We start from the raw sequence: 57,671 nt of genomic DNA on the forward strand, positions 1-57,671 counted from the left end.
AGCATTTGGATTTTCTCGCTGCAAAATTCCCGAACGTGAAAACAAAAAGTGTTGATTTGAACGAGCCTTTCGAAGCTTTATACAAAACTTTTGATGTTCAGGATGATAAATTTCCGGCAGAAAAACTCGCTTTTGCCAATACAAGAAGCCGTTTAAGAATGCTTACGCTGTATTATTATGGACAAATTAATGGACTTTTGGTATGTGGGACCGGAAATAAAGTAGAGGATTTCGGAATTGGTTTCTACACAAAATATGGTGATGGCGGAGTAGATGTTTCGCCAATAGCAGACCTTTATAAAACTGAAGTTTATGAACTGGCGCGTTCTTTGGATTTGCCGGAATCCATCAAAAATGCAATTCCAACCGACGGACTTTGGGATGTAGACAGAACCGATGAACAGCAAATTGGCGCAACTTATCCTGAACTCGAAAAAATTCAGAAAGAGTGGGGAACCAAAACTGAAGCAGACTACAGCGGAAGAGATTTGGAAGTGTACAAAATTTTTGCACGCATGAACAAAGCAGCACAACATAAAATAAACCCGATTCCGGTGTGTGATATTCCGGAGGAATGGAGAAGTTAGAAAAGAGCCAAGAGAAAAGTAAAAAGAAACAAGTATGAGTCCACAAAAAATAAAACTGGCGTTGCTGTTTTTCTTCGGAGCCATTGCGGGAATGTTCGCGATGTATCTTTTCAGCAATTATAAAATTGAAAAGAAAAATCAGACCGAAGTTTCGCAAAATTCAACATCGAATAATAATCGGAATCAAAATATTTCTTCGAATAGTCGAAACGAATCAACATCTTCTCCAACTTCCGGAAATATTGACGAATTAACGGAGGAACGAAAGGTGATTGATTACGTAAAAGCCAACCACAAACTTCCGGATTATTACATCACAAAATCGGAAGCAAGAAACCAAGGCTGGAATGCTTCTGCCGGAAATTTGTGCGAAGTTTTGCCGGGAAGAGCAATTGGAGGTGATAAATTCAGTAACAGAGAAAAAACGTTGCCGAAAGGTGACCAATATTTTGAAGCAGACGTCAACTACAACTGCGGAAACCGAAATGCTGACCGAATTGTCTTTACCAAAAACGGAGATGTTTGGCTCACAAAGAATCATTACAAAAGTTTTGACAAACAATAATTAGGTATTAGGGATTAGTTTTCAGATAATAGTTTAACTAAGTCCTACCACCTAATACCTAATATCTATATTTTATGAAAACAGTATATATCGATTTTACAGACATAGGAGATGATGAAGATTTCTATGCTCAATTGAAAGAAAAACTAACACTTCCGGAATATTTTGGGGATAATTTGGATGCGTTGTACGATTCCATTACAGGGGCGGTCGAACTTCCGCTTCATATTGAATTTGTGAATATGAGTGTAGAGCAACTTGAACATTTTGAGGATTTGCTCACAACATTGGAAGATGCGGAAGACGAAGTTGAAGAATTTACGTTTTCGTATTATCTCGAGCAGTACGAAGACGATGAGGAATAAACGAAAAGCCCTTCAATTTTTTTGAAGGGCTTTTCTGTAAAATAAAACTATATGAATTAGTTAAGCGGTGCCAATAAATTTACACCGTTTACTGTTGCCCAAGCTCCGGCTGTCAGCGTTACTTTTCCAACTGTTGCAGTGTTGGTATACGTTAAAGGATTTGCAGAAGTATATGCATAACCGTAAATACCAAAATTATCATTATTGGTTGTTGAAAAAATTGGTGTCACTTTAATTTTTCCTGTTACCAACTGAGAAGTTTCTGTTGCAGCATCCTGAATTAGTACTGAATAAGCAGATTTCCCGCCTGTATTTTTATAACCGTCGATATACACATTGCTGAAAATTCCTGTTCCCTGTTTTTTGAACTGAATTGCAGAAATTTCTGCAGAACCTGCAACTTCAGGATTTGTTCCTGCAGCTCTTATTAAAGTGATTTTATCGATTTTTGGTGCTGTATTATCAACATTTGAAGAAGATTCAATCTCCATTCCGAAGTTTCCAGTAACGGTTTGGTACGCAAACCAGTTGGAGTTGTTTTGTCCGCTCCAAGCATCTTGCCAGTCGAAAGCATCATCGTAATTTCCGTAAGAAACTAGGTTTTTAGCACTTACCGTTCCTCCGAAAAATTCATAACCATCATCTGTTCCTTTGTAAGAAACTAGGTTTTCGAGAATTGTTCCTGCACCAACTGCGTAGAAAGTCATAGAGTTGGTTTCAGAAGTTCCGTCGCCAATTTTTTTACCGCCATATTCAACACGAACAAAACGCATTGTCCCTGAATTCGAATTGGCATCGCTTCCTCCGTAATATACTGCGTTTCCGTCTTCAGAAAGAGCTTGGGTTGCTCCGTTAATCGCTTTAATTGGTGCATTTCCGTACAACGTTACGCCACCCCAATCTCCGGGAGTTTTATTGTCTGAAGTAAATACAATGGGTTCTGCAGCAGTTCCTTCTGCCATAATTTTTCCGCCCTGCAAAACGACAAGACTCGAACCTACACTTGTTTTCGCAGTGAAAACTGCACCCGGCTCAATGGTTAAAGTTACTCCTGAAGGTACTTTTACAACGCCTTCCAACGAATAATTTCCTTTTTTTACAAGCAAATCTCCTTTTAGCGTTCCGCTTAAAGTCCCGGTTCCGCTTAAAGTAGAACCTGTTGTTTGAGTTGGTGTTTCGCCATTGTTGTCTTCTCTTACTTCAATGGTACAAGATGTTACCGAAGCAAGGGTAATGAATGACAGTGCGAAGATGGTTAAGATGTTCTTTTTCATTTTTTTATTGATGATTTATTTTTTATTAAATTTTTTAGAAAGTATAACCTACAGTAAGGTCGAAATTAGTTCCTCTGTAGAAGTTGGTATGAATTAATGTTGATGCCGAAACAGGAACGGTGCTGTTGTCGCCCACTTCAAGTTTATACTCGCTGTTCAGGATGTTTTTGACGCCCAGTTTTACATTCCAGTTTTTGGTTAATTGGCTGTTGTAGATGAAATCTAACTGATGGAAAGGTCTTTCATAAATATTATCGATTCCGTTCGTTCCAACGCCGAAAATTTTAGAACCTGAAACATTGTAGATTAAACTTGCAGAATGTGGAAGATTTTGTCTGTTTTTAAATTCGTATTTCAAATCTGCGTTCACAACCCAAGGAGAAGCGCCCTGAAGCTGTCTTTTCATTGTTTGCTGTTCTGTAGATTCAGCTTCTTTCTGCTTCTCGCTTCTTTTTACGTCAGAATACATGAAAGTTGTATTGGCGCCTAAAGTCCATCTGTCCAAACCTTCTGAAATTCTACCAAGATTAAGGATTCCTTCCAGTTCAATTCCATACAGTTTTGCCTGGTCTGCATTGAAGAAAGTAATTGTTTGTCCGTTTGAGTTTCCGGATGCTACAAAAGACCTTTCAATGGCTTTATCGATAAGTTTTCCGAACAGGTTTACCGAGAACATTTCTTTTGAAGTTGGGAAGATTTCGTACTTCAAATCCACATTGTAATTTTCACTGTTCTGAAGATTGCTGTTTCCAACCAAAGTTTCATTGTCCGGATTGATGTATTCAATCGGCATATATTCAATCAAAATTGGTCTTGTAATGGTTTTGCTGGTAGAAAACCTGATATTCGATTTTTGATTAAGCGCCTTTTTAACAGAAAGTGACGGTAAAATGTATGTTTGATTTCTGGTGTTGTTGTACTTTTTTTCGTCATCTTGAATTAAATCCCAATATCTCGAAAGGTTCATGTTATTTTCAACTCTTCCACCCAACAAAATATCCCATGAATCTGTAGGTTTGAAATTCAAATTCAGGTAACCTCCGTTTACAATTTGGTAAAGGTTACTTTGGTATTTTTTCACATCAGAACCTTCCTGAAAATGGAGATATCCGGAATTGATATGGCTGTTGAAAACGTCCTGCGGTTGGTCTATATTGATGAGGTACTGCGAATTATTGTTCTGATTTCTTTTTCCATAGATAAAACGGTAAGAATTCTCTCTGAAATCAATAAAACCGTTATAACCTAACGCTAATTGCCAAGGATAATCCTTTCTATCGGCTTTGTCTCCAAGAAAAACGCTGTATTCTGCAAAGCCGGAAGCGTAAAATTTTCCGCTTACATCTAGATATTGTCGGATAAGATTGTTTCCGCCGTAAGTAATCATCAGTTGGTCGTCCGGAAGAACATTTCCGTTGGCGTCTTCGTGGTTTCCTTCCAAAATTTTTCGGTCAGGTTGTTGATAATTGTTGATGACGTAAGAAGCTCCGGCTTTCAACTGATGTCTTTCTCCGATTTTTTGAGCGCCCAAAAGCTGCAAATCCAAAAACCTCGAAATATCCTGCTGATTTGTTCTGAAACCGTTATTAATGTTCTGGATCTGTCTGTTCTTGTACCCTCTGTAATCTTCAATAAGGTTAGAAGAATTCTGTAGGAAAATTGCGTTAAGGTTCAGGTTAGTTCCTTTGTTTTTCAAACCTAAATTCAAAAGGACAGAAGATTCAAGGTCGTATTCGTATTGTTTTCTGATTAAATCATTGTTCAGCTCAATATTGTTTCCTGTATTGATGAACTGATTTTTTTCACCTTCACGATAGTTATACTGGCTCGAATGATTCAATGAAAGCAAAAATCCTAAAGAAGTATTATCACCAATTCTCTTTCTTTGCGCAGTTGTGAAACCAAATCCTGTATTCGGAAGCGATTTTACATTATCTACATTCCAGGAATCTTTAAACTGATTAATGGATTCCGAAGCTGTAAATTCATAGTTTGAAGGTGCATAATCTTTTACCAGATCAGGAAGTTCGCGGTCTTTCGCATTCAAACCAAAATATCCTGAAACCGTATTGGCGTTGGCTGAAATTTTAAAATTATTTCTGAAAGTACTTAACGTATTTACTCCAACGCTGAATTCAACCTTTGTAAAAGGTTTTTCGAAAGCAGCCGTTTCAATATCGAAAGTTGCACCCGCAAAATCCGCAAACAGATTGGAGTTGAAGGTCTTATAAATATTCAGTTTTCCTACAACATCAGTTGGAAACTGTTTTAAAGCAATAATTTTTTGGAAAGGGTTATTGGATGGAGAACCCAATGAGTTGATTAAAAGGTAATTGTATCTTTCTTCCAATCCTCTTACAAAAAGTCCTTTTCCTTCTACGGTAGTAATTCCTGTAACTTTGGTAAGTCCCTGTTCTACGTTGGAAATTCCTTTTCTTGATATTTCTTCGGCACCAATCGACTGTTTTTGGATTACTGCCTTTTTCATTTCTCCTAAAATTGCAGTTTCAGATTTTTTGTTATTCGTTCCCTGTAGAATAACACCATCAATTTTCTTTTCGCTTTTCACAGTATCGGTTTGTCCGTAAACTGCTGCTGTAGAAGCGGTAAGGAAAAGAACTGCAATACTCAGTTTGCTGATTTTCATTTCTTCTTTTTACTAGATTTATTTATACTGCAAAGAAAGAAAGCCGCAGCCAGAATTGGATTTCGTTAATTTTAAATATTGTTTACGAAAATATTACGGAATTAATGCCAATGTTAAATTTTTATGAAGATTGCTTTCCATGGTTTTCGGTACTGATTTTTTGGCTAATTTTGAAAGGATAAAAAGTTACGATGGCTCAGAAAAAAATTCTCTTAATAGATGATGAACAGGATATTCTCGAAATACTTTCCTACAATCTCGAGAAAGAAGGATACGAGGTTTTTACAGCCGATAATGGGAACGATGGTATTAAAAAAGCCATAGACATCGTTCCGGATTTAATTCTGCTGGATGTAATGATGCCTGAAAAAGACGGTATCGAAACCTGCCAGGAACTGCGCAAAATAAAAGAACTCCAGAAAACACTCATTGTATTTCTTTCAGCACGAAGTGAGGAATTTTCTCAATTAGCCGGTTATCAAGCAGGAGCCAACGATTACGTCGTAAAAGTCATTAAACCGAAAGTTCTTATTTCTAAAGTGAATGCACTTTTGCAGTTGACTTCAAATTCCGAAGACAAATCTCAAACTCTTGAAATTGGAGAATTGGTGATAGACAGAGATAACTTTCGCGTTACTAAAAACAAGCAGGTTTTTCTGCTTCCCAAAAAGGAATTCGATTTGCTTTACCTTTTGGCATCCAATACTGAAAAAGTTTTCAAAAGGGAAGAAATTTTAGAAAAAGTTTGGGGAAATGATGTTATCGTTGGTGAAAGAACCATTGATGTCCATATCCGCAGACTTCGCGAAAAATTGGGAGACGATTCTATCCAAACCTTAAAAGGCATCGGTTACAAATTAGTTGTGTAACTTTACCGAATGAGGTTCAACAGACTTTCAGTACTTTCCGCACTTTTAATGACCATCGCTATTGCAGTAATTGTGATGGCTTATGATTATTTCAAATACCAGTTCAATAATGATAATGTCAACACAACTATTCTTTTCGGAATCAGTACCCTCTTAATTTTCATCATTACTTTTTTCGGTACCGATTTTTTGTTCAGAACCTATGGAAGAAGGCAGATTAGAAAAATGTCGCACAATCTTCCCGAAGGTATTTTTCATGATTCAGAAAGCTTGAGTTTTAAGGAATTCAGCGAAAAAATTTCCGGTTTAAATGCTGAGAAAGAATCCGAAATCGACATGATGAAAGAAATGGAAGATTACCGGAAAGAATACATCGGAAACGTTTCCCACGAACTCAAAACACCTCTTTTCTCCATTCAGGGTTATGTTGAAACGCTTCGCGACGGCGCTGCAGAAAACGAAATCATCCGCGACAAATATTTAGAAAGAATCGGGATTTCCGTAGAAAGACTCATCGCTATTGTGAACGATTTGGATATGATTAACCGCTTCGAAGCCGGCGAAATCAACCTTAAATTTTCCAGATTCGATATTAATCAGTTGGTAAAAGAAGTTTTCGATTTGCTAGACCTTGAAGCAGCAAAACGCAATGCCAACCTGATTTTTCAAACCTCACAACCACAAATTTTTGTGAATGCTGATAAACAAAAGATTCTTCAGGTTTTAATAAATCTGGTTTCCAACGCCATTCATTACGCAAACAGACAGGAAGCCAATATCAACGTTAAAACTTCCATTCTTCGCAACAAAGTTCTTATTGAAGTGGAAGACAACGGAATGGGGATTAAACCTGAGGTTTTACCAAGAATTTTTGAGCGTTTTTACCGTGTGGAAACCAGCCGAAACAGAAGAGAAGGAGGCTCTGGTTTAGGATTGGCAATTGTAAAGCATATTCTGGAAGCGCACCATGAAAATATTTCTGTAAAAAGTGAGTATTTAGAGGGAACCACGTTCAGTTTTCTGCTGGAGAAAGCAAGCTGATCATTTGCGGAATGTAACAAAATCTTTTTAGGAAAAAAAACGAAAATTTTTTTTTGGTCACTTTTCAATTGTTTTATATTTGCAAGGAAATCAAATCTAGAAAAAATCAACACAGTTTACAGAAGTATGGTTTATAAGATAAGAGTAATTTTGGATACCAAAGAAGATATCTTCCGCGATATAGAAATCAAGGGAAAGCAAACGCTGTGGAATCTTCATTTAGGCATCAAAAGCGCATTCAGTCTTCAGGGAGAGGAATTGTCGGCTTTCAATCTTTTGGAAGAAGACGGTACCATTGTAAAATCGGTTCCTTTGGAAGATATGAGTGATGATGGCGATGGCGAAATTATGTCTGATGTTTATGTGGATGAAGCATTCGAACAAATTGGTGATAAAGTACAGTTTCAGTACGGTTTGCTCGATTTGTGGGAGTTTTTCTGTGAAGTTGTGGAAATTGTGGAGGAAAAACCTGCGGTAAACTATCCAATTACCGTTTTTCGTTTCGGAAATGTTCCGTTGAAAGCACCCGGAAAAAGTGGTGGTTCAAGCTCAAGAAAATCTGCAATGCCAATAATGAATGACGATTTTGATAATTTTGATGATGATTTCGGTTCCGGAAGTTTTGCGGACGAAGATGATGAAAGTTTTGATGATGATGAAGAAGACGGATATGGCGACGATTTCTTTGAAGAAGACACTGAAGAAGTTTAAAATAAATACAAACCCTGAATTTTTTCAGGGTTTTTTGTTGCGTTTTTTTCTTGAATTCATCATTTAAAATCATTACTTTTGAGCAAAATCATTCAGAATGAAAAAAATAATTCTTTTAGCAATTTTAGGTATGGGTATCGTTTCCTGCACCACTCAAAAAAACTCAAAAACTATGGATTTACCTTCCGAATGGAAACACAACACCAATATTTATGAAGTCAACGTAAGGCAATACACCGAGGAAGGAACTTTCCGCGCGTTCGAAAAAGAAATGCCGCGTTTGAAAGCGATGGGTGTAAAAACCTTATGGTTTATGCCGATTACTCCAATTTCACAAAAAGTGAAGAAGGGAACAATGGGAAGTCCTTACGCAGCGCATGATTATACTTCTATCAATCCGGAATTCGGAACAATGGAAGATTTTAAACACATGGTTGATGAAGCGCACAAACTTGGCTTTAAAGTTATTATCGATTGGGTTGCGAATCACACAGGTTGGGATCACGTTTGGACAGTACAGCATCCCGATTGGTATATTCACGATGCAGACGGAAAATTCCACATCGCTTCCGGAATGGATGATATTATAGAGTTGGATTACAAAAATCCTGCAATGCGACAGGGAATGATTGATGCCATGAAATTTTGGGTTCGCGAAACCAATATCGATGGGTTCCGTTGCGATTTAGCTTCTTGGGTTGAAGTAGATTTTTGGGCGCAGGCAAGACCGGAAGTCGAAAAAGTAAAACCGCTTTTTTGGTTAGGAGAATTTGATGAGCTTGAAAATCCGGAGTACGGAAAAGTATTCGATGCAAGTTATGTTTGGAGTTGGATGCACAAAACTGAAGATTACAACAAGAAAAACCTTCCGCTTCAGGATTTGAAAGATTTGCTTCACAAATATTCTGCAATTGGCGATAGCTCAATGAGAGCTTGGTTTACTTCCAACCACGATGAAAACTCTTGGAACGGAACAGAATATGAAAAGTACGGTGATTTGGCGAAACCTTTAGCAGTATTTTCTGCAACATGGAACGGCGTTCCGTTGATGTATTCCGGACAGGAATTGCCGATGAAAACAAAACGATTGGAATTTTTCGAAAAAGACCCAATTCCGTGGACAGGAACTTACGAATTGGCAGATTTCTACAAAACTTTACTGAATTTAAAATCTAACAATCCAGCTTTACGTGGAGGAGATCCTGCTGTAACAACATATCTTCTGAACACTTCGGCTAATGATAAAATTTTATCCTACGTTCGTAAAAACGGAAAAGATGAGGTTTTGGTCGTTCTAAATATGTCAAAAGTTCCGGTGAATTTTAAAATAACCGACAGTCAGGTTTCCGGAAACTTTAAAAATGTTTTCACGGGTGCGAAGAGAGATTTCAATCAGGACAAAGGTTTCTCAATGAAAGTTGGTGAATATGCTGTTTTCGAGAAATAGAAAAACTTAAAAATGTCTTTGCAGTGTCACGCATAGACTGTAAAAAAAACATCAATAGGAACGGGCTTTAGCCCGTTTTCTTTTTAAACATTCAGCGTGGCTTTAGCCTAAATTTAAAACCACAAAAGCTACAAAAGATTAAGTGCAAACAAACGTTATCAGAAGGAACACAAAAGTTAGAAAATCAAAGATTTTCATTTTTGTAAAATTGATGCACTTTATCTGTTCCATCTTTAATTATTAAAAATTCTTTTGTGACTTTTGTGGTTACAAAATTCCGATATGGATAAATCAAAAATTTTAGAACTCGTAAAACAAAAAGTTTCCGAAAAAATTCAGATACTGGAAAACTTGATTGCCGAAACCCGGGAATCCAACAACGACACTAAAAGTTCGATGGGGGACAAATACGAAACCAGCCGCGAAATGTTGCAACAGGAAATCAACAACCTGCAAATTCAGCTCAATGAAAATATGAAATCTCTACAAATTCTAAATTCAATTCAGAAAAATGTGCACAAAACTGTTGGTTTGGGAAGTTTTGTACAAACAGAAAAAGGAAAATTTTTTATTGCCGTTTCTTTAGGAGAAATCAATTTCGAAAATCAAAAAATATTTATCGTTTCTCCCGAAAGTCCATTGGCCAAAGCAATGCACGGAAAATCTGAAAATGATACGTTTTCACTTAATAATTTAAACCAAGAAATCCAAAAAATTTGGTAATTTTGACAACCCTTTCAGTAATCAAAACACTGAAAGGGTTTCATTCAGAACATTAAACCCTAAACACATAACCCGAGACCTTCATGCAAAATTACCTTGATTTACTGCAGCATATTTTAGACAACGGAACCGATAAAACCGACAGAACCGGAACCGGAACACGAAGCGTTTTCGGCTATCAGTTGCGTTACGATTTGAGCAAGGGTTTCCCTTTGGTTACGACGAAAAAAGTGCATTTAAAGTCGATTATTTATGAATTGCTGTGGTTTCTGAAAGGAGATACGAATATTAAATATCTTACAGACAACGGAGTTTCTATTTGGAATGAATGGGCCGATGAAAATGGGGATTTGGGTCCTGTTTACGGAGCACAGTGGAGGAGTTGGAGAGGAGCCGATGATAAAGTGGTGGACCAATTTGCTGAAGTAATTGAACAAATCAAGAAAAATCCGGATTCCCGAAGATTAATTGTTTCTGCGTGGAATGCCGCAGAAATACCGAATATGGCTTTAGCGCCATGTCACGCACTGTTTCAGTTTTATGTTGCGCATGGAAAATTATCGCTGCAGTTATACCAAAGAAGTGCGGATGTATTTCTTGGAGTGCCTTTCAACATTGCGAGTTATGCCTTGTTGTTGATGATGGTTGCGCAGGTTTGCGACCTCGAAGTTGGAGATTACGTTCATACTTTCGGAGATGTACATATTTATAATAACCATTTCGAGCAGGTTAAAAAACAGTTATCACGCGACCCGAAACCGCTTCCAATCATGAAAATCAATCCGAATGTAAAGGATATTTTCAGTTTTGATTTTGAGGATTTCGAACTCGAAAATTACGACCCACATCCGGGAATTAAGGCGCCAGTTGCGGTGTAGAATCAGAACTCTAATGAAAAGAATTATTCTTTTTAGTTTAACTTTCCTTTTGCTTGTTTTTCTTCAATGCAAAAAAGAAGAAAAGAAAAATGAGCAGGTGTTTGCTGAAGATTTGGTGGTGACGCTTGGTCCAAAAGGAAAACCTGTTCTGGATACATTTGCTGTTCCTGAACATCTGAAAGATATTGTAAAAACGATTTCCTACAACAATATTTATGAAACAGAAGTTCGTCCTAAAGGTGATGATGAATTGCCTTTTTATTCCGAATTTTTAAAACTGAAATCAAAAGCTTCCGAGAAAGCACTTTTGCAGTTGACCAATAACAAAAATAAAGTTGTTGCAGTTTATGCATCCACTGCATTAATCGAACGAAATCCCAAATTTGCAGAATGCACTTTTCAAAAATTTGTAAATACAAAGGATTCTGTTTACATTATGAACGGATGTCTAGTAGGTTATGAAAATGCATCGGACGAAATTTACTGGAGCTATTATTACAGACTGAAACCGGAACAGTTTGCAAAAGATAAAACCTTACAAAAACTGGACAGCCTGACTATTTATAGCAAAAACTCGTCAGAGCTTTTACTTTCTACGGCTTTGAAAAACAGAAGATATCCAATTCCTTTCAACCGCAGAATTCAGCAGTTGGCTTTCACTGAAAAGCGTATACCGGCGATGTTTTACCTGAGTAATTGGTATAAGGGAATTTATTCCGAAAAACTTCAAAAAGAATTTAAAAATGTCTATTTAACAGACACCATTTATACTGGAAGAAAGCTGGTTTATTTTACCGAGTTACTTTCCTTCAAAAATCCTGCGAACAAAGCATTTATTTTGCAGTGTCTAAAAGAAGATTCAACATTAACGGACGAGTTTACTGTAAGTTCACAACTGGAAAGCAACGGCGTTTTTCCGCATGAACATTGATTCTTTCATTTTGAAATATTTGCAGTAATTATTTTTTTAAATTTCGGCGCGATTTTTACTATAATTCAATTATGAAATCACTCAAAATCAATCTCGAAGACAACACTAATTTCGAAAAACTGACAGAACTTTTAATTCAAATTAAACGAATAAAGTCTGTGGAAATAATTGACGATGCTCAATCTGAAAGCGATTTAAAGAAAGCCTACGCCAAAAGTAAAGAGCAGCTAAAAAATGTCGAATATGAAACTTTGGTGAACGATATTTTCGATACTTTTCTGAAGAAAAAACCTTAAAATTTATTCTTTTTTAATCCTTAATTAAGGCATATTCTCTATGTCTTTCATAAAGTTTTTTCTAAATTCGTATAAAAATTTTACAATGAGTTTTGGAATTGAAGCAGCAAGTTTTTACGTCCCTTCGTTATATTTAGAAATCAAAGATTTAGCCGAAAAAAGAGGCGTTGAGCCTGCAAAACTGGAAAAAGGTTTAGGCTTACATAAAATGGCTGTGAACGACGTTCACGAAGATGCCGCAACTTTCGCCGCAGAAGCATTACTGAAATTAATCCGCGATTACAACATCAATCCACACGAAGTTTCCCGCATTTATCTTGGGACTGAAAGTGCATTGGATGCTGCAAAACCTACAGCCACGTTTGCGATGCAGATGGTCGAAAAAGTTTTAGCGGAAGAATTTGGTGAACGCGTTTTCAAAAATACCGATGTTGTAGACCTTACTTTTGCCTGTGTTGGCGCTGTAGATGCTTTGCACAACTGTTTGGACTTTGTCCGTGCAAATCCGGGTAAGAAAGCGGTTGTCATTTCTTCGGATTATGCAAAATATGAACTCGCTTCTTCCGGAGAATATACGCAAGGAGGAGGAGCGGTTGCAGTTTTGGTTTCCAATCATCCGAAATTGCTGGAGATTGAAAATGTTTGGGGCGTTGCTACAGAAAGTGTTTTTGATTTTTTTAAGCCGAGAAGAGCAGCAAATAAAGGAGATTTAACTTCTGCAACGGATTTAATGCCCGATAAACTCGAAATTTTTACTGATGAACCGGTTTTCGACGGACAATATTCCAACCAGTGTTATCAGGACAGAATTCGTGAGGCTTATGATCATTACAAGCTTCAAACGAATCAAACAAAACCTTATGAAGACTGGCGTTATTTGATTTTCCATTTGCCTTATGCCTTCCACGGGAAAAGAGTTTTTACAGAAATTTTTAGTCTTGAAAATAATTTGCCTTATACAAATGCGGATGAGCAAAAGGCGATCGCAAAATCTGAAGATTATTTAAAATTCATCAACGAAAAAATTGAGCCTTCGCAACGCGCAAGTTCTGAAATTGGGAATATGTACACGGCTTCGATTTTCATGGCGATGCTTTCAGCATTTCAGTCGAGTTTTGATAATGGCGAAGATTTAACGCATCAGAAATTTGGATTTTTAGGTTACGGAAGCGGTTCGAAATCAAAAGTTTTTGTGGGAAAAGTAGGAGAGCAGTGGAAAGATGTTGTTGAAAAATGGAATCTTTTCGAATCGTTGAAAAACAGAAAAGCCATCGATTTTGAAACCTATGAAAAACTTCACAGAAAACAACTTTCAGATTCAGTAAATCCTGAATATAAAGGTTTTGGTCTTATTGATGTTGAAAAAGAAAACCCGGTTTTGGTGGGAGCAAGAACTTACGGATACAGATAATTTTCGAATAGGCTTTCACCGAAAATTTTAATAAAAACGAAATCCTTTCGGAGTTTAAGACTCTGAAAGGGTTTTTAGTTTCGCATCACTTTGTCAAAGTTTAAAAATCTTTGACAAAGTTTTCAAGTTTAAACTTCCACAAATTTCTCACCCGAAATTTTCGTGACAAACATCGCGGCGACGGTATCTCCGGTTGCATTCAAAACAGTTGCTAAAGGATCGACCAAAGTTCCAATAATCATCACAGCCGGAATGGCTTCCTGTGGCAAATCATACACCGAAATCATCAGCATTTCACCAATGTAACCACCGTTCGGAATTCCACCAGCAACAATACTCACGAAAATCGTTATTCCTAATGCTAAAAGTAAGTTTGAGGGTTCAAAAAAATCGCGGCCAATAATCAGAAATGCCACATAAATTTTAATGATAGAAGACATCGAAGAGCCGTTTTTATGCAAGGTACTTCCAATCGGAATGACAATATTGGCAATCTTACCCGGAATTCCAATGTTTTGTGCTGCCTGAAGATTTGCAGGCATTGTCGCAAAACTGCTGCAGGTAGAAATTGCTGTTAAAGATGGATAAATATTGTTCGGCCAAAATTTTTGCACTCCACGTTTTCCGTCTGCTAGAAACGCATATAAAGTAAAAAATACGAAGAAATATATGATTCCGGCTACATAATACAAACCAAGTGGTTTTGCATAGAAACCAAAAAGTTGAGGACCAACGGTTGCAACCTGATACGCAAAATAGGCTCCCAAACCAATTGGTGCAGCTTTCATCACCAAAAGAAGAAGTTCCTTCATGACCTCATATCCGGATTGGATAAAAGCGGCAAAAGTTTTTCCGGATTCTCCACTTTTTCGAACCGCAGTTCCTGTAAGAAAGGCAAAAATGAGCAACGCCAACATGTTTTTACGCGAGAATAGATCAGCAAATTCTCCCACAGTGAAGAAACTTACAATTTTGTCTCCCCAAGTTGTTTCGTCGCCAGAATTTTCCAGGATTTCTTTTCCGGTGGAACCAATTGCTTCAGTTGGAAAAAAGTAAACCGCCACAATAGTGAAAAGTGCTGCAATGATGATGAACAAAAGAAAGGTGAAGATCATCGAAATCAAGATTTTCCCAAAATTTGAATGCTGCTCAACAGAACCAATAGAGTTGGCTACTGCGAAAAAAACCAACGGCACAACGCTGACAAAAAGAAGATTCAGAAAAATATCGCCTAATGGTTTTAGATATTCTACGATTGTTGGAAAAAATATTCCGATAAGACTTCCAATGATAATCCCAATAAGCAACTGTATAATGCCTGAATAATTTTTCAGAATTTTCTTCATAAAATAACAAGTTTCATCAAAGATAATTTATTTTTTGTATTGAAAACGGTGTTTTTCCCGTTGTAATAACTTGAAAAATAAAGTTTATATTTTAGTAATTTAGCATTCGAAATTCTAATAACCTTGAAAAGAAAATTATTTTTTATTTTATTCTGCATCTTTATTTTGTGCAACAAATTTTATGCGCAAAGCTGCACTGTATCGGCTGTTGCTAAAGATGTACAGGGAAATGAAAACGTCACTATAGATTGTGCTTATCCGTTAACCAATAACAAGACCTGTCTTAATCTCACAGCAGAATATTCTAAAATTTATTCAACGACATCTTATAGCGTAAGTGCAGAGACTTATGCTCCGATAATCCCTTACAATCAGGGAACGCCGTTAAATGCTAATTTTGACGATGTTTTTTCACAACAGATTGTGCTGCCTTTCAATTTTTGTTTTTATGGAAGTGGTTTTAATCTTTTGTCGATTGGCTCCAACGGAATTGTAACTTTTGAAAATCAGGCAGGAAATATCAATTATCCTAATATTCAAGCGGATGTTCCTAGTCCTTTGTTGCCGAAAAATTCTATTTATGGTGTTTATCAGGATTTGGTTTTTTCGAATACTGATGACTCTGAAATTTATTATTCAACAATAGGAACTGCGCCTTGCAGAAAGTTTGTCATCAATTTTTATAAAGGAAGACTTGCAGGTTGTGATACCCGAATTTCTTCCCAGATTGTTCTTCATGAAGGAACCAATGAAATTGAGGTTTTTGTTGAAGACAAACCACTTCCTTGTGCAACGGCAAAATTTAAAGAATCTTTAATAGGAATTTTGAACGGCACCGGAACGGTTGGAACTGTTCCTCCAGGTAGAAATACTGGAGTTTGGGCTGCTCAGAACGAAGCATGGAAATTCACGCCTAACGGAAACGAAATTGTTCCAACTTTTTCATGGAAAAACAGTGCGAATCAGTATGTTGGAAATTCGCAGCAGATTTCGGTTTGTCCAAGCAAAAATGATATTTTTACCCTAATTGTTAATTATAATAATTGTGGAAACAACTATGAGCTTACGGATACCATTGCTGTCAATTTTGCTTCGGATTTTCCATTAGCAAAGGATTTTACACAGGTTTTTTGTAACGCTGCAGCTTCACAACCTGTCAATTTGAATGATTATCAGCCAAATGTTTCCATTAATCCTCCCTCAAATTTTAATTTTACCTATCACAATTCTTTAGCTGAAGCACAATCGGGTGCAAATCCGCAACCGGCAAATATTGCAATATCTGGAAATGCTACTTATTTTGTCCGGATTGAAAACAAAAACGATCCCACCTGTTTCCGTGTTGCAGTTTTGAAATTGGAATTTATTTCGAACAGTTTATTAACCACAACGGTAAAAATCTGTGACCTGAATGGAGATGGAATTGAAAACAACTACAGGCTTTCCCAACTCAACACTCAGCTATTTTCTCCTGGAATTACCGGCACTATTACTTACTATCTTTCTCAGAACGATGCTACTAATAATATAGGAGTAGTTACTGCAGCAAATATTACCTCTTCAACACAACTTTGGGTAAAACTGAAATCCGGTTCGTGTGAGAAGATTTATGGCCCAATTTCTGTGAGTTTTAGTTCAGGACCCACTGTAAATTCTCCCGTTTCATTTTCAGAAACAATGTGCGATGTAAAAGGGGATGGAATGGAACCATACACCTTTACGTCCATTAATCCTTTAATTACAGCAGATCCAAATGTTACCATCGAATATTTTGCTACATACAATCAGGCTTATTCCGGAACTTCAATACCTCTTTCGTCCATTACGGAAGGAACGGTTAAAATTTATGCGAGAGTGGAAGATAACAGCGGTTGTTTTTCTATTGCAGAAATTAATCTTACCGTAATTTTCACTAAAGTTATTGCAAACAGCAAAACGGCTTATGTATGTTTTGATGGAAGTGAAGACAAATCTTTTGATTTGAATGCGCTTTCTCAGGGAATGCTTATTGATCCGCTTACTGGTATAGATATTACCTTTTATAAAGATTATTATGAAGCTGTAGCAGGTACTGTAAATTTTCAAATTTCACCCATACAAACTATCACAGGAAACGGAAACACTGTTACACAAAGTTATTGGGTAAGGTTTGCTTTATCCGACCAGTGTTATACAGTTCGCGAAATTGTGGTGGCTTTATATCATCCGGAAGCGATAAAAAGCCAGTTTAAGGTTTGTGATCTAAATAATGATAATACCGAAAATGTAAATCTCACACAGTTTTCAGGTCAAATTGTGGGTTCACAAGCGGCAACGGTTACGTATTTCAACAGTCAGAGTGATGCGCAGCAAAATAGCAATGCCCTTACTTCTGCTACAATAAACTCCACTGCGCAGTTTTGGGCAAGAATTGAATCTCACGGGTGTATTGAGTCTTATCCGATTACCGTTTCATTAACTCCGGTTCCGGTTGTTGCGGCTTTAATTACCAAAAATCAGGGTACAAAATGCGATAACAACAGTGATGGAGCAGAAGTATATGATTTAACAAAGCTCTATAGCGAAATTTACAGTGGAACAGATGCGGTATCTTTTAATTTTTATCTTAAATATGATGCAGCAACTGATACTTTTTCAGATTACGTTAACAATCCTGCTCAATTTCCAATTGATACCAACACCACAGTTTATGCGAAGGTTACGAATGCCAACAATTGTTCTTCAGTAAGTAAAATTGTAATTATTACAGACTTTTTCCCGGCAATTAAACTGAATCAGGATGCTGTTTTGAAAAAATGCGATTTTAATTTCAATCTTCAGGAGAAATTTGATTTAACAGAGGCCACTTCTCAAATTTTTAATCAGTCGCAGAATTCTGTTCAGCTTTCCAACATTAAAATTACCTATCATACAACTGAGATTGAGGCAAATGCAGGAACACCTCAAATTAGTTCAGTTCAAACAACTTTACAGTCGCAAATTATTGTTTGGGCAAGATTTACGGATAATTTGGGATGTTATTCGATTGCTCCAATTTTGCTCAAAACGTATCTTCCACCCAAAGCTATTAACTCTTCCATCACCGTTTGCGACAGTAATTTGGATGGAAGTTATGAAGTAGATTTAACGGCCTATCAAACCCAGATGGTCAATTTGGTTGATCCGGAAAATATGTTCAGTTATTATTTAACCCAAGCGAATGCAATTGCCGGAACGAATGCAATTGCGAATCCTTCTAATTACACTGCAAATCCTTTCCCGGCGCAAATTTGGGTACGAGTTGAAAATATTCCGGGTTGTATGGATACGGCTTCCATTACCTTTAATTTTGGCACGAAAGTAAGCCTTCTCAACGCAGGTCCGTTTAATCTCAACAATGTTTGTGATACCGGAAATGATGGAGCAGAAACTTTAAATCTTACACAATTCGAGAATCAAATCGAAAATTCGGGTGCCACATTTCAGTATTTTTCATCTCTTTCTGACATGAATAATGGATTGAATGCCATATCGAATCCAACAAGCTATGCTTTTAATGCAGCCGCCTCGAATAAAATTTATGTAAAGGTGAGTAAAACCGGTTTCTGTCCGAATTTTACAACCATTAATGTTTCGTTGAAACCAACTCCGATGTTCAGTATTGATGACGCTTATTTCTGTCCTTACAATAACGGAAGTGTAGATATTCAGCCGAATTTTTCAGGTTTAAATATTGCTTCTTACAAATGGATTTCACCAAGTGGACAAGTGCTTTCCACATCGAACCAACTTTTGGACGTAAATGTTGGCGGAACTTATACCATTGAAGTTATTGGAATTAACGGATGTCCGTTCACAACAACTTTTAATGTAAAAGCTTATGAAGTTCCCGTAATTACACAATTGGTTCCGAACGGAAATTCTTACACGGTTATTGCAACAGGCAGTCAGCCAATTTTATATTCTATTAATGGAACAACTTGGCAAACATCGAATGTTTTCAATAATTTACCGGTAGGTGTTACAACTTTCTACGTTAAATTTGACGGTTCTGATTGTTTAGGACTTACAAAACAAGGGTTAATGCTGAGTTTAAACAACGCTATTACACCAAACGGAGACGGTTATAATGATACCTGGAACGTAAAAAATCTCAACGTTTTTGAAGGCCAAAATGCATCACTTCAAATTTTCGACCGTTACGGGAAAATGGTTTTCGAACAGAACAGTGCTACAGAATTGATTTGGGACGGTAAAACTCAGGGAAGACCACTTCCAACACAATCTTATTGGTATGTTTTGAAACTTCCTGACGGAAGAAACTTCAACAACTGGATTTTGCTTAAAAACCGTGAGTAATTTAAAAATTAACGGATTTTTAACGATTTCGTCACCGCATTTGCTGCAAATTTTTACTAATTTTATTAGAAATTAAAAGAAGCTATGGCTTTTGTAGATTATTATAAAACTTTAGGAATCCCGAAAACTGCTTCAGCAGACGACATCAAGAAGGCTTACCGGAAATTAGCACGAAAGTATCATCCCGACGTCAATCCGGGAGATAAAGAGGCGGAAAAAAACTTCAAAGAAATTAACGAAGCCAATGAAGTGTTGAGCAACGCTGAAAACCGTGCAAAGTATGATAAATACGGTGAAAACTGGAAACACGGCGAAGAGTACGAAAAAGCTCAGCAACAGCAAAGACAATATCAGCAAAGTAGAGGAGGCGGTTTTGAAGGTTTCTCCGGAGCAGAATTTGGCGATGGCGGAGATTATTCGGATTTTTTTCAAAGTATGTTTGGTGGAACCGGAGGTTTTGGCGGAAATCGTGGTAGAAGTTCATCCGGGAAATTTAAAGGGCAGGATGTTTACGCAGAACTCAATATCAGTTTGAAGCAGGCTTCCGAAACCCATCAGCAAACATTCGATATCAATGGTAAAAAAGTAAGAATAACTATTCCTGCAGGAGTTTACGACGGACAGCAAATTAAACTGAAAGGTCATGGAAATCCGGGTTTCAACGGTGGTCCGAATGGTGATTTGTATATTACTTTCAACATCAGTGCAGACAAAAATTTTGAAAGAACCGGCGACGATTTAAGGACGAAAGTCGATTTGGATTTGTACACCGCAGTTCTTGGTGGCGACGTGCAGGTGAATACTTTATCAGGATTGATTAATTTAAAAGTAAAACCCGGAACTCAAAACGGTGCAACGGTTCGTTTGAAAGGAAAAGGTTTTCCGGTGTACAAAAAAGACGGAAATTTTGGCGATTTGTACGTAACTTACAATGTAAAGCTTCCTGAAACCCTTTCTGATAAAGAAAAAGAACTCTTCCAACAACTTAAAGACCTGAAAAAATGAGTGAAAGAATATCAAGAGAAGAACTTGTGAAAATCTACAATATCGAGATTACTTTTTTCGATTCTTTGGAGGAAAGCGGTCTCTTGAAAACGGAAACAGAAAACGAAATCAAATATCTTCTGTACGAAGAATTGCCTGCTTTTGAACGCTTCGCAAATTGGCATTACGACTTGGATGTGAATATTCCCGGGATTGAAATGATTCAGAACCTGCTTCATAAGCTGGAAAAAATACAATTGGAAAACAGAACTTTACTTCAGAAACTCAACGCGATTTCCGATAAATATGAAGATGTTGAATAACTTTAAATAGTCCATTCATCATTAATTACAGCAACCAGGAAATATTTTCCGTTGGATTTTTCGAAGACAAAACGTAAAGTTTTCCAGTCCATTCCGCCATATTGTTCGGTTCCGGCGATATAATTTTCTGTGAAATCTGCTTGTGGATACACTTTCTGTAAATTATTTAAAGAATTTCCACTTCCCTGAAATTCATTCAGTGAAAATTTCGACTGGCTAAAATCTTTTTTGAAAACCCAATTGTCCAAATAATTTTTGATGGACATTACGACAGGTTTTCCTTCGCCATCAGTTTCTCCCCAAGTAAATTTGATGTTTGAATCTGCATATTTTTCAAATTCAGTTTTTGAAAACTTTTTATCCTTATTTGCATCAATATAACCATAAATCGAGAACCGAACGCCTTTTTCAGGATGAATGAATTTTTCTAATTCAGTATAATTTTTAACTTTTAAAATTTGAAGAATTTCGTCATTCAATATTCTTAAAGAATCATTCTTCGAAAGTTGAGGTAATGTTTCTTCTACCTTTTTGGTTTCAGTTGTAGGAACAGTATTTTGCTGAACTTCTTTTTTGCATGAAAAAATGACCAATAAAGCGAATATGAAAAAAATAATAGATTTCAAAGTGTTGGTTTTTAATAGTATATCGTGTAAAACTAACAAATTATGTTCCTTTATTATGGGTTGTTTTTGTCTAACGACTGTTTGTATTGTAAAAAATATTAAAGATTTATTGAAAATTCTGTAAAATTTAGTTAAGAATGTAACTTAAATTTGCGTTAACAAAATCACAAGCTTATGAAAGCAGTAATTACCAATTTTAACAAAAGCTACAAAAATTTAGTGGAAAGAATTAAAAAACATGTTTTCGTAACCGGAGTTATTTAGAATCACTTATTACACTTCATACTAAAAAACCCTTTCAATGTAATGTTGAAAGGGTTTTTGAATTTATTTTCCTTACTGAATTATTCCGGTTTGTAAGAATCTTTCAGTGTTACAGTTCTGTTGAAAACCAGTTTACCTTCGGTAGAATCCTGATCTTTCGTAAAGTAACCGATTCTTTGAAACTGCAGTGGTTCTCCAACTTCAACATCCTTCAAAGCCGGTTCTGCAAATCCCTGAACTGTTGTTAAAGATTCCGGATTGATGAACTCTAGGAAATCGGTTTCCTTTTCTGCATCTGGCTGTTCTACAGTGAAAAGTTTGTCGTAAATTCTTACATCCACAGGAATTGCGTGCTGCGCAGAAACCCAGTGTAATGTTCCTTTTACTTTTCTCAAACTTTCTTCAGTTCCGCTTCCGGATTTAGATTTATCATCATAAGTCGCATAAATCGTAGTGATTTCACCTTTTTCGTCTTTTTCAACACGTTCTGCTTTGATGATGTATGCGGATTTTAGACGAACTTCGCCACCTAATTTCAGACGGAAAAATTTATTGTTGGCTTCTTCCTTAAAGTCTTCTCTTTCAATATAAATCTCTCGGGAGAAAGGGATCTGTCTTGTTCCAGCGTTTTCATCTTCCGGATTATTTTCGGTTTCCAGCCATTCTTCCTGTCCCTCCGGATAATTTTCAATCACCAATTTTACAGGATCTACAACAGTCATGACGCGTTTTGCTACCTTGTTCAAGTCTTCACGAACGCAGAATTCCAACAACTGAATTTCAATCAAATTTTCACGTTTTGCAACGCCAACTTTTTCGATAAAATTACGGATGGAAGTTGGAGTATAACCTTTTCTTCTCATCCCGGAAATGGTCGGCATTCTTGGATCATCCCAACCTGTTACGATGCCTTCAGTTACCAAACGAAGCAATTTTCTTTTTGATGTAATTAAATATGAAACGTTCATTCTCGCGAATTCACGCTGTTTGTTTCGTAGTTTTTCACCATCATAAACCTGATCTAAATACCAATCGTACAAAGGACGGTGGTTTTCAAATTCTAATGAACAAAGAGAGTGAGAAATCTGCTCAATATAATCGCTTTCACCATGTGCCCAATCATACATTGGATAAATTTTCCAGTCGCTTCCGGTTCTGTGGTGAGGACGTTTCAGAATTCTGTACATCACAGGATCACGCATGTTCATGTTCGGAGAAGTCATATCTATTTTTGCCCGAAGCGACATTGCTCCTTCCTCGAACTCACCATTTTTCATTTTTTCGAATAAATCCAAGGATTCTTCAACCGGACGGTTTCTGAAAGGACTTTCAACTCCAGGTTCTGTAGGATTTTTGCGCTGTTCTGTAATGGTTTCAGACGGTTGCTCATCAACATAAGCTTTTCCGTCCTTAATCATTTGAACTGCCCAATCGTACAACTGCTGAAAATAATCAGAAGCATAAAGCTCTTTGTCCCATTTAAAACCAAGCCATTCTACATCTTTTTTGATGGAATCTACATATTCCTGCTCTTCTTTTTCAGGATTGGTATCGTCGAAACGAAGATTTACAGGAGCTCCGTATTTTTCACCCAAGCCGAAGTTAATACAGATGGCTTTCGTGTGTCCAACGTGGAGATATCCATTCGGTTCCGGCGGAAAACGGAAACGCAGTTGTTCCTTTTTTAAACCGTTTTTTAAATCGTCTTCTATAATTTGCTCAATAAAATTGAGGGATTTTTTTTCTTCTTCCATAACAGAATTTTCTGAAGGGCAAATTTAAGGATAAAAATATCGTCGTCAAAGGGTTTGGATGATTGTGAGGATTTTATCTTAAAGGTTCATTATTTTAACAAATACTCGTTATAAAAAGAATTATTGTATATTTAAGTGTTCAGTTTTTAGAATTTTTTTCTGCCAAAAGAGAATGAAGTTGAGTAAAAGATTTACTTTCACCTAACCTTCTGAATTTTGTGCGATATACAGAGAATTACGCCAAGCATTATTTTCATAAAAGTGATGTGAAAATTACATTTACCCAAAACGATATTACCAAAAAAGAAATTTCTGCGGAAAAAAGAAGAAATCTATTCCTGTGTACAAAAGAAGCGTTAAATAATATCCTGAAACACAGTGAGGCTAAAAATGTCAATATCAATTTTCATCAGGAAGAAAATCAATTTACGGTTACGGTAAGCGACGACGGAAAAGGCTTTGTGAAAGATTTTGTAGCAGGAAATGGACTTGCAAATATGAAAACCAGAATGAAAGATTGTGCAGGAAGTTTTAAAGTTTTAGAAGATCAGAAGGGAACAGTTCTGCAGTTTATTCTGTCCATGTAGCGTTTTTGTACTTAAAGCTAAAAAAAAATTAAAAACAGACATTAACATTTAATTTTAAGTTTAAAATTTCAATTAAAACACTGTAAACTAATTATCATTAGGTAAATTTTTAACATATGTTATATTTTTTGGCATAATAATGGCAATTAACTTTCATCACTTATTACACTTAAATAATTAAACTATGAAAGCCATCATCAGAAAAAGATTTTCAGCTTTGCTGGAAACTTTAAAGAGAAAAATTTTTGTAGATAATGTTATTTAATACAAAAATGTTGGGAATAGAAAACAGTCTGAAATTAACTTTTCAGACTGTTTTTGTATAATAAAGAAGGTCGTTTTTGAGTTTTAGGTTGCTTTCAAAATTATTGGTAAAAAGAGCGCCGGTTCCCAAACCTTGCGGCATTAGGTTGTGTTTGGTAAAAGTATATTGCGCAATCGCATTCAAACCAATGTTGCTTTCGAGAGCAGAAGTAATCCACCAACCAATTCCCAAATTTTCAGCAATGGAAATCCATTCGTCTGAACCGGAAAAGCCACCAACTAAAGCAGGTTTTAGGATAATGTATTGCGGTTTAACTTGTTCTAAAAGTTTTTGTTTTTGCGCTGAATCAATAACTCCAATTAACTCTTCATCCAAAGCAATAGGTGTTGGAGTTTGTGCACAAAGTTGAGCCATTTCAGCAATATTTCCGGCTTTAATTGGCTGTTCTATTGAATGAATATCCAAATCAGCGAGCTCTTTCAAAACCGTTTTCGCTTCTTCGAAAGTAAATCCACCATTCGCATCAACGCGAAGTTCAACTTGTTGTTTCGGAAATTTTTGACGGATTTTTTTCAGGATTTCCTTTTCAGAATTCCAGTCAACACCAATTTTCAGTTTAATGCAAGAGAAATTTTGCTGCAATTTTTCTTCAATTTGTTTTTCCATGAAATCCGCATTTCCCATCCAAATCAATCCATTAATTTTAATAGAAGCATCGCCTTCCGTAAACTCCGACGGAAAATAAACTGTTCCCTGGTTTTTCAGGTTTAAAAGTGCCTGTTCGAAACCAAACCAAATGGAAGGAAAGTGTTTTAGCTCTTCATTCAAAATTGATAAATCCTGATTGATGTTCTCGCACAACCACTTCAGTTTTTCTTCATAATCAGGAGCATCATCGTAACTCAAACCTCGAAAAATGGCGCTTTCGCCGACACCTTTTTTACCATCCTCAAAAATTTCGAGGACAAAAGTTTCTTTCGTATGCAAAACGCCTCGTGAAGTTCCACTCGCTTGTTTAAACTCTAAAATATGTTTGAAATACTGTGCTGTTTTCATAAAAAATGTCAGAACAAAAATGCTCTGACAAAAATAAGGATTGTAAATTTTTATTTTTCTACTGCATCACTCATAAATTCTTCCGCTTTTTCCACCATAGCGATGCTTCCGCAGAAGAATGGGACACGTTGGTGAAGCTCTTTTGGTTCAATTTCCATAATTCTTGTAAATCCGTCGGTACATTTTCCACCGGCCTGTTCTGCAAGAAATGCCATCGGATTACATTCATAAAGCAAACGAAGCTTACCGTTCGGAGATTGTGATGTTGACGGATAGATATAAATTCCACCTTTAATCATGTTTCGGTGAAAATCAGACACTAAACTTCCGATATAACGCGAAGTATAAGGTCTGTCGCCTTCTTCACGCTGACAATATTTGATATAATCTTTTACACCCTGCGGAAATTTAATGTAGTTCCCTTCGTTAATGGAATAAATTTTCCCGCTTTTCGGGAACTGCATATTTTTATGGGAAAGATAGTATGTTCCCAAACTTGGGTCGAGTGTAAAACCGTTCACGCCGTTTCCGGTGGTGTAAACAATCATGGTAGAAGAACCATAAACTACATAACCTGCAGCTGCTTGATTAACACCTTTTTGTAAAAAGTCTTCCAAAGCAACCGGACTTCCCGGTTCCGTAACACGTCTGTAAATCGAGAAAATAGTTCCGACAGAAACATTGACATCTATATTGGAAGAACCATCCAAAGGATCTATCAACACAACATATTTGCTAAGATGTGCGTTGGATCCGCATTTAATTTCCACAAAATCGTCGCTTTCTTCCGAGGCAATTCCGCAAACCACTTCACGCTGAGAAAGGGCTTCAATAAAAATTTCGTTTGCCAAAACATCTAGCTTCTGTTGTTCTTCTCCCTGGATGTTTTCATTTCCCGCTTTTCCGATGATATTAGCAATTCCGGCTTTGTTTACTTCCCGGTTTACCACTTTTGAGGCCAGTCTTATCGCACTTAAAAGTCTTGAAAGTTCACCGGTGGAATACTGGAAATCATCCTGTTTATCAATGATGAATTCTCCTAAAGTCTGGAAATTTTGCTCTGCCATAGTTTCTTTTTATTGATTTTCTCAAAGTTCGTAAAATTCGGGGAGATACGTAAATTTTCTTTTGAATTAATGATGTAAATCATACAAAAAAAGGGTATTCAAATCTGGTTTTTTCATATCTCATTCTAAATTAATATTTTTGAAGATTCATTTCGTTTGAAATGAATTTTGTATATAAATAACTGATTGATTTTTAGATAGCTGAATGAAGGTTTTTAAATTTGGTGGAGCATCTGTAAAAGATGCAGAAAGCGTAAAAAATGTAGCGTTGGTTTTGGAAACTCAGGGTTTCGAAAAATGCCTTTTGGTGGTTTCTGCAATGGGAAAAACCACGAATGCGCTGGAAAAAGTGGTGGAAAGTTATTTTAAAAAGGAAAATTATCAGGATGAAATCAAAACAATAGAACATAATCACAAAGAAATCGCAGAAGGTTTATTTGAAAAAAATCATCCCGTTTTTGCTGAAATTGCTTTGTTTTTTGATGATATTGAATCTTTTTTAAGAAGAAATAAATCCCCGAATTACAGTTTCGTTTACGACCAGGTTGTGAGTTGCGGAGAAATGATTTCCTCAAAAATTTTAAGCGAATACCTGAATTCAACTGAATTTCCCAACCAATGGTTGGATGCAAGAGATTATATTAAAACGGATGATACGTACCGCGAAGGTATTGTGAACTGGGAAAAAACTGAAAATACAGTTTCCACTTTAAATAAGGACATTTGTTATGTTACCCAAGGTTTTATTGGTTCCGACGATAATAATTTCACAGTAACTTTAGGAAGGGAAGGATCAGATTATTCTGCAGCAATTTTTGCGTACTGCCTTAACGCTGAAGCAATGACGATTTGGAAAGATGTTCCGGGTGTGATGACAGGCGACCCGAGAAAGTTCGAAAATGTGTCGTTGCTTTCAAATATTTCCTATGAAGAAGCGATTGAAATGGCGTATTACGGAGCTTCCGTCATTCACCCAAAAACGTTGCAGCCACTGAAACAGAAGGAAATTCCTTTCTTCGTGAAATCTTTTGTAGAACCAAAAAAGTCGGGAACGAAAGTAAGTTCAAAAAATCAGGAAACACAGTTTGAGGAAAGTTATATCCTGAAAGAAAATCAAAATTTGCTTAGAATTTCAACGCGTGATTTCTCGTTTATTGCCGAGGAACATTTAAGTTTGATTTTTTCGCTTTTGGCAAAAAATAAAATCAAGATTTCTTTGATGCAGAACTCTGCAATTTCCCTCGCTTTGTGTCTTGAAGATAAATATGGCAAGATTGACGAACTGAATTCGGAACTGCAGAAAACCTTCAACACCGAAGTCGTAAAAGACGTTTCGTTGTTTACGGTTCGAAATGCCAATTTAACGGAACTTTCTAAGTTTTATGAAGGGAAGAAAATCCTTCTCGAGCAGATTTCCAAAAATACCATTCAAATGGTGACTAATTAAAACTAAAAAACCATGAGTCTCATTACGAAACAGGATTTAATAAAAGCTTCAGGTCTGGGTAAACTCGGATTTCTGAAAAATCCTGCTGCGTCTGCAATTATGAGCGTCACCAAAATTAACGAGGTGAACGAATTGTACGACAAACTGAAAGATAAAGAAGGAAAAGATTTTTTCGACTCTTTTGTGCGCGAAAGAGATTTAAAATATATTGTTTTTGAGGAAGATTTAGTAAAAATCCCTAAAACTGGGCCTTTTATATTGGTTTCCAATCATCCACTTGGCGCAATTGACGGTATTTTGATGACGAAAATTTTATCTGAAATTCGGCCCGATTTCAAAATTATGGGCAACTTTCTTTTGGAGAAGATTAAACCGATGCAGCCTTATGTAATTCCTGTAAACCCTTTTGAAAAAAGGAAAGATGCATACAGCAGTTCCGGTGGAATGCGCGAAACTTTGCGCCATCTTCAGGAAGGTGGTTGCGTTGGAATTTTTCCGGCTGGCGAAGTTTCTAATAAAAATAACAGCTACAACGAAATACGCGATAAAGACTGGGAAAAACCTGCGCTAAAGCTTATCAAAATGTCTAAAGTTCCGGTGGTTCCTATGTATTTTCATGCTAAAAACAGTTCGTTTTTTTATCAGGCTGCAAAGCTTCACCCCGATTTGCAAACTTTGATGCTTCCTGCGGAAATGATGCACAAAAGAGAAAAACCAATTCGGGTTCGTTTTGGTAAACCGGTTTCAGTAAAGGTGATGGAAGAGTATGAAAAGCCGGAAGAGCTTGGTGATTTTCTGCAGAATAAAATCTACATGCTGAAATCGTATTACGAAAAACGAAAATCTTTAAGTGAGCGCCTTAATCTTCCAAATCTAAAGCTTAATTTCCCTATTTTAAAAGAAGAAAACGTTGTTCAGAATATTATTGATGAAACTCCGGCACAGGATTTAATTAATGAAGTTGAAGCACTGTACAAAAAAGATAAAATGCTTTTCCGAAACGGAAATTATGATGTATTCTTCACCACTTACGAAGAAATTCCGTCGATAATGAGGGAAATCGGAAGACAGCGCGAATTGACGTTCCGTGCAGTTGGGGAGGGCAGCAACTTGCCTTTTGATTTGGATGAATATGATCAGCATTACCATCATTTATTTTTGTGGGACAATAAGGCTCAAAAGCTAGCGGGAGCTTACAGAATGGCTTTAGGTAGAGAAGTGATGAAAAAACATGGGATTGGTGGCTTTTACACAAGTTCTTTGTTTGAGTTTGATCAGGAACTGCAGCCGTTTTTCCGCAAGGTCATAGAAATGGGACGTGCTTATATTTCTGGGGAGTATCAGCAAAAACCGCTTCCTCTTTTCCTTTTGTGGAGGGGAATTGTGCACGTTTGTCTTAGAAATCCGGACCATAAATTTTTGATGGGTGGAGTTAGCATCAGCAATAAATTTTCAGAATTTTCCAAATCTTTGATGATTGAGTTTATGCGTTCTAATTATTATGATTCTGCAGTTGCGCAATATATTCATCCCAAAAATGAATTTAAAGTAAGGCTTCGAAACAGAGATAAGAACCTGTTTTTCGACGAAATGGAATCCGATTTGAATAAACTCGATAAAATAATCGACGATTTGGAACCAGAGATGCGCCTTCCGGTATTGATTAAAAAATACATCAAGCAGAACGCAAAAGTTATTTCCTTCAATGTTGACCCGAGTTTTAATGACGCTATCGACGGATTAATGTATATTCGCATAAGCGATTTGCCGGAAAGCACCATAAAACCTGTTTTGGAAGAAATGAGCGAACAGCTTCGCAAAGAGCAGGAAGAAAGCGAAAATTAAAGACCTTTATTGAAAAATAATGCTGTGATAATCAGCAGATTTTAATATTTTTTCAAAAAAATTTAGTTCTAAACTTGCGAGATATGCCGAAAGTTTATACTTTTGCCCCACTTCTTACAAGAAGATGGAACAATGGTTTCTTAGCTCAGTTGGTAGAGCAATGGATTGAAAATCCATGTGTCCCTGGTTCGATTCCTGGAGAAACCACGAGAAACAACAACAATTTGTTACAAAAGCCCTTAAATCCTAGTATTTAAGGGCTTTTTTGTTTTTTGAGAATTTCAAAATAAATCAAATATTCTCAAAAATTAGGTGACCTTTTCGGTGACCTGCCATTTTTAGAACTTTATAGGTAACCGAATTCTTTGTGAAAGCCTATCAATAAAGGTGTAGAGCAATTGAACATCTTGTGTGATAGGTCACTAAAAGGTAATTTTAACCCATAAAGTCATCACTATGAATGCAAAAGTTTCGGTATTATTTTATGCCAGAAAGTCAAAAGCGAAATCTAGTTCCAAAATCCCGATTTATATGCGGATTACTGTAGATGGACAACGTGCAGAGTTTTCAACAGGAAAAAGTGTTGAGATTAGCAAATGGAGTCCTGCACAAAGCCGTTTAAAGGGCAATTCCGAAGAATCAAGACTCATCAATAAACATTTCGATGTTCTGCAGGCGAAAGTCCTTGAAATTGAAAACAGACTTGTCTTTTTAGGCGAACCTTTCGATGCTTCGGATATCAAAAATCTATTATCTGGTAATAAAGTTGCCGAAAGAACTCTGATTCCTATTTTTGAGGAACACAATTCCAAAATGGAAAAACTTGTTGGGAAAGAGTATGCGATTGCGACGCTCAAAAATTTCAGAACTTGTTTATCACATTTGAAAGAGTTTTTGTGGACATTTCACAAAAAAACAGACATCAACATTCAGAAATTGGAACCGTCTTTTCTCAATGATTTTGATTTCTTTCTACGAACAAAAGCGAATATCAACAATAATTCTGCGGTGAAGCACACCAAAAACTTGAGTAAGATTTTAAAAATTTGTTATCATAACAATTGGATAGAAAAGGATTTGGTTATTTTCTACAAAGGGAGATTTAATGAAGTGAACGTGAATTTCCTCACTGATGAAGAACTTTCATCAATTCGCGAGAAAGAATTTTCGGGAAAAGGTTTGGAACTCGTTCGTGATATGTTTGTTTTCAGTTGCTATACAGGTTTGGCTTACATTGATATTTTAAATCTTACAAAAGATCAACTTTCCAAAGGAATTGATGGAAATCTTTGGATTATCACGAACCGACAGAAAACTGGAAGCGCATCAAATATTCCTTTGCTTCCCGTCGCTGAAGAAATTATCAAGAAATACGAAAATCATCCTGTTTCTTCCAATTCGGGAAAATTACTTCCAGTTTATACCAATCAAAAAGTAAATGAATATCTGAAAACGATTGCCGAGAATTGTGGTATCAATAAGAAACTTACTTTTCACTGTGCAAGACACACTTTTGCCACGACTGTAACTTTAGGAAATAATGTTTCTATGGAAAGTGTAAGTAAAATGCTTGGACACAAAAGCATTAAGACTACACAACATTATGCAAAAATATTGGATTCTAAAGTGAGCCAAGATATGGGGAATTTGAAACTTGTTTTACGGAAAAAGCAGAATGTTGAGGACGCAAATGACAAGAAACTCGGTTCATAGCCGAGTTTTTTTCAGGTTCAGCAAGCTTTAATGAAGTTGAAGTTATGTTCACTTCGAAGGTGCAATAATTTCAATAGATAATCGAAAGATCTCCGATTATCTATTGAAGAATTTACAGATTATGTTTCAATTATCAGTTCTCTATCGTAACCATTGTCGGGATCATCAATATATCCATGCGGATTGCAAATTATTTCTGTTTTACCAATGGAGTAACGACAAGGAGTATGAATGTGCCCATGAATCCAAAAACTAGGTTGATGTTTTGTTATGAAATCATCAAGATTTGAAGCATAGGCTGCTGTTAATGGATCATTCTTAAAATTATCGGGAACTGAAGGCAAACTTGGCGCATGATGCCTCACCACAATATTTTTCTTTTTTGTTGAATTTTCTAAACTTTCATTCAGCCAATGTTTTGAAAACTGATGAATCTTAAACGTATCCACAGTTCTCATTTTTGAATATGAAGGATCTCTTTTGATCATTTTGTAATCGTTCATTTTCGGTTGACAATACATTCCTGCTTCTACTGAATTTCCAAAAAGTGCAAAATCCGTCCATAAAGTACAGCCGTGAAATCTAATGTCTTCAATATCTAAAAAGGAATCCTCCAAAACATGAATATTTGTATTTTCTGCAGCAGACTTAATTTTATTTAGGGTTTTAGGATATGAACCTTTATAGTACTCATGGTTTCCAAGAATATAAATTACAGGAATATTTTTGATTTTACTCTTAATCCACTCAATTCCTTTTGTTCCAAGGTTAATATCTCCTGCAAAAATCACCAAATCAGCATTATCAAAATACAATTCTGAAATACCGAATTCTTGATGCAGATCGCTGATAATTTGAATTTTCATTGGTGGAGATTATGTGATAAAGTTAAGGATTTGGGTTCTTGAAAAAACGAATTTAATAGTAATCATTCTAGAAAATCAAACCCAAAAGGTTAAATAAATAGATTATTTTAAATGTTCTGTTCAATAAAAAGTAGTGTTCAGTGATATTGAACAGAACAATTCATTGAACATATTTCTTAAATATTATTTTTTTGCGAAAATTATTTTTAGATGCATGATTTGTAAATCTTCCATACTGCCTATTATTACTTAGCTCATTAGCTTTTATAAATTCAAATTTGTCACAAATTTTGTAAATATTTGTGACAAAATAAGTATAAACGAGTTGCAATCTTTTATTGTTTGAAAACTCTAGATTGCATTATTCTGATCTTAAACACAATCAACATGGGTTTCGCAGAAGTACATTGTTTTAGTAATCTCATTGAAAATGTTATCAATCTAAATAATTTCTCCAAGAATTAAGTTATGATCTGATATCCGATTTTCAATCGGTATTTCATTTATTCTAACAGTCTTATGCCTCAATAAATCTCTGCTCAAAACAATATGAAGTGCGGAATTAGCAATGTCTTGAGTAATAATTTTAAGATTTTCAGCTTCACAAAAATCTGTAAAATCATTCTGAACATCTTTACTAGGGTATGGATAACCAGAAAATGAAATATTCAAATCACCTGCAAAGCAAAGATTTCCATTCTGAGCAATTCTTTGTAAATCTAATTTTTGCATTTTCAAATCTTCAGTAAAGTATTTATTTCTTCCACCTGTAAAACCAATTATGCTTCCATAAAGAATTAAATTACCAATTTCAGTGTTAGTTTCTACACATACACTAGAAAACCCATCATAAGTATCAATACTTTTTGAGAATTGAGTTTTACTATAAATTGTGGACTTATTTTCTCCTGATTGAAAATCTATTCCATTATAATGGGAAGAGAGTTCGGTTGTTGAGATTTTATGATATTCAGGGAAGTCGATGCACGTATTTGTTTCTGTTAGAAAAATTAAATCCGCATTGAAATCGGAAATGATTTCAGTGATTTCATGGATTCGTTTTTCATTAATTTTTGGACGCTTAATATTCCAAGTAAGAATTTTCATTTCAGAAGTTCAGAATATTTCTTGATTACAATTTCCCAAAAGCATCTTCTACAACGCTTGCAATCCTCTTTCTTCTTTCAGCTAGAAACTCTCTATATTCCATTTCCTGCCAATTATCAGGTAATGCATGCCAGTATTTCATTCTTTCCAAATCAGACGCAACAAATCGTTCTTCATAAAATGGAAGATAAATTTTCGGCTCTTTATCACTGATTGCAATATTATCACTCCATTCTACCAAAGCAAAATTTGCAATTTGATTATAGTCTCGTTGTTCCGTAATTCCGTTTCGCATTAGCCAAGCTTTTGGAAACAAATGGTGTCTTTCCAATGCAGATTTGTTTGCTCTTAGACCCGCTTGAAGTAACTCATTTACTTTCAATTTGGAAAACAATCCGTAAGCATCATGAATATTTAGTGAAGCATAATACGCAAATAAAGAAGGAGAACGGAAAGATGATGTTGCTAAATCCATCGGTAAAGTAACTTCCCAAAAATCTTTGGTGAGTTGTGAATCAATGATTTCATTGATGGTTTGCAAAAATTCTTCTGCAGTATTTACAGAACGAAGTTTTGCCAAATCCATTTCCATTGCGGTTTCGGGTGAACCTGTGTAACGACCGGTAATGGAACACATGAAAAACCATCTTGCAATCAATTTTTTCAGCAAATACAAATCTACTTTGTAATCAATTCTTCCAATAAGGAAAAAAACATAGGAATAAAGAATGTTGTTGTTGGAACTTATAAAACTTTCATTGCTGTAACCTGCTTGTTTAATGGCTTTTAAAAATTCATGCCAGTTCGTAATATCTAAGGCTTGAGCTTGAGAAACTTTCAACCTCTCAAACTGTTGATCTCTTCTTTCCTCGCTAAACAAACCTGTTTCCAAGTCTTTTCCTCTTAAAATACTGTAAATGTATTGGAGTCTTGCTCTTCTAAAAGCCAAACCAACTGCAGCACGAAGCATCTGATCAGGTTTCGGAACGATGATATAATTGAATGGAGTTGCTTTCGTAGTGGACGGCATTCTTGCCTCTCTACAAAATTCTTCTAAATTGGTTCTTCCTTCATCCCAAAACACACTCATCAAAGTCAAAATAAAGTCCGCCTGATTTAGTGTTTTTCCTTGGGAATTGATTCTGACAAAAACATCTGCAACTTGTTCTTCATCTATTTCTTGTGACAGTTCCAGAACTGAAAACGGATAGGTCTCTAAATTTTTTAGATTGTTGAAATTCCGCCTAACAGTTTTTACTTCATCAGGCGAAAGTTCTCGTGATTTGCGTAAATTTTCAATATAATCATCAGTGATTTCAAAAATATCCGCATCTGCTTTCCAAACTTCCGAAATGTTTTGAAAATATCGTGGATCTCTGCGTATTGCCGCATCAGGAACTTCAAATTTTTCCTCAAACGGATTGAAAGCGATAACAATTTTTGTCTTGGTATAATTCTCACGAATAACTTCCTGACCTTTGATAACCGCATAAAGTGAAGTCAATCTTTGTTGTCCATCAACGATAAGCAATTGCGCTGCTCTTTGCTTTTTTTCGGTTCCAATACTTTTAATACCATTGATATTTGCATTTTCCCAAAATAACAAATATCCAACTGGATAACCTTTATACAAACTGTCAAAAAGTTGTCGCACTTTCGTATCGGGCCAAACGAATGGTCTTTGAATATCGGGAAGACCAATCGTTCCCATATCAATATTGTTGATTAATCCTTGAAGATTGTATTTTACGTCTTTGAAAAGTGTTGCCATAAACTTTTTAAACTTTTGAAATTTGAGCAATTTGAAATTCTGCACCCAAAGCATTCATGCTTCTTGCTAGTTCAATAAATGTAAATTTTGCGATGTTAGATTCGAAATCCTCAATATTATTAAATAAATCTCTTTCTGTTTTAGCGGAATCAAGTACAGCTAAAACAAAAACAAGTTTTTTATCTTTAACTAAATCAATAAATTGCACTTTAGATAACTTGCTAAATTGATTCTTAACCTTTTTTGAGTAAGCTGATTTGCCCTTACTATCTTTTGCAGAATCATATAAAGACTCCATATATTCCAATTTGGATTTAAAGTCTTCAAATACTTTTTTACTTGCTATAAAGACTTGATTGCAAAGATCTCTCATTGAATTGTCAAATCCCTTTTTTACATGGTAAAAATAAATAGTATCACCTTCTATGTGTAAAAGGTCACAAGCTTCAATATTTTCTGGAGTGAATTTATCAAACACAAAAGAATTATTTTTTGAAAAGTAGGTCTGATTATAATCATTTTCATTTCCCGTACTCCATTTTAGCAGTTCTGGACCATTATACTTTTTATTTTCAAGAAAATATTTAGTTTGCTCATTAATTTTACCAATAAAAGATTGCTTTATTACATACCATTCTTTCTCCATTAAGAAATATGTATTGTTTTCGTATTTTATTTCAGTACAAAAGTGATTGATTAATCTTTCTCCGGTAAGTTCTATATCATTTTCATCAACGGTTTTTAAATAAGCTGAATTTATCAATTTACGAAAATCATCCAAATTATTGCAATCCCTGGCATTATCTTTTAAAACTGAGAAAATTTCTTGAATATTTCGAAAACAGCCTTCATGATCAATTTTATAAGTTTTCTTTTCGAAATCAAAAGTTATTACACTTTTAGATGCTTGAAAATATCTTTCAAAATCTTTATGACTTATTTCAACACTAAAAAAAGAATTATCATCAAAATAATTACTACAAATGTTTTTCAAAACTTCTTCGCGTAAATTATCGATCAAAACAGATTCTCTTCGTGAAACTTTATCAATACTATTTATTTCTACAGTTCTTTCCCGTGATAACAGGTTTTCACATTTAACAACCAGTTTTTCCAACTCATCGAATGAAAGCGCCTTTTTTATCGAAAAGAAGTTTTTTGCAATACAAATGCTATCACCTTTTAAATCTTCTTTCTTAAATCCGAAACTTGTACTTAGCATTTTTTTTGAAAGTTGAGCATTAAGTTCGTTATATACTTTCCCAAAACTTTCATTTTCATAAAGATTATGATCATTTCTGAAAAATTTAATTGACCCTTGAATGCCACCTGTCAAATTCCTTTCTTTTGTAGACTTCAAGGTTTTATCATCTACTTTTACAATTCTAGCTAAGATTTCAATCCCAAAGTCTGTTGTGGCAATTTCTTGCATTGTGGTATTTGCATAACCACCAGTTGAAGCTAGGATTCTATTTGTATCGTTATTAAAGAAGAGAATAATAAAACTTTCAATCCAAGGCTTATTTTCTTTTAAAATTGTTTCTCCTTCGACAACAACTTTACTTATGAAATCCTTCCATTTGACTGAAGAACGGACTTTCTTGTGAAAGACTTTAATTTCATATTTAGTATCTAATGATTCTTTAACTTTTTGTTCAATGAAATCACGCTTTTTAAGAAATTTCTTTAGAAATTCGTAATTTACATCATGAAAAGTGATTTTTCCTTTCTCATAAATACGGACTTGATCTTTTAACAAATAGATATTTGTTTGTATCCTTTCTGACATAATTTATTAGTTTTATTAACAAGCGCTCTCTTAAAATACATATAAAATTTCTCCCTAGATTACATTGTTTTGGCATCTAAAGTTCTTTCAATATTCAAAACTGTGGGTTTTTTATTTGGATACTCAAGGTTCTCATAATGATGCTGGAATTTAAAACTTGAAGAATTTAACTGACAACTTTGAAGTTTGTTGCCATTTTTAATTTATTATTTTATCCTTCCACACCATCAATAAACACATTCACAAAATCCTGTACTTTTTGGATAATACGTTTTCCAATATTGTTTCGTTCGGTAATTTTTGGTTTTATTTCCAGTAATTTCAATGCTTCACTGATTTTTGGAGTTTTTGCGGTAAAGAGAAAATCGTTGATGGTGTCCTGAAATTTTTCTTTATTTAAAGATTCTTCTGCAGCAATACGCTCAAATGCTTCCACTTTTTCTTTGTTCCAGAAAGTTTCAAACTCATCATTTACGGATTCGCTATCGTTGATGTTTGGCAAGTTTTCATCAATGAATTTCTCAATCAGTTCTTTTTTGCTTCTTAATTGAACATCTCCTGAAATGATTTCTTTAATTTCTTTGATTTTCTGTGCTCGTTTTTCTTCATTTGATTCTTTAAGATTTGCCAATAAAGAGAGGATGTAACGCACATTGATTTCATCTCTGTGAATGAGTTCCAATTCAAAATCAATATCGTCTAAAATGCTTACCTTATCCTTTGTTGCGTTTGGTTTGATGGTTTGCCAAATATCAAGATACTTACTTTTATAACCGTCAAATTCAAATTCCGTCATTTCCAATTGGTCAAAACTGAAATCTGAAAATGATTTCAAAACATTCAGCAAACGCATCAACTCACGGAAAGCGGTTATAAATTCAAATTTTTCTTCTTCGGTTTGATATCGGTCAACCGATTCTATTTCGGGTGCGAGAAACTTTAATTTTTCTAATGCCATATTAAAGAGTTCGATATAATCTTCGATCGGCTGAATGATAATTTCCCTTATTGCTTCTTTAGTAGAGAAAAGCGTTACCGCATCGTCGGTTGCCGATTTTAGATTTCTAAAACAAACAATATTTCCCTGCGATTTTTTCTCATTCAAAATTCTGTTCGTTCTAGAAAATGCTTGAATTAAACCGTGATATTTCAGGTTTTTATCTACAAAAAGGGTGTTGAGTTGTGGACTGTCGAAACCAGTAAGAAACATATTCACCACCAAAATCAAATCCAGTTCTCGACTTCTGACTCTTTTTGCAACATCATTATAATAATTGTAGAAACTTTGTCCATCTTTCGTGGTGAAATTCGTTCCGAACATCTCATTGTAATGTCCGATATATCTTTCCAAAACATCTCGGCTGTGCGTGGAAATATACTCCGGTCTTGCTTCAGCAACCATTCTCATTTCGTCAACTTCCTCCATAATTCCGTCGGCTTCTTGTGAATCTTCATTGGTTGTATAACTGAAAATCGTTGCAATCTTCAGATTATGTTTTCCCTCTAATTTTTTAAAATTAAAAAGGTCATAATATTTTTTCAAAACATCAATGCTGCTTACACAAAACATCGCATTAAATGTTTTATCGCCTGTTTTTCGGTTGTATTCAGAAATAATGTAGTCCGAAATTTTATCTAATCGTTGTGGACTTTCCAAAAGTTCTTGGGTATCAATTCCTTCAACTTCGGTATCGATGTAGGTGTTGCTTCCTTCTTTTTCTTTGTACCGACCGACATATTCCACTGAAAATTTCAAAACATTTTCATCACGAATCGCATCTGTAATCACATATTTATGAAGACAATCATCAAAAAGTCGATTTGTTGTTGCAGGTTTTCCATCAATTTTTCCTGTGGCGTTCACTTCGGAAATAGGTGTCCCTGTGAAGCCAATCATTTGTGCTTTTTCGAAATATTTTTTGATGTTCTGATGTGTTTCGCCAAACTGACTTCGGTGACATTCATCAAAAATGAAAACAACTTTTTTGTCTTTCAGATGCTCTATTTTTCTGCCGTGTTTTTCTTTGGTAACTGCGGTATTGAGTTTTTGCAAAGTGGTAACAATCAGTTTGGTATTATCTGAAAGTTGCTTTACCAAATGTCTCGTATTTTCGGTTGCATCAACACTTCCTTTTTCAAAAGCATCAAATTCTTTTTGGGTTTGATAATCCAAATCTTTTCTATCGACCACAAAAACCACTTTCTCAACTTTTGGAATTTCCCTTAAAATCTGACTCGCTTTAAAAGAAGTAAGTGTTTTTCCTGAACCTGTTGTATGCCAAATAAATCCGTTTTTATCAGTATTTCGAACTCGTTCCACAATTTTTTCAACTGCATAATATTGATACGGACGAAGAACCATCAAAATTTTATAGGTTTGATTGAGTACAATGTATTTCGTAATCATCTTTGCGATGTGGCAAGGTTCTAAAAATTCTGGCGCAAATTTATCGAGTGCTTGAATGGTATTATTCTCTTCATCCGACCAATAAAAGGTTTGCTTGTAAGATTGCTTTGCGTTATTGGAATAATACTTTGTATTTACACCATTACTAATGACGAAAATTTGAACATAATTAAACAAACCACTTCCTGAAGAAAATGAATGTTTGTGATAACGATTTACCTGATTAAAAGCCTCTTTCATCTCCAAACCACGGCGTTTCAACTCAATCTGAACCAAAGGCAAACCATTGATTAAAATAGTAACATCGTAACGGTTTTTGTATTCGCCGTGTTGCGAAATTTGATTGGTAACCTGAAATTGGTTTTGGCACCAATGTTCCTGATTAATGAACTCAATCCATTCGGAAGTTCCATCATCTTTCACAAAATGAAAACGGTCGCGAAGTATTTTTGCTTTTTCAAAGACGTTTCCTTTTGATAAGTGATTCAGAATTTTTTCAAATTCCTTTTCAGAAAAAGTTTTTTTATTGTGAATTTCGAGTTGGGATTTCAGATTTTTAAGTAAATCTTTTTCATCTTTTATAGTCACTTTTTTGTGACCTAACTCTTGGAGTTGTTCTACTAGTTTTTGTTCTAAAATATATTCGGGTTGGCTCGACATCGACTGAGTTTTCAAGAAAATCTTTGTCAGATTCAAAACCTGACAAAGATTTAAGGTTAATTACAAATTTAACAAATAAAATCCTTATTTCAGAGCTCTAAACATTTGATCAATCGCTTTTTTCTTCTGCTCCAAATTGGGATGCACATACAAATTCAAAGTTGTGGAAATATTGGAATGTCCCAATAAAACGCTCACCGTTTTATAATCGCATTTGCTTTCAATACAGCGTGTTGCAAAACTATGACGCAAGCCGTGAAATTTGATTTCAGGAATTTCCAATTGCCTCATCAAATTTTTATAATAACTGCGATAAGTTCGTGGCTCTGTTGGTTTTGAATCGTTGGTTAAAACGAAAAAAGATGGATTTACTATTTTCTTAAAAGGCTTCAACATTCGCAACAATTCTCTACTCATCGGAATTTCTCGGATGAAATTTTTAGTTTTAGGAGAATCCAAAAGCAATTCGGTTCTTCTTTCGCCATTTTCTATCACATAAATTCTTTGAATTGTTTTTCGGATGTAGATAATTCCGTTGTCAGTATCAATATCTTTCCAAGTCAGCGCACAGATTTCTCCAATCCGAATTCCCGAAGAAAGGCAAATGTAAATCCCAAGATTTCGAAAGGTAAAATGCTCCTGAATATAGTTCATCACTTTTTTCTGATGAGTCCTTGAAAGCACTTCAATTTGTTGATTTTCCCGAACTGTTGGATATTGGATTTGAAAGGGTGAAAACTGAATCCATTTGTTTTTTGCTCCGAATTTGAGAATCATTTTCAGCACTATCAAAATGTCTTTCACGGTTTTCTGACTTAATCCCTGCTCCAATTTTTGGAATACAAATTTTTGGACTTGTTCTTCCTCGATTTCAGAAGAATTTCCAAATTCTGGAAGTAAGTGATTTTCAATCAGCAATATATAAGCTGATAAAGTGCTTTTTTTGACATACAATTTTTTGTCGATTTTCCAAAGTTCGACGATTTGGGAGATGTTTTTTTTGTTCATAAGATTTTGAATTAAAGGTTTGAAATAGGAAAGTTAAAGACTTTAGAAAGTATCTCCTTCAAAACAAATTAATGGTGAAATTTCTCGCCAATTTCACACATTGAAGATAAAGTTTTCGACTCCCCAAATTTGAGATTTCCTGAATATCAAAATTCATGGGAGACATTAAAATTGAGGGATATTTCTGAAAAAGTAAATGAAAAAAACACAAATAATGATTTGGACTTAGTTTTTTCTAATTCTGCAGTTCAAGGCATTGTTTTACAAAATGATTATTTTGAAAAGAGTATTGCTAATAGAAATAATCTGCAAGGATATTACATCGTAAAACCTCAAGACTTTGTTTATAATCCAAGGATTTCAGCAAATGCTGAAGTCGGAGCAATGAACATAAATAACACATTCAAAACCGGACTTGTTTCCCCATTATATACGGTTTTCAGAATAAAATCTGCAAAAATAACCCCTCAATTTTTAGAAATTTATTTCAAGTCTAAGCATTGGCACAGTCATATGCGAGAAATTGCTAACTACGGTGCGAGAGATGATAGAATGAATATCAAAAACGATGATTTCTATAATATGGATTTGCAAGTTCCACAAAATGATGAACAAATTAAGATTATTTCATTTTTATCTAAAATAATTTTCAGGATAGAAACCCAAAAGAAAACGATTCAAAACTTGGAGTCGCTAATGAATGGCGTAAGAGCAAAAATTTTCAATGATAATGATTTGTTTTTGGGTAATAAGAAACTTCAAGAAATTGGGACTTTTTTTTCAGGAGGAACTCCATTAACCTCAAATAAAAACTATTATGAAGGAACAATTCCTTTTATTAAATCAGGCGAAATAAATTCTCAATCGACAGAACAATTTATATCCTTGGAAGGATTGAAGAACTCATCGGCAAAATTAGTAGAAAAAGGAGATGTTTTAATTGCACTTTATGGGGCTACAAGCGGAGAAGTAGGAGTTAGCAAAATTTCAGGTGCAATAAATCAAGCCATTTTATGTATTCGAACCGAATATAATCCTGTATTTATCGTAAATTACCTAAAATTCAAAAAAGAAGAAATATTAAAAACATTTCTTCAAGGTGGACAAGGAAATTTATCCGCTGATATTATAAAGTCAATTTCAATTCCAATACCCGAAGGAGAAAAGCAAAAACTTATCGTGCAGTTGTTCAGCAATCTCGAAAAGAAACTAGAAATCGAAACCCAAATCCTCGGAAAACTCAACTTGCAAAAGAAATTCTTCCTCCAAAATCTTTTCGTTTAGAATTTTATCGGCATGAATATATAAGTTATTTATATATTTGTATTGCTTTTGCCGATAACGGCAGATTTTGATTTAAAATGAAATATATTTCAGTAAGCGAATTTGCGAGAAAATATAATCTTTCTGAAAGAACGGTTCGAAATTATTGTGCTTTAGGAAAAATTAAAGGTGCTTTTATTACAGGAAAAACATGGAATATTCCAGAAGATTCACTTCCTCCTCAAAAAAACAAATCTAATAAAAAAGAGAAAAGTATTCTGCTCAACATTTTGAAAGAGCAGAAAGAAATGACACTAAAAGGTGGAATTTATCATCGCACGCAAATTGATTTAACTTACAACTCAAACCGAATTGAGGGAAGTAAATTAACACAAGACCAAACCCGCTACATTTTTGAAACCAATACCATCGGTGCGTCTGTAGATAGCATTAATGTTGATGATATTATAGAAACTTCAAACCATTTTCGTTGCATTGATTTCATTATTGATAAAGCAAGTTCTAAACTTTCAGAATCTCTTATTAAAGAATTACATTTTCTTCTAAAATCGGGAACTTCCGATAGTCGAAAGGATTGGTTTAATGTAGGTGAATACAAAAAACTTCCAAATGAAGTTGGCGGAAATGAAACTTGTGTTCCAAAAAATGTTTCTTCCGAAATGAAAAAACTTCTTTATGAATATCATATAATCAAACATAAAACTTTAGAAAACATCATTGATTTTCATTATCGGTTTGAAATGATTCACCCGTTCCAAGACGGAAACGGTCGTGTTGGAAGATTGATTATGTTTAAAGAATGTCTTGCGAACAATATTGTTCCTTTCATCATAACAGACGAACTCAAAATGTTCTATTATCGCGGTTTGCAAGAATGGCAAAATATTCAAGAATATTTGATGGACACTTGCTTATCTGCACAAGATCGTTATAAAGAAATTTTGAATTATTTTGAGATTCCTTTTAGATAAAAAGGTTTTGAAGGAAGTATTTTTTTTGTTGTTCGAGAAGCGCTAAAATTCTTTTTTCAGTTTCAAGCTTTTCTGAGAGACTTGCCAATATATTTGATATTTTTATTTGTTCAGATTCAGTAGGTAAGTTTATTTTTAATTTTAAGAATTCATTTTTGCTCATATTATATCTCGTACTTCCTTGTGCAAGCTTCACTATTGTGTTTCTAAAAACTTTACTTCTAAAAAGGAAACTAGCAAATTTTGGATTTAGGGCTGTATGTGAAAATGTTCGGAAACCAAAGCAAAAACTGTTCATATATGTATCGTCAACTTCCTGTAGCAAAACAGAAGACATTCCGATTTCATTTGCGGTTTCAGATGATACTGTAAAAAAAGCATCACCAAATTTTACCTTGCTCTGATTTTCATTTTCATCAATTTCTACAAATCCACATTCGTTAATATCAATTGTTCTCGAATCAAAAATTTGTTTGTATTGAATGTATCTTTTTCCAGAACCAAAATCTTCTTTGCTTTTACCTGTAAGTCCATTAAATGTTTCTCCTATTTCAGCTAATTTAAAAGTTTTCCATTTTTCATAACTCCCTTTCAATTTTAATTTTTCCTCCATAAAAAGGTTAACAAGTATTTCGATTTGGGAGTTTAACTGATTAATCGTTTTCATTGAACACTCAATTCTCGAATCTAACAAAAAAAGAAAATTGGCTATTTTATTCTGCTCTTCAATTGTAGTAATATGAATCGGTAAGGATTTATATTCTTCAGCATTTATTCCAGGTTGACCAGAGCGCATCGACATTGATAATACCCATTTTTCATACTCATAAGTCAATGTTTGTGAAAAAATAAAGTAAGGATTGTTATTTTTAATGTTAAATCGAATAAGAAAACCTGCGAAAAAAACATTGCCATCGTTTTTATTATACAAGTATGATTTTCCAACACTTGCTCCCGTTCTTGTAAAAAGAACATCTCCTTCATTTAACAAATATTTGGATTCTAAATTACCTTTTGGAGAGCATAAGGGATTTGGATTAAATAGCCGTGTACTTTCATCAATATCTGTAATTCTTATATATTTATTTTCTCCATCATAATTTGTTGCAGCTGCATTCATTCCATACATTATGTTATTAGAAACATCACCTAACTTGTTTGACTCCCAATTCTCTACAAACTCAGGAAAACGAAGTTTAGGGAAATAATTTGGGGAATTTGGGGATTTTTTTACACTTTTATCTTTATCGCTCATCTTGACTTTTTTGAAAAATTAATTCTAAAACTTGAGGATTTTAAAAAACCAACCCCAATTCTTTTAAATACACATTAATTTCAGCATCAAGTTCGCTGCGTTTCGCCTCCAATTCTTTCAGTTCGTTCATCACCGCATGAATATCAATTTCTTCCTCTTCCTCAAAAGTATCCACATATCTTGGAATGTTCAAATTGTAATCGTTTTCTGCAACCTCTTCCAAACTCGCTTTATGACTGAATTTTTCAATTTCTGTTCGGTTTTGATAAGTTTCAACTATTTTGTCTATATGCTTGTTGAGCAACACATTCTGATTCTTTTGCTTCTCAAATTCCTTGCTCGCATCGATGAACAAAATATCCTCATCTTGCTCGCGACATTTCTTAAACACCAAAATACAGGTCGGAATACTTGTTCCATAGAAAATATTGGCAGGCAAACCAATTACGGCATCCAAATAATTTTTCTCTTTAATCAAATTTTTGCGAATTGTTAATTCCGCTGCACCTCTGAACAAAACTCCATGAGGCATTACCACCGCCATTATTCCGTTCTCGTCCAAATGATAAATCATATGTTGGATAAATGCAAAATCCGCTTTGGAAGCAGGAGCCAATTTTCCGTATTGCGAAAACCTCTCGTCAAGCAACAAAAGTTCATTGGAACTCCATTTTGCGGAAAAAGGTGGATTTGCAACAATGGCGTCAAAAGTTTTGTCCATGTGTTGCGGTTTCTCCAAAGTGTCTTCTTGCTTGATATCGAAATTACTGTAACTTACTCCGTGCAGAATCATGTTCATTCGTGCAAGGTTATAAGTCGTTCTGTTCATTTCCTGACCGTAGAAATCGCTCACTTTTGCTTCTCTCGCGACACGCAAAAGCAAAGAGCCACTTCCGCAAGTCGGATCATAAACCGATTTCAATTGATTTCTTCTACTGGTCACAATTCTCGATAAGATGGTGGAAACTTGTTGCGGAGTGTAAAATTCACCCGCTTTTTTTCCTGCACCACTCGCAAATTGTGCAATCAAATATTCATAAGCATCACCCAAAACATCGGCATTGGAATCGGATAAATTGAAATCAATTTCATCCAAATGATATAATACTTTGGAGATTAGAGTATTTTTCTCGTCTTCTGTTTTTCCAAGTTTGGAAGAAGTCAAATCCAAATCCTCAAAAAGATGTTCAAAATCGTCTTCACTACTTGTTCCAAGTGTAGATTGTTCAATATTGGTGAGGATTTTTGAAAGTTCAGGCAAAATAAAATTGGATTCTCCTTCAACCCTGTTGTAACCTTTTTTCGCAACATTGCTGAAAAGTTCAGATGGTTTCAGAAAATAACCCAAATCTTCTACGATTTCCTCATAAATTGCTTCTACAATTTCTTTTCCTTCTTCGGAATTTTCATCTACATCATTATAATCGGTTTCTTCTCCTGAATCGTGTAGTATTTTATTTGCAGTAAAATGGATTTTCTCGGAAAGATATTTATAGAAAATAAAACCCAAAATATAATCCCGAAATTCATCGGCATCCATTTTTCCGCGTAAAGTATTGGCGATATTCCAAAGTTGCTGCTGCAACTGTCTTTTCTGTTCTTCAGACATATTTTATCCTTAATGTAAAACCTCAAAGATAACGAAAGTTGCTCGTCAAAGGAAAATTACCGAAAGAATGTTTTACAAAAAATTCTATTCTGCGCACATTCTATTCTAATCAAAATTAGAAATAGACTTCGTAAAGTTCTCACATAATGAGAAAAACAACAGTAGGTGAAACTTGCTTAATTAAAAAGAACTTTGGAAGTTATTCAGTATTCATGAATGTTTATGATGGATTTATTTATCTATTTTGAAAACAAAATGTCCAGTTTTTTAGTAAATAAACTGGACAAAATATTGATTATTTTCACTTCCTCACGGCTTACTAAAAAAAGAATGAGAACCTAAGTCCTCATTCAATATCCATTGCCAGATTACCAGTGCCTCAATGTTTTGTAAAGATAATAAATATTCCAAAAAAAATCAATAAACCTAAAAAACCATAACCAATTAATACCAATCATTTCAAAAACCTGCGTAATATGACCACACGGTTCTACTCAACGTGGGTAAAACAGATACAACCAACTTGCAAACCTGCGTAAAAAAGATACAACCTAAGCCAATCTCTTTCTATTTTTTTTCTTCAAAATCCAATTTATTTTAAAATTAAAGAGTTAAAGCCTAGAACAAGCGTCCATCAAGCATTTTCAGACCTCTGAAAAATCTTCATCTTGCAATAAAACTTTTGTTGCAAGATGTGTCTTTGTATATACGACTTTTCAAGTTGTCGATACAAAAACGATCTTGCCTTTTTGAAAAAGGGGAAAAACTGCGGAACTTGTTTTTTCTTTCAGAAATTGCGTTCAAGAATCTAAATTCATCTTAATTATTCTTTTTTAATCTTCCGAGATTCCAAACTCGTCTAAATTGTTCTTATTTAGCCCACACCGCATGAACACTATTGTTTTAGAATACAAATCGAATGAAATTTGCATAAAAAATATTATGGCAGTTGATATAATTACGAAAGAAGACCTAAAAGAATTTAAAATTGAACTTTTGCAAGATTTACAGAAAATTCTAAATTCCACCAAAACGATGGAGAAGAAATGGTTGAAATCTAACGAGGTTAGAAAAATTTTGAAAATTTCCTCAGGGACATTACAGACGCTTCGCATCAATGGAACTTTACAGTATTCCAAAGTGGGTGGAACAATCTATTACAATTATCAGGACATCGAGAAAATGCTAAATCAGAAATAATTTCGGTATGAATTACATTTTTCATCTCACTGGTTTTTACGACAAAATACAGGAAGACAACCGACTGAATCCTACTCACATCAGTCTTTACCTTGCTTTGTTTCAGTTTTGGAACCTCAATCGTTTTCGAAATCCAATCAGTATTTCGCGAAATGAAATGATGAAACTGAGCAAAATTTCTGCTTTTGGAACTTACCATAAATGCATTAAAGAACTGCAAGAATTTGGATATATTGAATACATCCCATCATTCAATCCTTACAAAGGGAGTTTGGTGAACCTATTTAGTTTTGATAATTCTGAGGAGATTCAAAATTTGAATATGAAGCGTATCAAAAAACAAACAGCCTCTGAACAGGTAGAGAACAGGATGCATATCAAAATCGATACAGGTTCTGAACAAGCACTGATACCTTCTATAAACAGTATAAACTCTTTAAACAATAAACAATTAAAAGATAATGAGCAATCAAGAATTTTTGATGAAGAGAATTTGCTTTTAAAGAAAAAAAATAGTTTGATAAAAATTCCACCGGACATTTTAGAAGTTGAAATGTATTTTCTGGAAAGGGATTCCACAAAACTTGAAGCCGAAAGGTTTTTCAATCATTACGAAAGCAATGGTTGGCTCGTCGGCGGAAAATCGAAGATGAAAAATTGGGAAGCCGCTGCGAGAAATTGGCTTTTAAATTCGAAAAAATTCAATAATACCTCAAATTCCCCTAGTTTTGCGAATGGAGTGGAGTTAAAACCAAATCACCTCAATGCAACTACCAACAAATCCTATCGAGATGAGTTATGACTACAGAGAAGTTGTAATGTGGCTACGAAAATCAGGCAGAAAGTACCTAGGCAAAAACTTTATTATTCCTGAAAACGAAAAAGGAATTATTTTCGGAATGCTCGCTTGGTTTCTTCAGGACGAATTAGTAGCCAAAGAAATGAATATCGATCTCAGGAAAGGAATAATGCTAAGCGGACCAATCGGATGCGGAAAAACCACACTTTTCAAGCTGATGGGAAAAATACCTTCCGAGAGAAAAAATTTCATGATGACTTCTACACGCCAAATTGTTTCAGAATTTATGCAGTCTGGCTACGAAATATTAGAAAAATATTCTCGTGGGAGTCTATACAATGATTATCGCACTCCAAAAAACTACTGTTTTGATGACCTTGGTAGCGAATCTGCCTCCAAATATTTCGGAAACGACTGCAATGTAATGGCAGAAATTCTCCTAACTCGCTACGATATTTTCAAGGAAAAAGGAATCATAACGCATCTCACCACCAATCTTACCGCTGGAGAAATAGAAACGATCTACGGGAATCGTCTTCGCTCTAGAATGCGGGAGATGTTTAATCTTTTTGGGTATGATGAAACTTCATGCGATAAACGGAGATGATTCGGAGTTTAATTCATCCTTCCAAAAATGCTAATTGGTTCAGAATGGTGTCAAATCTTAATGTATAATGACCGTTCGAATTGCCTTCTATTAGTTTGATTTTGAGTGTGATAGATGTTATTTAGATATTTGAATGGTGTCAGGAATGGTGTCAGATTTTAAAGCAAATTATCACACTATCTTCCTTTGGAATATTTGTTAATGGTTGATTATCAATAAAATAAGCTTTTTTTTGTGGCTATAAATGGTGTCACGAATGGTGTCATGAATAATATCAATCTACAAAACAGTCCATACACCGGATCTATTATTTCCACTCCTCTGAATAATGCCATCAACTTGCAGACTCTTGAGAATTCTTTTTACCGTGCTGTCTGAAATTTTCAATTCTTTACGAATTGCCGTACCAGTAATTTTTGAATCTTTTTTAATCAATTCCAAGACCTTCTGTTCAATACTAATTTCCTCAAAATTAAAAATCACATAAAAACCACTGTCATCATACTTAAAAACAGGAGCAGGAGTTTTTGCAGCTTTTGCCTCATTTAAAATCTTAATCGTTCCTCTTCCCCAAGATTCAATCAGTCCAGACCGAAAAAACGCATTAGCAATATCTGGATTGTATGGTCGGGAAGGATGTTTGACTTTTAGTTTGGCAACAGTCCAATCCTCTGGGAGTTCACCTTCATTCCAAATAATCAGTTGATTGTCGTAAACACTGATTTGAATAGGAATTCCACTTGCATAATCCTTATGCACGATAGCATTCAATATGGCTTCACGAAGTGCAGCAGGTGGAACAGGGAAACTCTCTTTTCTTTGCAGTCCATCATAAGTAATTTGCGCTTTAAGGTATTTGGTTAGGAGCAAATCAATCACTTTTTCCGCCTGTTCTATCAGTGAACCCTTCACTTCATCTTGAAAAGCCAAGTCATCATCACTTCTGAAAAAACCTATTTTGGAAGATGCACCTGTAAAAAGTTTGTCAGGTTTAGGATGAAAAAGAAGAACCGCTGCTTTTTTGAGATTTCCGTCGGGAGCAATTAAATTCAGTTTTTCTAAAATATCTTCATTGGAGTCATCTTGGATGTTCTCATCAAATCTTTCAGTTTCCGAAGCTCTTTCTTTAAAAAGATTAAATGCGCTATCAGAAAGATCTTTTAGTTTTGTGTAGGGTTCTGGTGTCCCATCCCATTTTAAACCTTGTTTTCGTAACAAAAATTTATCCAGAGCAGAACCTTTGAGTTCCTGATTAGTAGAACCACTTCTGTAATAATAACTGCCTTTGTAATTCACAGGATAAGGATAGGCATCAATAACAATTTCAAGATAATCTTTCCCTGCGTCACTTTGAAAGTTTACATCCACCAAAATGCCCAGAATATCTTTCACTTTATTGGGCAGATCTTCAGACAGTTTCTTAGCATCGGAAATACCTTTTAAGTTGCCTTTGTCATCAATACCGATATACATTTTGCCACCACTAGCATTGGCAAATCCACAAATCCACTTAATGTATTCGTCGCGCCAACTTTCTTTGTATTCGGTATTTTGGTTTTCCATAATTAAAGGTTACCACAAAAATAATGAATTATCTTTTTAAAGATGTGTTTGTTCAAGGACTTTTTCTCATCAAAAACTTTTTCATCAAAAATCAAAAAACTCTTCCAAACACTACTTTCACTTTAATAAATCTAATTCTTGAAAATATTTTTGAATACTTTTACATGGATTAATATTCAATAAGTGTATTAGTTGTGATTCATGAATGATCCAAATCAAGAGTACATTTCATTTCTCCGGTCTCTTTTTAAAGGAAGAGAAGATGTTTTTGCGATTCGATGGGAGAAAAGCGGGAAAAGTGGTTATATGCCTTCTTGCACTTATGACCCTTTTCATTTTCGAATCCATAAACAGAATGGCGGAACTTTTCAAAATTATTCACATAAAACATATTTGCCATTAACTGATAATGAACTCCAAAAGCATTTGGAAGGTCAACAGCAAATCGGGATTTATCCCTTGCTAAAAGACAATACCTCATGGTTTTTAGTGGCTGACTTTGATAAAGAAAATTGGCAAAAAGAAGCGGTTTCTTTTTTGAATTCATGTGAAAAATTAAATATTCCTGCATATTTGGAACGGTCTCGTTCAGGAAATGGAGGTCATGTTTGGATATTTTTCGAAAAACCTTTTCCTGCAATCAAAAGTAGAAAAGTATTCATTTCAATTCTAGAGAAATTAGAGATTTTTTCTTTGTTTGATAAGAGTTCGAGTTTTGACAGATTATTTCCAAATCAGGACTTTCTTTCAGGAAAAGGATTGGGAAATTTAATTGCATTACCTTTCTTTAAGCCATCTCTTGAGAAAGGAAATAGTTGCTTTATTAATCCGAATACTTTCGAACAATTTGAAAATCAATTGAGTTTTCTGCAAAATATTAAGCGAGTTTCCATTGAACACCTAGAAGGTTTATATCAGAAAGGAATTTCAAATTCTGAGACAAAGATGATAATCCAAAGCAAAAATTTACAAATTTCTTTGGACAATATTGTAAAAATAAGCAGATTTGGTTTGCCACAAATACTCATCAATTTCTTAAAAGAGGAATTAAATTTTGCAAACACCGAATTTTTTGTAAAAAAGCAATCTGGTAGAAATACTTTTGGAACCAATCGTTATTTTAAATTGGTTACAGAAACTGAAAATGAAGTTCTCATTCCAAGAGGTTTTATTGGTAAACTTATTCGATTTTGTAGAGAGAATCGCATTAACCACGAATTTTCAGACATGAGATTGAAAAAACTATCGGTCAATTATGAGTTTAACGCAACTTTGAGAAATCATCAACAAAAAGCAATTGAAGCGGTTGAAAAGAAAGATTTCGGAGTCATAGTTGCGCCACCAAATTCAGGGAAAACTTTGGTAGGTCTCAAAATAATTTCAGAAAAGAAGCAACCTGCACTCATAATCGTTCATCGAAAACAGTTGTTGGAGCAATGGTGTGAAAGAATAGAATCATTTCTAGGCATTCCTAAAAGAGAAATTGGAATCATTGGTTCGGGTAAAATGAAAATTGGTAAGCAAATCACAGTTGCAACCATTCAAAGTCTGCCGAAATATTTGGAAGATATTGCTGAAAGGTTTGGAACTATAATTATTGATGAATGCCACCATATTCCAGCAGAATCATTCCGAAATATCATTGAGAAACTTAAAACTTTCTATTTATATGGATTAACGGCGACTCCGTTTCGAAAATATAATGACGGGAAAATGATTTTCACACACATTGGTGAAATTATTACGCAGGTAAAACCAGAAGATGTAGAAAGTTTAAAACCTACGGAAATTGTGATTCGAAAAACAATGCTGGATGTTCCTTTCAATTCAAAAACAGACAGTTTTGAAACTTTATCAAAAATTTTGATTCACGACACCAATCGAAATAGATTAATTCTGAACGATGTGGAACGTGAGTTGGATAAAGGCAAAAAGGCGGTTATCATTACTGAAAGAAAAGAACACATCGATTCTTTAAACTTACTTTTAAAACAGTTTTACGAAGTGGTAACTTTGAGCGGTGACGATTCTGAAAATTCACGAAAATCTAAATGGCAGAATTTGCATCAAGGTAATTTTCAGGTGCTGATAACAACAGGACAATATTTTGGTGAAGGAACGGATTTATCAAGTATTAACAGTCTGTTTTTAGTGTATCCGTTTTCATTTGAAGGAAAAATGATTCAATACATTGGGAGAGTTCAACGTTCGGAAATCAACCCTATAATTTATGATTATTGTGACCATAAAATTGATTGTTTAAACAAATTATTTCTTAAGCGAAACACTAATTATCGTAAAATTACCAGAAAAGCAACGCTTTTTGATGATATAAAAGAGGAGTTAACACCAATCGATTCGACAAAAATTTTTGAAAATAAAATTAAGGTAGCGATTGAAGATTTGGAGTTTCATTATAGAAGTGTTGCCTTCAAATATCCAATTCAGGAAATGAACGCAACTTTTGAATTTCATATCGAAAATATGGAGATTAGACCAGAACTTGAGGTGTTGAAGCCTTATTTTGTAAAGGTGTTGAAATCCAGAACAATTAATGTGGAGATTTCTGCGGAATTCGAAAGAGGTAAGTTAATTGCACAAAATGCCATATCAAGTGATATTGAACGAATAAACGAAGAAATTGTAGAAGGTGCAAAAATTCAGTTTCTGAATAAAGAACTCATTGGAAGAAATAAATTTCACGAGAAAAACGTACTTACAGCAGAAGAATTACAGAATCAGGAAAAACTCTTCAATGATGCTGAACAAATATTACAGCAAATTTTAGTAAACAGAAACTATAAACATTCAGCACATGTTTTGTTTCTTGCTGAAAAGCACAAAAGTCAGATAATGAAAATTCGATTTGTATTACAGCCGTTTTCATTTGTGTTTCTTTTAGCAGGAAAAGATCATCATTACATAGTGTTGGAAACTTTAGACACTGAAGAAGCAACCTACATTTGGAAAACTGGTAAAAGCAAAATTTCAGTCATCAATGCCGTAATGAAAATTGATAATCAACTTACTTTCATTCGAGAAAACGGAAGGCAAATGTATTTGGAGACGAATCCAAAAGATTTTTCGAGAATTCTCCATGATTATTCAGATGATAAAAAAGGATTTATTAATTGGAAAAGCCAATTAGAAGAAATATTGCTTTAGTAAGTATAAATATTTTCTTGACACCTGAAATTAAAAACACAAAGATAATCACCACATTAACATTCTTTCAATTGAGTATCGGCAAACACTAAAAAAATAAAAAAAAAGAAAGCAAAGTTTTGTAGTCAGGAAAATGTGATGCAATATCAAGCCATAAAGGTTTTTCTGAAAAAGTTTTGTGTCATTAAAAATTTAGCCCCAAAATTTTTCTGAAAAAATATTGCAGCACATTTTCCTTCCACGAGAGTGGAGGACTTTCTTTTTTTCTTTTTCTTTTGAAAAATTTTTGACAGATTCTTGAAGTTAGTTCATAAATTCTTAAAAAAATCAAAATTCTTACAACTTGCGAAAATAAAGTATCCGGTTCGAATGTTGCACACCGTAAACGCATGGGCGGGTCTGAACAAAATTAGTCTAGGTCAGGTAAAGACGGAGGAAAGAAGTAATGAAATTGTGGCCATACCCGAAATCTTGGATTTGTTGTTTGTCGAGAAGAGCATTGTCACGATCGCGACCAAAAAGGACAGCGAATGACTCACAAAGCTTTTCGCTGCTCAACAAGATCGCCCTGAATCTGCTAAAAAACGGGAAAACATTAAAAGTGGTGAGCAAGGGAAACGCCTGAAAGCCGGATGGGATAGCAATTATTTCAAAAAATTACTAAATTTTTAGATGCGTTTGCCATCTTGTTGTATGTATTGGATAACCACAATCAAAATTAATCACTTATCTTTGCTAGTTATAATTTCTGAATCATTTAACGTCACAGAAATACATGGGTGCATAGTCTTGAGAAATCACAAAAAGCCCTTTTAGAACTTTTTATATTTCGCATTTTTCTGATACCACAACACCATGTAATTAGTTATAATTTCCCAAGGAAATTCTCTAAACAAACCAAGCCTCAAACACACTTCCTCCTTCCACATTTCTATAAACAATATATCCGTTGTGCGCTTCCATAATGGATTTTGCTAAAGTTAGACCGATTCCGGAACCGTTTTGTCGTGTGGTGAAAAAAGGTAGGAAAATTTTGTCTTGAATTTTATCGTTTATTCCTTCTCCGAAGTCTTGAATTTTTATGACGGTTCGGTTGTTCAGGTATTGGGTTTCAATCGAAATCTCCTTTTTTTCAGAATGAGTTAAAGCGTGCATAGAATTGGTTAAAAGATTTACCAAGACTCTCTCCACCATTTTTTCGTCGGCGTTCAGATTAAGTTCTGCGATGTTGAGATGTGTTTTGATATTTTTACTTTTAAACTCACTGTCAAAAATTTGCAGCACATTTTCAATCGTGGTTTTCAGGTTGAAAAGTGATTTTTTCGGTTTTGGAAGTTCGGCAACTTGTCGGTAACTGTCAATGAAATGAAGCAACTGCTGTGATTTTGAGTTGATAATTTGCAGGCTTCCTTTCATTTCGTCTTGGTCATCTTTATTCAACTCATCTTGTTCGGCGAGATATTCCAAATTTTGAATCAAACTGTTTACGGGTGTCAAAGTGTTTAAAAGTTCGTGAGAAATCACTTTCATTAAATTATTCCAAGCTAATTTTTCTTTTTTATCGATGATTTTCTGAACCGATTCCAATGAAACTACGCAGAAAATTTGGTCAGGACTTTCAATTGTCGTTGTGCGGATTGAAAAGGATTGTTTTGAACTTTCCTTCACGGAAATATCAATGAATTCTTGAGAATCTCGATAATTTGTACTTTCAATTAAAGTATAAAAATTAGGAGATTTTTCTTTGTAGAAATCCCAATCATTGTATTTCGGAACTTGCAAAATGTTGAGAAATGTAGGATTGCAAAAGAAAACTTTCCAATCGTTTTCTGTTGAAGTTTTATTTAGAATTAGGAAACCAATTTCCTGTTTAGCCAAAATATTTTCGTACAATAATTTGAAGGAAGTGAGTTGCGTGTTCTCGTTTTTGGCTTGATAGTAAAGTTTTACGGCTTCATTTTTCAGTTCATTAGTATCATCTTCCTTTGGGAAAAGTGTAAAATCTTTTCTTCGGATGGAAGTGATGATCTTCTCGGTTTCAGCGATTTTTTGGTTGATTAAAATCCAAGAATACCCCAAAAACAAAAACCCAATTCCCGAAAAAAGTAAAGCAGTGATATACTTTTTGGCAATAAAAAAATCATATCCGAAAAACAGAAAAACAATGCACAAAAGCACCAAGATTATCCACTGAAAAGAAACCGCCATTTTCATAAAATAAATCAGAATATTTTTAGAACTAAAAAATGCCACGAATGCACAAATATTCTTATTCGTGTATTCGTGGCATAAAAAACTTTCAAATTGTCAAAATAATGGAATTTTTTCACTTTAGTAGCATAATAATTTGACATTTCTCGGAGTTTTTCGGGATTATAAACCAAATTTTTCCATTCTTCTATAAAGCGATGCTCTCGTCAATCCCAATGCTTCCGAAGCAAGAGAAATATTTCCTTTGTATTTTTTCAAAGCGTTTGAAATCATTTTTTCTTCCATTTCCTCCAAATTTAATGAAGTTAAATTTTCGGCTGGTGAAATAGGATTGTTTTTCAATGCAAGATTGATTTTTCCGTCTTCCGAAAGAATAATCGCTCGTTCAATAGTGTGTTCCAATTCACGAATATTTCCCGGAAAATGATAATTTTTAAGTTCCTCATCATTTTCAAATTCCAAATCTTCTCTCGCGTATTTTTTCTGATATTTTTGAATGAAAAATTCAGACAAGTTTTGCAAATCTTCCTTTCTTTCCCTCAAAGGTGGAATTTCAATTTCTACGGTATTGATTCTATAATACAAATCTTCTCGGAACTTACCTTCACCAACAAACTTTTTCAAATCTGCATTGGTTGCAAAAATAAATCGAATATCTAAAAACCGTTCTTTGTTCTCGCCAATTCTCGTCAGTTTTTTGGTTTGAATTAAAGTCAGGATTTTTTGCTGTAATTGAGGCGAAAGATTCCCAATTTCATCTAGAAAAACTGTTCCGCCATTGGCATTTTCTATTTTTCCTGCTTTATCTGTTTTTGCATCTGTAAATGCACCTTTCGCATAGCCGAAAAGTTCGGCTTCAAACAAATTTTCAGAAAGAGAACCTAAATCGATATGAACAAAAGGTTCACTATTTCGTTTAGAATTTTTGTGAATGTATTCTGCCAAAACAAATTTTCCTGTTCCATTTTCGCCCAAAAGCAAAATGTTGGCGTCGGTTGGCGAAACTTTTTTCAAAGTTTTCATCACTTCCTGCATTTTTGGGGATTTCGTTTCCAAATTGTATTCAGAAATTGAGGTTTGCAGGTTTTCCCACTGTTGAAGTTTCTTGTTTTTTCGGGAAATATCTACGGCAAGATTTACAGAAGCATAAAGTTTTTCATTGTTCCACGGTTTTAGTATAAAATCGGTTGCGCCCTTTTTCAGAGCTTCCACAGCGAGTTCCACTTCTCCATAAGCCGTCATTAAAATCACAGGAATATTTTTGTTGATTTCCTGAATTTCTTTTAGCCAATATAAACCTTCTTTTCCGTCCTCAAAACCGCGACGAAAGTTCATATCCAAAAGAATGACATCAACATTATTTTCATTAAGAGCGGAAATTATTTTCTTTGGTGAATTGATGGTAATCACTTCCTCAAAGAATTTTTTCAACCAAACTCTCGCCGAAAAAAGGATGTCTTCATCGTCGTCAACAATTAAAATCGTGGCTTCTTTCTTTCTCATTTAAACTTTAACTGTCCGTTTCTGTACACTTACTGTCCGAAAACGAACACTTTTTTTATAATTCAATTTTTGTACATCTTATAAATCAATAACTTACAAACTCATTTTTTAATGGTACAACAATAGTGTAATTATTTGTAAATCAGTAACGTATAATGGATACGAAAATAGAGAAAAAACAATCTAAATTCAAAATAATTTTAATCGGCGTTTTGGCTTTGGCATTTTTAGGTATTTCAGCGTTTTACTTTTTTAAACAAAAGAAAACCTATAATGTGAAAGCAGAAGACATTCAAATTTCGGAAGTCACTTTCGGTAAATTTGAAGATGTAATGCTGATTACCGCTCAAACGCAATCGCTGAATTCTTCTTTGGTAAATGTTTTGGAAGGTGGTGCTGTAAAGGAAATTTATGCAGAAGACGGACAATTGGTCAACAAAGGAGCACCTTTGGCGAGAGTATACAATCCGAATACGGAATTTAATTATCTGAATCAAGAGACGGGAATTATGCAACAGATTTCGCAGATGAGAAAT

General features: G+C 34.7%; 44 protein-coding genes, 1 tRNA gene and 1 pseudogene (1 of these 46 running past the window's edge). 28 read left to right on the top strand and 18 right to left on the bottom strand.

Annotation, left to right across the window (positions count from 1 at the left end; genetic code table 11):
* The 3 genes from nadE to Q0252_RS09520 form a co-directional block, all read left to right on the top strand.
* The coding region (nadE, locus tag Q0252_RS09510) for an NAD(+) synthase (RefSeq protein WP_297985646.1) at positions 1-587 on the top strand (587 nt) is incomplete at its 5' end.
* Between the two features lie 34 nt (positions 588-621).
* The gene (locus tag Q0252_RS09515; protein WP_297985648.1) at positions 622-1,152 is read left to right on the top strand and encodes a ribonuclease domain-containing protein; all 531 of its coding nucleotides are present in this window, start codon (positions 622-624) and stop codon (positions 1,150-1,152) included.
* Positions 1,153-1,226: 74 nt separating this feature from the next.
* Positions 1,227-1,517 carry a barstar family protein gene (locus tag Q0252_RS09520; RefSeq protein ID WP_297985651.1) on the top strand — a complete coding sequence of 97 codons (291 nt, stop codon included), beginning with the start codon at positions 1,227-1,229 and terminating at the stop codon, positions 1,515-1,517.
* 56 nt (positions 1,518-1,573) lie between these two features.
* On the opposite strand, the gene Q0252_RS09525 is transcribed toward Q0252_RS09520, so the two are convergent.
* Positions 1,574-2,791 (bottom strand): hypothetical protein, encoded by a 1,218-nt coding sequence (locus tag Q0252_RS09525; RefSeq protein WP_297985653.1) that lies wholly within the window; start codon positions 2,789-2,791, stop codon positions 1,574-1,576.
* Positions 2,792-2,825: 34 nt separating this feature from the next.
* Positions 2,826-5,438, bottom strand: a complete 2,613-nt coding sequence (locus Q0252_RS09530) for a TonB-dependent receptor (RefSeq protein ID WP_297985655.1) — start codon at positions 5,436-5,438, stop codon at positions 2,826-2,828.
* A gap of 191 nt (positions 5,439-5,629) precedes the next feature.
* Between Q0252_RS09530 and Q0252_RS09535 the strand changes: the two genes are divergently transcribed.
* The 9 genes from Q0252_RS09535 to Q0252_RS09575 all read left to right on the top strand — a co-directional run bounded on the left by Q0252_RS09535 (position 5,630) and on the right by Q0252_RS09575 (position 13,745).
* Positions 5,630-6,307, top strand: coding sequence for a response regulator transcription factor (locus tag Q0252_RS09535; protein ID WP_297985656.1), 678 nt, complete (start codon positions 5,630-5,632; stop codon positions 6,305-6,307).
* 9 nt (positions 6,308-6,316) lie between these two features.
* Positions 6,317-7,348, top strand: coding sequence for an ATP-binding protein (locus tag Q0252_RS09540; protein WP_297985657.1), 1,032 nt, complete (start codon positions 6,317-6,319; stop codon positions 7,346-7,348).
* 126 nt (positions 7,349-7,474) lie between these two features.
* Complete coding sequence (locus Q0252_RS09545; protein WP_297985659.1) at positions 7,475-8,059, top strand: hypothetical protein; 585 nt, start codon at positions 7,475-7,477, stop codon at positions 8,057-8,059.
* Positions 8,060-8,156: 97 nt separating this feature from the next.
* Positions 8,157-9,506, top strand: a complete 1,350-nt coding sequence (locus Q0252_RS09550; RefSeq protein WP_297985661.1) for an alpha-amylase family glycosyl hydrolase — start codon at positions 8,157-8,159, stop codon at positions 9,504-9,506.
* Positions 9,507-9,788: 282 nt separating this feature from the next.
* Positions 9,789-10,229: a hypothetical protein gene (locus tag Q0252_RS09555; protein ID WP_297985663.1), complete on the top strand. Its 441-nt coding sequence runs from the start codon at positions 9,789-9,791 to the stop codon at positions 10,227-10,229.
* Between the two features lie 83 nt (positions 10,230-10,312).
* A complete protein-coding gene (locus tag Q0252_RS09560; protein WP_297985665.1) occupies positions 10,313-11,107 on the top strand; it encodes a thymidylate synthase in 795 nt (264 codons plus the stop codon).
* 13 nt (positions 11,108-11,120) lie between these two features.
* Positions 11,121-12,038, top strand: a complete 918-nt coding sequence (locus Q0252_RS09565) for a hypothetical protein (RefSeq protein ID WP_297985668.1) — start codon at positions 11,121-11,123, stop codon at positions 12,036-12,038.
* A gap of 71 nt (positions 12,039-12,109) precedes the next feature.
* Positions 12,110-12,334 (top strand): hypothetical protein, encoded by a 225-nt coding sequence (locus Q0252_RS09570; protein ID WP_297985670.1) that lies wholly within the window; start codon positions 12,110-12,112, stop codon positions 12,332-12,334.
* Between the two features lie 85 nt (positions 12,335-12,419).
* Positions 12,420-13,745, top strand: coding sequence for a hydroxymethylglutaryl-CoA synthase (locus Q0252_RS09575; protein WP_297985673.1), 1,326 nt, complete (start codon positions 12,420-12,422; stop codon positions 13,743-13,745).
* Between the two features lie 128 nt (positions 13,746-13,873).
* On the opposite strand, the gene Q0252_RS09580 is transcribed toward Q0252_RS09575, so the two are convergent.
* Positions 13,874-15,091, bottom strand: coding sequence for a dicarboxylate/amino acid:cation symporter (locus tag Q0252_RS09580; protein WP_297985675.1), 1,218 nt, complete (start codon positions 15,089-15,091; stop codon positions 13,874-13,876).
* A 165-nt stretch (positions 15,092-15,256) separates the two neighbouring features.
* On the opposite strand from Q0252_RS09580, the gene Q0252_RS09585 reads away from it, so the two are divergent.
* From Q0252_RS09585 to Q0252_RS09595, 3 genes are all read left to right on the top strand, one after another.
* Complete coding sequence (locus Q0252_RS09585) at positions 15,257-19,429, top strand: T9SS type B sorting domain-containing protein (RefSeq protein WP_297985676.1); 4,173 nt, start codon at positions 15,257-15,259, stop codon at positions 19,427-19,429.
* Between the two features lie 84 nt (positions 19,430-19,513).
* Positions 19,514-20,434: a J domain-containing protein gene (locus tag Q0252_RS09590; protein WP_297985678.1), complete on the top strand. Its 921-nt coding sequence runs from the start codon at positions 19,514-19,516 to the stop codon at positions 20,432-20,434.
* Entirely contained in the window at positions 20,431-20,736 is a 306-nt protein-coding gene (locus Q0252_RS09595) for a chaperone modulator CbpM (protein ID WP_297985681.1), read from the top strand. The genes Q0252_RS09590 and Q0252_RS09595 overlap by 4 nt, the downstream gene beginning before the upstream one ends.
* Positions 20,737-20,738: 2 nt before the next feature.
* On the opposite strand, the gene Q0252_RS09600 is transcribed toward Q0252_RS09595, so the two are convergent.
* Positions 20,739-21,329: a hypothetical protein gene (locus tag Q0252_RS09600; RefSeq protein ID WP_297985684.1), complete on the bottom strand. Its 591-nt coding sequence runs from the start codon at positions 21,327-21,329 to the stop codon at positions 20,739-20,741.
* A gap of 377 nt (positions 21,330-21,706) precedes the next feature.
* Complete coding sequence (locus Q0252_RS09605; protein WP_297985686.1) at positions 21,707-23,380, bottom strand: glutamine--tRNA ligase/YqeY domain fusion protein; 1,674 nt, start codon at positions 23,378-23,380, stop codon at positions 21,707-21,709.
* A gap of 218 nt (positions 23,381-23,598) precedes the next feature.
* On the opposite strand from Q0252_RS09605, the gene Q0252_RS09610 reads away from it, so the two are divergent.
* A complete protein-coding gene (locus tag Q0252_RS09610) occupies positions 23,599-23,967 on the top strand; it encodes an ATP-binding protein (RefSeq protein WP_297985688.1) in 369 nt (122 codons plus the stop codon).
* A 307-nt stretch (positions 23,968-24,274) separates the two neighbouring features.
* Here Q0252_RS09610 and menC read toward each other — a convergent pair whose 3' ends face one another.
* Together menC and fbp are read right to left on the bottom strand one after the other, a co-directional pair.
* Positions 24,275-25,288: an o-succinylbenzoate synthase gene (menC, locus tag Q0252_RS09615; RefSeq protein WP_297985690.1), complete on the bottom strand. Its 1,014-nt coding sequence runs from the start codon at positions 25,286-25,288 to the stop codon at positions 24,275-24,277.
* Between the two features lie 50 nt (positions 25,289-25,338).
* Positions 25,339-26,355 carry a class 1 fructose-bisphosphatase gene (gene fbp, locus Q0252_RS09620; RefSeq protein ID WP_297985693.1) on the bottom strand — a complete coding sequence of 339 codons (1,017 nt, stop codon included), beginning with the start codon at positions 26,353-26,355 and terminating at the stop codon, positions 25,339-25,341.
* A gap of 205 nt (positions 26,356-26,560) precedes the next feature.
* On the opposite strand from fbp, the gene Q0252_RS09625 reads away from it, so the two are divergent.
* From Q0252_RS09625 to Q0252_RS09640, 4 genes are all read left to right on the top strand, one after another.
* Positions 26,561-27,802, top strand: a complete 1,242-nt coding sequence (locus Q0252_RS09625) for an aspartate kinase (protein WP_297985694.1) — start codon at positions 26,561-26,563, stop codon at positions 27,800-27,802.
* 12 nt (positions 27,803-27,814) lie between these two features.
* Positions 27,815-29,647 carry a lysophospholipid acyltransferase family protein gene (locus Q0252_RS09630; protein ID WP_297985695.1) on the top strand — a complete coding sequence of 611 codons (1,833 nt, stop codon included), beginning with the start codon at positions 27,815-27,817 and terminating at the stop codon, positions 29,645-29,647.
* A gap of 134 nt (positions 29,648-29,781) precedes the next feature.
* Positions 29,782-29,854, top strand: a tRNA-Phe gene (locus tag Q0252_RS09635).
* Between the two features lie 249 nt (positions 29,855-30,103).
* Complete coding sequence (locus tag Q0252_RS09640; protein WP_297985698.1) at positions 30,104-31,360, top strand: site-specific integrase; 1,257 nt, start codon at positions 30,104-30,106, stop codon at positions 31,358-31,360.
* A 119-nt stretch (positions 31,361-31,479) separates the two neighbouring features.
* On the opposite strand, the gene Q0252_RS09645 is transcribed toward Q0252_RS09640, so the two are convergent.
* From Q0252_RS09645 to Q0252_RS09670, 6 genes are all read right to left on the bottom strand, one after another.
* Positions 31,480-32,226: a metallophosphoesterase gene (locus Q0252_RS09645; RefSeq protein WP_297985701.1), complete on the bottom strand. Its 747-nt coding sequence runs from the start codon at positions 32,224-32,226 to the stop codon at positions 31,480-31,482.
* A 441-nt stretch (positions 32,227-32,667) separates the two neighbouring features.
* Positions 32,668-33,333 carry an endonuclease/exonuclease/phosphatase family protein gene (locus tag Q0252_RS09650; protein ID WP_297985704.1) on the bottom strand — a complete coding sequence of 222 codons (666 nt, stop codon included), beginning with the start codon at positions 33,331-33,333 and terminating at the stop codon, positions 32,668-32,670.
* Between the two features lie 25 nt (positions 33,334-33,358).
* Positions 33,359-35,104 carry a DUF262 domain-containing protein gene (locus Q0252_RS09655; protein WP_297985706.1) on the bottom strand — a complete coding sequence of 582 codons (1,746 nt, stop codon included), beginning with the start codon at positions 35,102-35,104 and terminating at the stop codon, positions 33,359-33,361.
* Positions 35,105-35,111: 7 nt separating this feature from the next.
* Positions 35,112-36,893: a DUF6119 family protein gene (locus Q0252_RS09660; protein WP_297985707.1), complete on the bottom strand. Its 1,782-nt coding sequence runs from the start codon at positions 36,891-36,893 to the stop codon at positions 35,112-35,114.
* A 211-nt stretch (positions 36,894-37,104) separates the two neighbouring features.
* Positions 37,105-39,975: a type I restriction endonuclease subunit R gene (locus Q0252_RS09665; RefSeq protein WP_367174836.1), complete on the bottom strand. Its 2,871-nt coding sequence runs from the start codon at positions 39,973-39,975 to the stop codon at positions 37,105-37,107.
* A gap of 69 nt (positions 39,976-40,044) precedes the next feature.
* The gene (locus Q0252_RS09670; RefSeq protein ID WP_297985709.1) at positions 40,045-40,968 is read right to left on the bottom strand and encodes a site-specific integrase; all 924 of its coding nucleotides are present in this window, start codon (positions 40,966-40,968) and stop codon (positions 40,045-40,047) included.
* Between the two features lie 171 nt (positions 40,969-41,139).
* On the opposite strand from Q0252_RS09670, the gene Q0252_RS09675 reads away from it, so the two are divergent.
* Positions 41,140-42,252, top strand: a complete 1,113-nt coding sequence (locus Q0252_RS09675) for a restriction endonuclease subunit S (RefSeq protein WP_367174837.1) — start codon at positions 41,140-41,142, stop codon at positions 42,250-42,252.
* Positions 42,253-42,329: 77 nt separating this feature from the next.
* On the top strand, positions 42,330-43,223 hold the full coding sequence (locus Q0252_RS09680) for a DNA-binding protein (protein WP_048499203.1): 894 nt from the start codon (positions 42,330-42,332) through the stop codon (positions 43,221-43,223).
* Here the strand turns inward: Q0252_RS09680 and Q0252_RS09685 are convergent.
* Positions 43,216-44,478, bottom strand: a complete 1,263-nt coding sequence (locus tag Q0252_RS09685; RefSeq protein ID WP_297985714.1) for a restriction endonuclease subunit S — start codon at positions 44,476-44,478, stop codon at positions 43,216-43,218. The two genes, Q0252_RS09680 and Q0252_RS09685, sit on opposite strands and share 8 nt — an antisense overlap.
* 40 nt (positions 44,479-44,518) lie before the next feature.
* Positions 44,519-46,087, bottom strand: a complete 1,569-nt coding sequence (locus Q0252_RS09690; protein ID WP_048499205.1) for a type I restriction-modification system subunit M — start codon at positions 46,085-46,087, stop codon at positions 44,519-44,521.
* Positions 46,088-47,029: 942 nt separating this feature from the next.
* Here Q0252_RS09690 and Q0252_RS09695 point away from each other — a divergent pair.
* The 3 genes from Q0252_RS09695 to Q0252_RS09705 are packed head-to-tail and all read left to right on the top strand — an operon-like array spanning position 47,030 to position 48,693.
* Entirely contained in the window at positions 47,030-47,287 is a 258-nt protein-coding gene (locus Q0252_RS09695; protein WP_297985716.1) for a helix-turn-helix domain-containing protein, read from the top strand.
* 7 nt (positions 47,288-47,294) lie between these two features.
* On the top strand, positions 47,295-48,089 hold the full coding sequence (locus Q0252_RS09700; RefSeq protein WP_297985718.1) for a transcriptional regulator: 795 nt from the start codon (positions 47,295-47,297) through the stop codon (positions 48,087-48,089).
* Positions 48,052-48,693 carry an AAA family ATPase gene (locus Q0252_RS09705; RefSeq protein ID WP_297985721.1) on the top strand — a complete coding sequence of 214 codons (642 nt, stop codon included), beginning with the start codon at positions 48,052-48,054 and terminating at the stop codon, positions 48,691-48,693. The genes Q0252_RS09700 and Q0252_RS09705 overlap by 38 nt, the downstream gene beginning before the upstream one ends.
* Before the next feature lie 279 nt (positions 48,694-48,972).
* Here Q0252_RS09705 and Q0252_RS09710 read toward each other — a convergent pair whose 3' ends face one another.
* Positions 48,973-50,256: an ATP-binding protein gene (locus Q0252_RS09710; RefSeq protein ID WP_228411038.1), complete on the bottom strand. Its 1,284-nt coding sequence runs from the start codon at positions 50,254-50,256 to the stop codon at positions 48,973-48,975.
* Between the two features lie 201 nt (positions 50,257-50,457).
* Here Q0252_RS09710 and Q0252_RS09715 point away from each other — a divergent pair, with 201 nt between their 5' ends.
* Both Q0252_RS09715 and Q0252_RS09720 read left to right on the top strand, forming a co-directional pair.
* Positions 50,458-53,421 (top strand): DEAD/DEAH box helicase, encoded by a 2,964-nt coding sequence (locus Q0252_RS09715; RefSeq protein ID WP_297985723.1) that lies wholly within the window; start codon positions 50,458-50,460, stop codon positions 53,419-53,421.
* 517 nt (positions 53,422-53,938) lie between these two features.
* Positions 53,939-54,093 (top strand): annotated as a pseudogene (locus tag Q0252_RS09720) (ISAs1 family transposase); the annotation flags it as partial.
* 216 nt (positions 54,094-54,309) lie between these two features.
* Here Q0252_RS09720 and Q0252_RS09725 read toward each other — a convergent pair.
* On the bottom strand, positions 54,310-55,629 hold the full coding sequence (locus tag Q0252_RS09725; RefSeq protein WP_297985724.1) for a HAMP domain-containing sensor histidine kinase: 1,320 nt from the start codon (positions 55,627-55,629) through the stop codon (positions 54,310-54,312).
* 165 nt (positions 55,630-55,794) lie between these two features.
* Complete coding sequence (locus tag Q0252_RS09730) at positions 55,795-57,135, bottom strand: sigma-54 dependent transcriptional regulator (protein ID WP_297985725.1); 1,341 nt, start codon at positions 57,133-57,135, stop codon at positions 55,795-55,797.
* A gap of 155 nt (positions 57,136-57,290) precedes the next feature.
* Between Q0252_RS09730 and Q0252_RS09735 the strand changes: the two genes are divergently transcribed.
* A protein-coding gene (locus Q0252_RS09735; protein ID WP_297985726.1) for an efflux RND transporter periplasmic adaptor subunit crosses the window boundary here: on the top strand, positions 57,291-57,671 show its 5' portion. It continues 861 nt past the right edge of the window; the window shows 381 of its 1,242 coding nt (coding positions 1-381); the start codon lies at positions 57,291-57,293; its stop codon lies beyond the right edge, outside the window.

Origin of the sequence: uncultured Chryseobacterium sp. (assembly GCF_936933875.1) — a bacterium.
GTDB lineage: Bacteria > Bacteroidota > Bacteroidia > Flavobacteriales > Weeksellaceae > CAKZIK01.

Coding starts and splice junctions, on each gene's coding strand:
- Q0252_RS09560 (WP_297985665.1), top strand. CDS start 10,313: ATGCAAAATTACCTTGATTTACTGCAGCATATTTTAGACAACGGAACC.
- Q0252_RS09605 (WP_297985686.1), bottom strand. CDS start 23,380: ATGGAAGAAGAAAAAAAATCCCTCAATTTTATTGAGCAAATTATAGAA.
- Q0252_RS09660 (WP_297985707.1), bottom strand. CDS start 36,893: ATGTCAGAAAGGATACAAACAAATATCTATTTGTTAAAAGATCAAGTC.
- Q0252_RS09680 (WP_048499203.1), top strand. CDS start 42,330: ATGAAATATATTTCAGTAAGCGAATTTGCGAGAAAATATAATCTTTCT.
- Q0252_RS09690 (WP_048499205.1), bottom strand. CDS start 46,087: ATGTCTGAAGAACAGAAAAGACAGTTGCAGCAGCAACTTTGGAATATC.
- Q0252_RS09570 (WP_297985670.1), top strand. CDS start 12,110: ATGAAATCACTCAAAATCAATCTCGAAGACAACACTAATTTCGAAAAA.
- Q0252_RS09725 (WP_297985724.1), bottom strand. CDS start 55,629: ATGGCGGTTTCTTTTCAGTGGATAATCTTGGTGCTTTTGTGCATTGTT.
- Q0252_RS09590 (WP_297985678.1), top strand. CDS start 19,514: ATGGCTTTTGTAGATTATTATAAAACTTTAGGAATCCCGAAAACTGCT.
- Q0252_RS09520 (WP_297985651.1), top strand. CDS start 1,227: ATGAAAACAGTATATATCGATTTTACAGACATAGGAGATGATGAAGAT.
- Q0252_RS09595 (WP_297985681.1), top strand. CDS start 20,431: ATGAGTGAAAGAATATCAAGAGAAGAACTTGTGAAAATCTACAATATC.
- fbp (WP_297985693.1), bottom strand. CDS start 26,355: ATGGCAGAGCAAAATTTCCAGACTTTAGGAGAATTCATCATTGATAAA.
- Q0252_RS09650 (WP_297985704.1), bottom strand. CDS start 33,333: ATGAAAATTCTTACTTGGAATATTAAGCGTCCAAAAATTAATGAAAAA.
- Q0252_RS09630 (WP_297985695.1), top strand. CDS start 27,815: ATGAGTCTCATTACGAAACAGGATTTAATAAAAGCTTCAGGTCTGGGT.
- Q0252_RS09555 (WP_297985663.1), top strand. CDS start 9,789: ATGGATAAATCAAAAATTTTAGAACTCGTAAAACAAAAAGTTTCCGAA.
- Q0252_RS09565 (WP_297985668.1), top strand. CDS start 11,121: ATGAAAAGAATTATTCTTTTTAGTTTAACTTTCCTTTTGCTTGTTTTT.
- Q0252_RS09655 (WP_297985706.1), bottom strand. CDS start 35,104: ATGGCAACACTTTTCAAAGACGTAAAATACAATCTTCAAGGATTAATC.
- Q0252_RS09525 (WP_297985653.1), bottom strand. CDS start 2,791: ATGAAAAAGAACATCTTAACCATCTTCGCACTGTCATTCATTACCCTT.
- Q0252_RS09670 (WP_297985709.1), bottom strand. CDS start 40,968: ATGAACAAAAAAAACATCTCCCAAATCGTCGAACTTTGGAAAATCGAC.
- Q0252_RS09730 (WP_297985725.1), bottom strand. CDS start 57,135: ATGAGAAAGAAAGAAGCCACGATTTTAATTGTTGACGACGATGAAGAC.
- Q0252_RS09640 (WP_297985698.1), top strand. CDS start 30,104: ATGAATGCAAAAGTTTCGGTATTATTTTATGCCAGAAAGTCAAAAGCG.
- Q0252_RS09685 (WP_297985714.1), bottom strand. CDS start 44,478: ATGAGCGATAAAGATAAAAGTGTAAAAAAATCCCCAAATTCCCCAAAT.
- Q0252_RS09515 (WP_297985648.1), top strand. CDS start 622: ATGAGTCCACAAAAAATAAAACTGGCGTTGCTGTTTTTCTTCGGAGCC.
- Q0252_RS09530 (WP_297985655.1), bottom strand. CDS start 5,438: ATGAAAATCAGCAAACTGAGTATTGCAGTTCTTTTCCTTACCGCTTCT.
- Q0252_RS09550 (WP_297985661.1), top strand. CDS start 8,157: ATGAAAAAAATAATTCTTTTAGCAATTTTAGGTATGGGTATCGTTTCC.
- Q0252_RS09545 (WP_297985659.1), top strand. CDS start 7,475: ATGGTTTATAAGATAAGAGTAATTTTGGATACCAAAGAAGATATCTTC.
- Q0252_RS09540 (WP_297985657.1), top strand. CDS start 6,317: ATGAGGTTCAACAGACTTTCAGTACTTTCCGCACTTTTAATGACCATC.
- Q0252_RS09715 (WP_297985723.1), top strand. CDS start 50,458: ATGAATGATCCAAATCAAGAGTACATTTCATTTCTCCGGTCTCTTTTT.
- Q0252_RS09695 (WP_297985716.1), top strand. CDS start 47,030: ATGGCAGTTGATATAATTACGAAAGAAGACCTAAAAGAATTTAAAATT.
- Q0252_RS09535 (WP_297985656.1), top strand. CDS start 5,630: ATGGCTCAGAAAAAAATTCTCTTAATAGATGATGAACAGGATATTCTC.
- Q0252_RS09575 (WP_297985673.1), top strand. CDS start 12,420: ATGAGTTTTGGAATTGAAGCAGCAAGTTTTTACGTCCCTTCGTTATAT.
- Q0252_RS09625 (WP_297985694.1), top strand. CDS start 26,561: ATGAAGGTTTTTAAATTTGGTGGAGCATCTGTAAAAGATGCAGAAAGC.
- Q0252_RS09705 (WP_297985721.1), top strand. CDS start 48,052: ATGCAACTACCAACAAATCCTATCGAGATGAGTTATGACTACAGAGAA.
- Q0252_RS09580 (WP_297985675.1), bottom strand. CDS start 15,091: ATGAAGAAAATTCTGAAAAATTATTCAGGCATTATACAGTTGCTTATT.
- menC (WP_297985690.1), bottom strand. CDS start 25,288: ATGAAAACAGCACAGTATTTCAAACATATTTTAGAGTTTAAACAAGCG.
- Q0252_RS09645 (WP_297985701.1), bottom strand. CDS start 32,226: ATGAAAATTCAAATTATCAGCGATCTGCATCAAGAATTCGGTATTTCA.
- Q0252_RS09710 (WP_228411038.1), bottom strand. CDS start 50,256: ATGGAAAACCAAAATACCGAATACAAAGAAAGTTGGCGCGACGAATAC.
- Q0252_RS09700 (WP_297985718.1), top strand. CDS start 47,295: ATGAATTACATTTTTCATCTCACTGGTTTTTACGACAAAATACAGGAA.